General features: G+C 75.0%; 42 protein-coding genes (1 of these 42 cut by a window edge). 24 read left to right on the top strand and 18 right to left on the bottom strand.

Annotated features, from left to right (window positions below; genetic code table 11):
- Positions 1 to 596: 596 nt before the first annotated feature.
- The 8 genes from rpmH (at position 597) to RTG05_RS22235 (ending at position 6,244) form a co-directional block, all read left to right on the top strand.
- Positions 597 to 734 carry a 50S ribosomal protein L34 gene (gene rpmH / locus RTG05_RS22270; protein WP_089305879.1) on the top strand — a complete coding sequence of 46 codons (138 nt, stop codon included), beginning with the start codon at positions 597 to 599 and terminating at the stop codon, positions 732 to 734.
- A gap of 1 nt (position 735) precedes the next feature.
- Entirely contained in the window at positions 736 to 1,107 is a 372-nt protein-coding gene (gene rnpA / locus RTG05_RS22265; protein ID WP_166526923.1) for a ribonuclease P protein component, read from the top strand.
- Positions 1,104 to 1,439 (top strand): membrane protein insertion efficiency factor YidD, encoded by a 336-nt coding sequence (gene yidD, locus RTG05_RS22260; protein WP_166526922.1) that lies wholly within the window; start codon positions 1,104 to 1,106, stop codon positions 1,437 to 1,439. The genes rnpA and yidD overlap by 4 nt, the downstream gene beginning before the upstream one ends.
- Entirely contained in the window at positions 1,432 to 2,601 is a 1,170-nt protein-coding gene (gene yidC / locus RTG05_RS22255; protein WP_208104719.1) for a membrane protein insertase YidC, read from the top strand. The genes yidD and yidC overlap by 8 nt, the downstream gene beginning before the upstream one ends.
- A gap of 90 nt (positions 2,602 to 2,691) precedes the next feature.
- Positions 2,692 to 3,345 carry a Jag family protein gene (locus RTG05_RS22250; protein WP_166526921.1) on the top strand — a complete coding sequence of 218 codons (654 nt, stop codon included), beginning with the start codon at positions 2,692 to 2,694 and terminating at the stop codon, positions 3,343 to 3,345.
- Positions 3,342 to 4,004 (top strand): 16S rRNA (guanine(527)-N(7))-methyltransferase RsmG, encoded by a 663-nt coding sequence (rsmG, locus tag RTG05_RS22245; RefSeq protein ID WP_166526920.1) that lies wholly within the window; start codon positions 3,342 to 3,344, stop codon positions 4,002 to 4,004. Before RTG05_RS22250 ends, rsmG begins: the two co-directional genes overlap by 4 nt.
- A 78-nt stretch (positions 4,005 to 4,082) precedes the next feature.
- Positions 4,083 to 5,141: a ParA family protein gene (locus RTG05_RS22240; RefSeq protein WP_166526919.1), complete on the top strand. Its 1,059-nt coding sequence runs from the start codon at positions 4,083 to 4,085 to the stop codon at positions 5,139 to 5,141.
- Positions 5,138 to 6,244: a ParB/RepB/Spo0J family partition protein gene (locus tag RTG05_RS22235; RefSeq protein ID WP_315912154.1), complete on the top strand. Its 1,107-nt coding sequence runs from the start codon at positions 5,138 to 5,140 to the stop codon at positions 6,242 to 6,244. The genes RTG05_RS22240 and RTG05_RS22235 overlap by 4 nt, the downstream gene beginning before the upstream one ends.
- Positions 6,245 to 6,332: 88 nt before the next feature.
- Here the strand turns inward: RTG05_RS22235 and RTG05_RS22230 are convergent, their stop codons facing one another.
- The 9 genes from RTG05_RS22230 to RTG05_RS22190 form a co-directional block, all read right to left on the bottom strand.
- The gene (locus RTG05_RS22230) at positions 6,333 to 7,328 is read right to left on the bottom strand and encodes a D-alanine--D-alanine ligase family protein (RefSeq protein ID WP_166526918.1); all 996 of its coding nucleotides are present in this window, start codon (positions 7,326 to 7,328) and stop codon (positions 6,333 to 6,335) included.
- A complete protein-coding gene (locus RTG05_RS22225) occupies positions 7,325 to 8,707 on the bottom strand; it encodes an aminotransferase-like domain-containing protein (protein WP_315912153.1) in 1,383 nt (460 codons plus the stop codon). The genes RTG05_RS22230 and RTG05_RS22225 overlap by 4 nt, the downstream gene beginning before the upstream one ends.
- A gap of 87 nt (positions 8,708 to 8,794) precedes the next feature.
- Complete coding sequence (locus RTG05_RS22220) at positions 8,795 to 9,946, bottom strand: N-acetylmuramoyl-L-alanine amidase (protein WP_315912152.1); 1,152 nt, start codon at positions 9,944 to 9,946, stop codon at positions 8,795 to 8,797.
- Between the two features lie 124 nt (positions 9,947 to 10,070).
- Positions 10,071 to 10,397 (bottom strand): thioredoxin, encoded by a 327-nt coding sequence (trxA, locus tag RTG05_RS22215; RefSeq protein ID WP_166526917.1) that lies wholly within the window; start codon positions 10,395 to 10,397, stop codon positions 10,071 to 10,073.
- A 225-nt stretch (positions 10,398 to 10,622) separates the two neighbouring features.
- Positions 10,623 to 11,582, bottom strand: coding sequence for a thioredoxin-disulfide reductase (gene trxB, locus RTG05_RS22210; protein WP_208104718.1), 960 nt, complete (start codon positions 11,580 to 11,582; stop codon positions 10,623 to 10,625).
- Positions 11,583 to 11,802: 220 nt separating this feature from the next.
- Positions 11,803 to 13,443 carry a hypothetical protein gene (locus RTG05_RS22205; protein ID WP_315912151.1) on the bottom strand — a complete coding sequence of 547 codons (1,641 nt, stop codon included), beginning with the start codon at positions 13,441 to 13,443 and terminating at the stop codon, positions 11,803 to 11,805.
- Between the two features lie 62 nt (positions 13,444 to 13,505).
- Positions 13,506 to 15,503 carry a murein biosynthesis integral membrane protein MurJ gene (gene murJ, locus RTG05_RS22200; protein WP_166526915.1) on the bottom strand — a complete coding sequence of 666 codons (1,998 nt, stop codon included), beginning with the start codon at positions 15,501 to 15,503 and terminating at the stop codon, positions 13,506 to 13,508.
- A gap of 28 nt (positions 15,504 to 15,531) precedes the next feature.
- Positions 15,532 to 17,841 carry a DUF6049 family protein gene (locus tag RTG05_RS22195; protein ID WP_315912150.1) on the bottom strand — a complete coding sequence of 770 codons (2,310 nt, stop codon included), beginning with the start codon at positions 17,839 to 17,841 and terminating at the stop codon, positions 15,532 to 15,534.
- Positions 17,838 to 18,314, bottom strand: a complete 477-nt coding sequence (locus RTG05_RS22190) for an NUDIX hydrolase (protein ID WP_166526913.1) — start codon at positions 18,312 to 18,314, stop codon at positions 17,838 to 17,840. Before RTG05_RS22190 ends, RTG05_RS22195 begins: the two co-directional genes overlap by 4 nt.
- Before the next feature lie 42 nt (positions 18,315 to 18,356).
- On the opposite strand from RTG05_RS22190, the gene RTG05_RS22185 reads away from it, so the two are divergent.
- Positions 18,357 to 19,850, top strand: coding sequence for a CCA tRNA nucleotidyltransferase (locus RTG05_RS22185; RefSeq protein ID WP_315912149.1), 1,494 nt, complete (start codon positions 18,357 to 18,359; stop codon positions 19,848 to 19,850).
- 80 nt (positions 19,851 to 19,930) lie between these two features.
- Positions 19,931 to 20,863, top strand: coding sequence for a putative endonuclease domain-containing protein (locus tag RTG05_RS22180; protein ID WP_166526912.1), 933 nt, complete (start codon positions 19,931 to 19,933; stop codon positions 20,861 to 20,863).
- Between the two features lie 8 nt (positions 20,864 to 20,871).
- Here RTG05_RS22180 and RTG05_RS22175 read toward each other — a convergent pair whose 3' ends face one another.
- On the bottom strand, positions 20,872 to 22,128 hold the full coding sequence (locus tag RTG05_RS22175) for an MFS transporter (protein WP_166526911.1): 1,257 nt from the start codon (positions 22,126 to 22,128) through the stop codon (positions 20,872 to 20,874).
- A gap of 118 nt (positions 22,129 to 22,246) precedes the next feature.
- Between RTG05_RS22175 and RTG05_RS22170 the strand changes: the two genes are divergently transcribed.
- On the top strand, positions 22,247 to 22,921 hold the full coding sequence (locus RTG05_RS22170) for a YqgE/AlgH family protein (protein WP_166526910.1): 675 nt from the start codon (positions 22,247 to 22,249) through the stop codon (positions 22,919 to 22,921).
- 126 nt (positions 22,922 to 23,047) lie between these two features.
- On the opposite strand, the gene RTG05_RS22165 is transcribed toward RTG05_RS22170, so the two are convergent.
- The 3 genes from RTG05_RS22165 to RTG05_RS22155 all read right to left on the bottom strand — a co-directional run bounded on the left by RTG05_RS22165 (position 23,048) and on the right by RTG05_RS22155 (position 25,758).
- Positions 23,048 to 23,800 (bottom strand): hypothetical protein, encoded by a 753-nt coding sequence (locus tag RTG05_RS22165; protein WP_166526909.1) that lies wholly within the window; start codon positions 23,798 to 23,800, stop codon positions 23,048 to 23,050.
- 156 nt (positions 23,801 to 23,956) lie between these two features.
- Positions 23,957 to 25,036 (bottom strand): inositol-3-phosphate synthase, encoded by a 1,080-nt coding sequence (locus tag RTG05_RS22160; RefSeq protein ID WP_166526908.1) that lies wholly within the window; start codon positions 25,034 to 25,036, stop codon positions 23,957 to 23,959.
- A gap of 101 nt (positions 25,037 to 25,137) precedes the next feature.
- Positions 25,138 to 25,758, bottom strand: a complete 621-nt coding sequence (locus RTG05_RS22155) for a PadR family transcriptional regulator (RefSeq protein ID WP_166526907.1) — start codon at positions 25,756 to 25,758, stop codon at positions 25,138 to 25,140.
- Between the two features lie 146 nt (positions 25,759 to 25,904).
- Here RTG05_RS22155 and RTG05_RS22150 point away from each other — a divergent pair, with 146 nt between their 5' ends.
- The 3 genes from RTG05_RS22150 to RTG05_RS22140 all read left to right on the top strand — a co-directional run bounded on the left by RTG05_RS22150 (position 25,905) and on the right by RTG05_RS22140 (position 30,466).
- Positions 25,905 to 26,318, top strand: a complete 414-nt coding sequence (locus RTG05_RS22150; RefSeq protein ID WP_315912148.1) for a DUF5318 family protein — start codon at positions 25,905 to 25,907, stop codon at positions 26,316 to 26,318.
- 403 nt (positions 26,319 to 26,721) lie between these two features.
- Complete coding sequence (locus RTG05_RS22145; protein WP_315912147.1) at positions 26,722 to 28,938, top strand: transglycosylase domain-containing protein; 2,217 nt, start codon at positions 26,722 to 26,724, stop codon at positions 28,936 to 28,938.
- A 22-nt stretch (positions 28,939 to 28,960) separates the two neighbouring features.
- On the top strand, positions 28,961 to 30,466 hold the full coding sequence (locus RTG05_RS22140; RefSeq protein ID WP_315912146.1) for a glycosyltransferase family 87 protein: 1,506 nt from the start codon (positions 28,961 to 28,963) through the stop codon (positions 30,464 to 30,466).
- 96 nt (positions 30,467 to 30,562) lie between these two features.
- Here RTG05_RS22140 and RTG05_RS22135 read toward each other — a convergent pair whose 3' ends face one another.
- Positions 30,563 to 31,375: a deoxyribonuclease IV gene (locus RTG05_RS22135; protein ID WP_208104717.1), complete on the bottom strand. Its 813-nt coding sequence runs from the start codon at positions 31,373 to 31,375 to the stop codon at positions 30,563 to 30,565.
- Positions 31,376 to 31,549: 174 nt separating this feature from the next.
- On the opposite strand from RTG05_RS22135, the gene rpsF reads away from it, so the two are divergent.
- The 6 genes from rpsF to RTG05_RS22105 all read left to right on the top strand — a co-directional run bounded on the left by rpsF (position 31,550) and on the right by RTG05_RS22105 (position 37,926).
- A complete protein-coding gene (gene rpsF, locus RTG05_RS22130) occupies positions 31,550 to 31,837 on the top strand; it encodes a 30S ribosomal protein S6 (RefSeq protein ID WP_166526906.1) in 288 nt (95 codons plus the stop codon).
- Between the two features lie 2 nt (positions 31,838 to 31,839).
- Entirely contained in the window at positions 31,840 to 32,325 is a 486-nt protein-coding gene (locus RTG05_RS22125; protein ID WP_166526905.1) for a single-stranded DNA-binding protein, read from the top strand.
- A 91-nt stretch (positions 32,326 to 32,416) separates the two neighbouring features.
- Complete coding sequence (gene rpsR / locus RTG05_RS22120; RefSeq protein WP_166526904.1) at positions 32,417 to 32,653, top strand: 30S ribosomal protein S18; 237 nt, start codon at positions 32,417 to 32,419, stop codon at positions 32,651 to 32,653.
- Positions 32,654 to 32,655: 2 nt separating this feature from the next.
- Positions 32,656 to 33,111, top strand: coding sequence for a 50S ribosomal protein L9 (gene rplI / locus RTG05_RS22115; protein WP_166526903.1), 456 nt, complete (start codon positions 32,656 to 32,658; stop codon positions 33,109 to 33,111).
- A 602-nt stretch (positions 33,112 to 33,713) separates the two neighbouring features.
- Entirely contained in the window at positions 33,714 to 37,274 is a 3,561-nt protein-coding gene (locus tag RTG05_RS22110) for a replicative DNA helicase (RefSeq protein WP_166526902.1), read from the top strand.
- A 103-nt stretch (positions 37,275 to 37,377) separates the two neighbouring features.
- Positions 37,378 to 37,926: a DUF1990 domain-containing protein gene (locus RTG05_RS22105; protein WP_166526901.1), complete on the top strand. Its 549-nt coding sequence runs from the start codon at positions 37,378 to 37,380 to the stop codon at positions 37,924 to 37,926.
- Between the two features lie 116 nt (positions 37,927 to 38,042).
- Here RTG05_RS22105 and RTG05_RS22100 read toward each other — a convergent pair whose 3' ends face one another.
- On the bottom strand, positions 38,043 to 38,978 hold the full coding sequence (locus tag RTG05_RS22100; protein ID WP_166526900.1) for an NADP-dependent oxidoreductase: 936 nt from the start codon (positions 38,976 to 38,978) through the stop codon (positions 38,043 to 38,045).
- 122 nt (positions 38,979 to 39,100) lie between these two features.
- Between RTG05_RS22100 and RTG05_RS22095 the strand changes: the two genes are divergently transcribed.
- Both RTG05_RS22095 and RTG05_RS22090 read left to right on the top strand, forming a co-directional pair.
- On the top strand, positions 39,101 to 39,547 hold the full coding sequence (locus RTG05_RS22095; RefSeq protein WP_166526899.1) for a winged helix-turn-helix transcriptional regulator: 447 nt from the start codon (positions 39,101 to 39,103) through the stop codon (positions 39,545 to 39,547).
- Positions 39,548 to 39,689: 142 nt separating this feature from the next.
- The gene (locus RTG05_RS22090) at positions 39,690 to 41,546 is read left to right on the top strand and encodes a hypothetical protein (protein WP_166526898.1); all 1,857 of its coding nucleotides are present in this window, start codon (positions 39,690 to 39,692) and stop codon (positions 41,544 to 41,546) included.
- Between the two features lie 61 nt (positions 41,547 to 41,607).
- On the opposite strand, the gene RTG05_RS22085 is transcribed toward RTG05_RS22090, so the two are convergent.
- The gene (locus RTG05_RS22085; protein WP_166526897.1) at positions 41,608 to 42,222 is read right to left on the bottom strand and encodes a TetR/AcrR family transcriptional regulator; all 615 of its coding nucleotides are present in this window, start codon (positions 42,220 to 42,222) and stop codon (positions 41,608 to 41,610) included.
- Positions 42,223 to 42,265: 43 nt separating this feature from the next.
- On the opposite strand from RTG05_RS22085, the gene RTG05_RS22080 reads away from it, so the two are divergent.
- A complete protein-coding gene (locus RTG05_RS22080) occupies positions 42,266 to 42,607 on the top strand; it encodes a rhodanese-like domain-containing protein (RefSeq protein ID WP_166526896.1) in 342 nt (113 codons plus the stop codon).
- A 141-nt stretch (positions 42,608 to 42,748) separates the two neighbouring features.
- Here the strand turns inward: RTG05_RS22080 and RTG05_RS22075 are convergent, their stop codons facing one another.
- Together RTG05_RS22075 and RTG05_RS22070 are read right to left on the bottom strand one after the other, a co-directional pair.
- A complete protein-coding gene (locus tag RTG05_RS22075) occupies positions 42,749 to 43,984 on the bottom strand; it encodes a fatty acid desaturase family protein (RefSeq protein WP_166526895.1) in 1,236 nt (411 codons plus the stop codon).
- A 23-nt stretch (positions 43,985 to 44,007) separates the two neighbouring features.
- Complete coding sequence (locus RTG05_RS22070; protein ID WP_166526894.1) at positions 44,008 to 45,108, bottom strand: ferredoxin reductase; 1,101 nt, start codon at positions 45,106 to 45,108, stop codon at positions 44,008 to 44,010.
- Positions 45,109 to 45,219: 111 nt separating this feature from the next.
- Here RTG05_RS22070 and RTG05_RS22065 point away from each other — a divergent pair, with 111 nt between their 5' ends.
- Positions 45,220 to 45,671: the 5' portion of a PucR family transcriptional regulator gene (locus RTG05_RS22065; RefSeq protein WP_166526893.1), read on the top strand. 736 nt of this gene lie beyond the right edge of the window; the window shows 452 of its 1,188 coding nt (coding positions 1–452); it begins with the start codon at positions 45,220 to 45,222; its stop codon lies beyond the right edge, outside the window.

Raw genomic sequence — 45,671 nt, 5'->3', positions numbered from 1 at the left:
GGCCCTCGTCCTCCTGGGTTCGGTGTGTCGTCGCTCCGCTATGGCCGCCCGTCGCCGGGCCCGTCGTCCCCGACCGGTCCCCGCTGTGGACACCCGGACACACGCCGTCCACACCGGTGTCCACAGGCTGTGCACGGGCCCGCGCCGCAGGCGCAGGGGCCCGCGCGTCCTGTCGGAGTGGGGACGTTCCCGCAGGTCGGAGACGAGTCGTCGTGCTCGTCGGGGAGCGTGGGGGTCGGTCCACACCCGCGGGGCGGCCCCCACGCCGGACGCCGGTGTCCGGTGTGGAGCGACGGCGACGCTAACAGCCCCGTCCACAGCCCGGCAACGAGCAGGCCGACAGCGCCCGGCGTGCCGCGGGGCGTGTCGCGCAGAGGTCTCGCGCAGGACCACAGCGTGGCACCACCACCGCCGCGGGCGGTTGCGGGACCATGAACAGTCGGCGTCCGCCCGGACCGCCGATCCCCCCGCTCCCTCGGCTATGCTGAGCTGAGTCCTGTGGACGGGATCCGGCTCCTGCCGTGCGCCCGTCCCTGTCGCGTATGCCCGCCTCCCGGTGGGCACGCCCCGTCGATGCCGTGTAGTGGGAGTACCTCGTGAGCAAGCGCACGTTCCAGCCGAACAACCGCCGCCGGTCCAAGACCCACGGTTTCCGGCTGCGGATGCGCACCCGCGCGGGCCGGGCGATCATCGCCGGCCGTCGGCGCAAGGGCCGCGAGAAGCTCTCCGCCTGAGGTGCTGCCCGCGCAGGCCCGCCTGCGCCGGCGTCCGGAGTTCACCGCGGTCGTCCGGTCCGGCAGGCGAGCCGGACGGCCGACCATGGTGCTCCACTACCTCCCCGAACGGCCCGCTCCCCCCACCGTCCCCGGCGGGGCCGGGAGTCCGCGGGCCGGGTTCGTCGTGGGCAGGGCCGTGGGCAACTCGGTGGTCCGCCACCGAGTCACCCGGCGCTTGCGCGCCGCCGTCCTCGAGCAGCTGGACCGGCTGCCGGTGACCGCGGACCTGGTGGTCCGCGCCCGGCCGGAGGCCGCCACCGTCACGTCGGCGGAGCTGCGCCGCGACCTGACCGCCGGGTTGGACCGCGTGCTCCGGGTCCGCACCCCGTGACCACCGACCGGTCGGCTGCCCGCGACGGACGAGGTCCGGTCGCTCGGGCGCTGCTGGCCGCCGTCGGCTTCTACCAGCGGGCCATCAGCCCCAACCTGCCGCCGCGCTGCCGCTTCCAGCCCACCTGCAGCGACTACGCCGTCGAGGCGCTGACCGTGCACGGCGCGGGGCGGGGCAGCCTGCTGGCCCTGTGGCGGCTGCTCCGGTGCGCCCCCTGGCACCCTGGTGGTCTGGACCTGGTGCCGCCGGCCCGCACGTCCCCACCCGGATCCGCCCGACCCGTCCCCCCGGCACCGCACCGGGGCCCGCAGCAGGAGGCTGGCGTTGCTTGACTGGCTGTACACCGCCATCTCCTGGGTCATGGCCCAGTGGCACTCGCTGTGGAGCCTGGTCTTCGACGACCCGGCGGCCGGCACGGGGCTGTCCGGGCTGGCCTGGGCGCTGTCGATCGTGTTCCTGGTGGTCACCGTCCGGCTGATCCTGTTCCCGCTGTTCGTCAAGCAGGTGAAGTCCCAGCGGGCCATGCAGGAGCTGCAGCCGGAGATCCAGCGGCTGCGCAAGGAGTACGGCAGCGACCGGCAGGGCTTCGCCGTGGCCATGCAGAAGCTCCAGAAGGAGCGGAACGTCAACCCGCTCGCCGGGTGCCTGCCCATCCTGCCGCAGATCCCGATCTTCCTGTCGCTGTTCCACGTGCTGCGCCGGCTGGCCCCGGGCGCCGACGGGCTCTACAGCTGGGACGACGCGCTGACCGACGAGGCCGCGCGGGCACCGTTCTTCGGGGCGCCGATCTCCTCGTCGTTCGTCATGAGCGGCGCCAAGGAAGACGCCATCCTCGCGATCACCGGCGGCTACGGGCCGATCCGGATCGTCGGGTTCCTGCTCATCCTGGTCATGAGCCTGACCACCTACGTCACGCAGAAGCAGATCATGTCGCGCTCGGGCCCGGTCGAGGGCCAGGCCGCGATGGTGCAGAAGCTGCTGCTCTACGTCATGCCGCTGAGCCTGTTCGTCTCCGGCTTCTTCTTCCCCATCGGCGTGCTGCTCTACTGGTTCACCAACAACCTGTGGACGCTGGGCCAGCAGTTCTTCATCCTGCGCAAGATGCCGCCGCCCGGCTCCGACGCCGCCAAGGCCAAAGGGCTGAAGGACGGGACGCTGAAGCCGCCCGTCGACCCGAAGACCCTCGCGCCCAAGCCCGGCGCCAAGCCGGTCCGCCCGAAGGCCGGCCGGACCGCCGCCCCGGCCTCGACCGTCGACCCCTCCGGCGACGCGACGGCCGGCACGAACGGCGGTGCGACGGCCGGCACGGGCGGCGACACGACGGCCGGCACGCCGACCGACGGTCCCGCGGACGCGCCGGCACCCTCCGGGGCCACCGCCGCCAGTGCCAACGGCGCGTCACCGGCCGCGCGGGCCGCCAACGGGCGGCCACGCGGGACGGCCGGCCGTGGCAGCCCGGGCCCGGCCAACCGCGGCAAGCGCAAGCGCCGCTGACCCGGCGCGCGCGGTGCCCGCTGCGGGCGCCCGCGCCGGCCACCGACTCCCGGGGAGGACCCGGACGCCCGCACCGACTGGAGGACCGCCATGAGCGCCCCGCAGCACCCCACCGAGCCGGCCGGCCCCACCAGTGAGGCCACCTCCGGCGCCGTCCTGAGCCCGGTGCCCACCGACGCCGGGGGCCCGGGGCAGCCGGACCTGCCCGACCCGGACGAGGACGGGGCGGACGCCGCCGTCGAGCCCACGGACGTGACCGGGGACGACGGCGGGGACGACGCCGACGACCTGCTGGTGCGTGAGGGGGACGTCGCGGGCGACTACCTGGAGCGGCTGCTGGACATCCTCGACGTGGACGGCGACATCGACCTCGACGTCGAGGGCGACCGCGCGTCGGTGGCCATCGTCGGCGGGGACCTGCAGGACCTGGTGGGCGCCGACGGAGCGGTCCTGGAGGCGCTGCAGGAGCTCACCCGGCTCGCCGTCGCCCAGTCCACCGGCGTGCGCAGCCGGCTCATGCTCGACGTCAGCGGCTTCCGGGCCCGACGCCGCTCGGACCTGACCTCCCTGGCCGCCGACACCGCCCGCCGGGTCGCCGGCAGCGGGCAGCCGGAGCGGCTGTCGGCAATGAACCCCTTCGAGCGCAAGGTCGTGCACGACGTCATCTCCGGCGTCGCCGGGGTGCGCAGCGAGTCCGAGGGCGAGGAACCCCACCGCCGCGTCGTGGTGCTGCCGGAGCGGTGACCGAGCCGACCTCTTCCGGCACGGACGTCCCACCGGCCCCACCCGTCGCGCGGACGGTGTTCGGGGCCGGGTTGGCCGACGTCGAGCGCTACGTGGCGCGGCTGGCCACCGACGGCGTGACCCGCGGACTGATCGGCCCACGGGAGGTGCCGCGACTGTGGGAGCGGCACGTGCTCAACAGCGCGGCGGTCGCCGACGCCGTGCCACCGGGAGCCCGGGTGGTCGACGTCGGCAGCGGCGCGGGCCTGCCCGGCATCCCGCTGGGGCTGGCGCGGCCGGACCTGCGGCTGACGCTGGTCGAGCCGATGGCGCGGCGGGTGGAGTTCCTCGAGGAGGTCGTCGCCGAGCTCGGCGCCCCGTGGCGGGTCGTGCGCGGCCGCGCCGAGGAGCGCTCGGTGCGCGCCGCGGTGGGTGCGGTGGACGTCGTCACCGCGCGGGCCGTGGCTGCACTCCCCCGGCTGGTGTCCTGGTGCCGCGGGCTGCTGCGGCCCGGGGCGCAGCTGGTCGCCCTCGTGGGCACCCGCGCGGTGGAGGAGCTGCCGGCGCTGCTGGCAGAGCTCGAGGCGGCCGGCATGCGCGACGTGCACGCGCGGGCTGTCGGCGCGGAGCTGGGGGAGGCTGCCACTACCGTGGTGGTCATGACGCGTGGCCCCCGATGAGGTGCGTTCCACGTGGAACGTCTCGGTCAGGGACGTCGCGGTGTTCCACGTGGAACGGACCGACAGGGAGGAGCTGAGATGACCGACCCGGGCCAGCGGCTGCGCAGCAGTCTGACGGCCGACCAGTCGGCCTCGACCGTCGAGTTCGACAGCCCCATCGCGATGGAGGCGCTGCGGGCCACCCGGGTCCTGCACGCGGCCGACCAGGAACCGTTTCCCGCACCCGGCCGCATCCGGGTCATCACCATCGCCAACCAGAAGGGCGGCGTCGGCAAGACCACCTCGTCGGTGAACCTGGGCGTGGCCCTGGCGCTGTACGGGTTGCGGACGCTGGTCGTCGACCTGGACCCCCAGGGCAACACCAGCACCGCCCTCGGCGTGGACCACAGCGTCGGGACGCCGTCGGTGTACGACGCCCTGGTCGGGGACAGCTCGCTGGCCGAGGTGGTGCACCCGACCACGGCCACCCCGCTGCTGTCCTGCGTGCCGGCGACGATCGACCTGGCCGGCGCGGAGATCGAGCTGGTCTCGGTGGTGGCCCGGGAGTACCGGCTGCGCCGGGCGATCGAGGCCCACCTGGAGGAGCTCCCGCCGGAGCAGCGGCCGCACTACGTGCTCATCGACTGCCCGCCGTCCCTCGGCCTGCTCACGCTCAACGCGCTGGTCGCCGGGGACGAGGTGCTCATCCCCATCCAGTGCGAGTACTACGCACTCGAGGGGCTGGGGCAGCTGCTCAACAACATCGACCTGGTCCGCCGCCACCTCAACCCGGGGATCGCCGTCCGGACCATCCTGCTCACCATGTACGACGGGCGCACCAAGCTCGCCGACCAGGTCGCCGCGGAGGTGCGCAACCACTTCGGCAGCCTGGTGCTCGACGCGGTCATCCCCCGGAACGTCCGGGTCTCGGAAGCCCCCGGGTACGGCCAGTCGGTCGTGACCTACGACCCGGGGTCCCGCGGCTCCACGAGCTACGTCGAGGCCGCCCGGGAGCTGGCCCAGCGCGGTGCCGCCCTGCCGCCGCTGCCCTCGCGGCCCTCGCCCGGCTCGCCGGTGGCCGCGGCTGCCGGACCGGCGTTCCCCGACCGTGCCGCGGCGACCGTCCGCGTGCCCCCGTCCTCCCAGGAGATCCCGTGAGCGAGCTCAGCACCGGTCCGGGCGGCCCCGCGGACGCGGCCGACGAGCGCCGCCGGGGCGGCCCCCTCGGCCGGCGGGGCGGTCTGGGCCGCGGGCTGGCGGCGCTGATCCCCACCAGTGCACCCGCCGACGACCGGCCCGCGCCGGACGCCGGGGACCCCACCGGCGGCCCCGGCGACCGCGAGCACGCCCCGCCGGCCGCTCCGGTGCACCTGCTCCCGCCGGCCGCCCAGGCCGCGGCGACGGTGGCCGCGCAGGCCGCGGCGACCACGAGCGTGCCGGGCGCGCAGCTGCGCGAGGTGGCCGTGGCCGACGTCGTGCCCAACCCCCGCCAGCCCCGCCAGGTCTTCGACGACGAGGCGCTGGAGGAGCTCACCCACTCGGTGCGGGAGTTCGGCCTGCTCCAGCCGGTCGTGGTGCGCGAGCGCGACGGTGACGCGGGCGGCGGCTACGAGCTCATCATGGGCGAGCGGCGGCTGCGGGCCGCCCGTGCGGCCGGGCTGGAGGCGGTGCCGGCGATCGTCCGGGACACCACCGACGACGCCCTGCTGCGCGACGCCCTGCTGGAGAACATCCACCGGGTGCAGCTCAACCCCCTGGAGGAGGCCGCGGCCTACCAGCAGCTGCTGGAGGAGTTCGGCGCCACGCACGAGGAGCTGGCCAGCCGGATCGGTCGCAGCCGCTCGCAGGTCACCAACACCATCCGGCTGCTCAAGCTGCCGGTCAGGGTGCAGACCCGGGTGGCCGCCGGCGTCATCTCCGCCGGTCACGCCCGGGCGCTGCTGGGGCTGGCCGACGCCGAGGCGCAGGAGGCCCTCGCCACCCGCGTCGTCGCCGAGGGCATGTCGGTGCGGGCCACCGAGGAGGCGGTCGCGCTGGCCGTCGCCGCACAGCCGGCCGCCAAGCGCCGGCCGCGGCGGTTCAACGCCCCCGGCGTCGAGGACCTCGCCGGTCGGCTCTCCGACGCCTTCGAGACCCGGGTGCAGATCCAGATCGGCCGCGCCAAGGGCCGCATCGTCGTCGAGTTCGGCTCGGTCGACGACCTGCAGCGGATCATCGGCCAGATGGCCCCGGACATCACCGGCCGCCGTCCGGAGGAGTGAGAGCCGGTTCCGTCACGTACGGAATCCGGCGGCCCCGTCCAGGGCACCGCCCCCAGCGTGAGAGGGGGAGGGAGGACGGGGCCCTCCCTCAGCGGGCGGCGGCGGCCCGGCGGGTGAGCAGCCGGGACAGCACGTCACCGAGCGAGGAGCCGGCCGCCTCCACCGCCATGGGGAACATCGACGTCTCGGTCAGTCCTGGGGAGACGTTGACCTCGAGAAAGTGGACCTCGCCGTCCGGGGTGACGATCGCGTCGGTGCGCGACAGGTCGGCCAGGCCGAGGACCTCGTGCACCCGCACCGCGAGGTCGGCCGCGCGGGCGGCGACGTCGTCGGCGAGCCGGGCCGGCGCGTGGTACTCGGTGAGGCCGGGGGTGTAGCGGGAGGTGTAGTCGAACACGCCGGACTCCGGCGCGATCTCCACGGCCGGCAGCGCCTCGGGCCCCTCGCCCAGGTCGACGACGGAGAGGGCCAGCTCCACGCCGTCGACGAAGCGCTCGACCAGCACGGTGTCCCCGTAGGCGAAGCAGCTGACCATGGCGGCCGGCAGGTCCTCGACCCGGCTCACCTTCTGCACCCCGAGCGCGGAGCCACCGGAGGCGGGCTTGACCACCAGCGGCAGCCCCAGCCGGGCGACGATGAGGTCCAGCACCGCACCGGCACCGAGCTCCCGGAAGGTGCTGTGCGGCAGCGCCACCCAGTCCGGGGTGGTCAGCCCGGCGGAGCGGACGACGGACTTGGCGGCCGGCTTGTCCCACGCCAGCCGGCAGGCCGCGGCCGGTGAGCCGACGTAGGGCACGCCGGCCAGGTCGAGCACCGCGCGCAGCGCGCCGTCCTCGCCGGTGGCCCCGTGCAGGGCGATGAACACGGCGTCGGCCGGCGCGGCGGCCAGCCCGGGGAGCAGCTCGGCGTCGGCGTCGCGCAGCTCGGCCTCCACGCCGGCACGGTGCAGCTCCTCGGCCACCTGCGTGCCCGAGGACAGGCTGACCTCCCGCTCGACGTTGAGGCCGCCGGCCAGCACGACGGCCCGCAGCGGGTGCACCGCGGCGGTGGGCTCGGTCGCGGTGGCCGGTGCGGTGTCGCTCATGCCCGCTCCTCGGAGCGGTCGCTGCTGGCCGGACCGACGGCGCCCGGCCGGCCGCCGGACACGGCGCGGAAGGTGCCGGTGTCCACGCCGTCGAAGGTGGCGTGCAGGTCCAGTTCGGCCTCGATGACGCGGGCCAGCCGGCGCACCCCCTCGCGGATCTGGTCCGGCTCGGGGAAGCAGTAGGACAGCCGCAGGTGCTCCCGGCCCGACCCGTCGGCGTAGAAGCCGATGCCCGGCACGTAGGCCACGTGCGCGTTGACCGCGCGCGGCTGCATCAGCTTGGCGTCCAGCCCGTGCGGCAGCTTCAGCCACACGTAGAACCCGCCGTCCGGGCGGGTCCAGGTGGTGCCCGGCGGCATGAGCGCCTCCAGGGACTCCAGGGTGGCGTCGCGCCGCTCGCGGTAGAGCTCGACGAAGTGCTTGACCTGCTCGCGCCACGGCTGCGTGTCCAGGTAGCGGGCCACGGCGTACTGGGTGAGCGACGGCGGGCAGAGCACCTGCGCCTCGGTGGCCAGCACCAGCTTCTCCCGGACGGCGAGCGGGGCGAGCACCCAGCCCACCCGCAGGCCCGGGGAGAACGTCTTGGAGAACGAGCCGAGGTAGATGACCCGCCGGTCGTCCCGGGCGCGCAGGGCGCGCATCGGCTCGCGGTCGAAGCCCAGCAGGCCGTAGGGGTTGTCCTCGATGACCAGCAGGTCGTACCGGTCGGCGATCTCCACGACGGCCTGCCGGCGCGGCTCGGACAGCGTGACGCCGGCCGGGTTGTGGTAGTTGGGCACGGTGTAGAGGAACTTCACCCGGTCACCGGCCGCCCGGCACTCCAGCAGCGCCTGCTCCAGCGCCTCGGGGACGAGCCCGTCGTCGTCCATCGCGACGTGCCGCACGCGTGCCTGCGCGGCCTGGAACACGCCCAGGGCGCCCACGTAGGAGGGGCCCTCGGCGAGGACGACGTCGCCCGGGTCGACGAACACGCGGGTGACCAGGTCCAGCCCCTGCTGGGAGCCGACGGTGACCACGACCTCGCTGGGGTTGGCGTCGGTGATGCCCTCCAGGGCCATGACGTCGCAGATCCGCTCGCGCAGCCGCGGGTCGCCCTGACCGGAGCCGTACTGCAGCGTCTGCGCGCCCATCCCGGACACGAGCTCACCGATCATGGAGCCGACGGCGTCCAGGGGCAGCGCGGTGACGGCGGGCATCCCGCCGGCCAGCGAGACCACCTCCGGACGGCTCACGACGGAGAACAGCGCGCGGATCTCCGAGGCCTTCATCCCGTGCGTGCGGGCCGCGTACCGGTCGGCCAGCGGGTCCAGCCGCGGGTGCCGCGGAGCCGGGTGGTGCGCACCGGGGCCCGGGGACGTGCCGGGCGGGAGGGAGGCCACGCCCCGAGTGTAGGGAGCACCGGGGCCTGCCCGACCCGGACACGGCCGGGACGGACCCAACCGTCACACCCGTCGCGCCGTGAGCGGTCAGCCCCTCGCGGGCAGCACGAAGGTGCCGGTGGGCGGGTCGGCCTCGGCGGGAAGGAACAACCGCTGGACGGCGGCCAGGACGGCGCTGGCGACCGTGCTGCGCAGCCGGGCGTCCAGCAGCAGCAGCCGGTCCACGGGGTGCGACAGGTAGCCGCAGTCCAGCCGGACGGCGGGCATCCGGGTCATCCGCAGCAGGTCCCACGTCTTCGGGTGGGAGCCGAGGTCCAGCAGCCCAGTGCGGGCGACGACCTCCCGCCGGGCCAGGTTCGCGAACTGCTCCCCCACCGTCGAGGACGGGCCCGACCCGGTGCCGTAGTAGTAGCTGGCCACCCCGCGGGCGTGCTCGGAACGGTGTGCGTCGGTGTGCAGGGACAGGAACAGGTCGGCGCGGGCGTCGTTGGCGAACGCCGTCCGCTCCGCCGGGGTCGGGTCCTGGTGTCGGCCGCGGGTCAGGTACACGGTGGCCCCCGCCGCGGCGAGCCGGCCCTCGATGCGGGAGGCCAGGTCGAGGACCAGGTCGGCCTCGGTGGTCTCCCCGGCGCTGAAGCCGCGGTCGGTGCCGCCGTGCCCGGGGTCGACGACGATCCGCCGGCCGATCAGGTGCGGGCCGCTCTCCACGAAGCTGGCGCTCTGCCGCAGCAGCTGCGGCCGCCCGCCGGTGACCTTGCGGCCGAGCTGGCGCAGGGCGCGCAGCGTGGCCGGCCCGCAGGTGCCGTCGGAGGTCAGGCCGTAGTCGCGCTGGAAGGTCCGCAGACCGGCCTCGGTCTGCGCGCCGAAGACGCCGTCGACCGGGCCGGCGTCGTAGCCGAGCTCGTGCAGCCGGTCCTGCAGGTTGGTGACGTCGTCCCCGCGCATCGGGCGCACCGGGTCGTGGTGCAGCAGCCGGTCGCCCAGGGACCAGCGCGCCTCGGACAGCGCGCGGTAGGTCTCCTCGCCGACCCGGCCGTCGACGGTGAGGCCGCGCACCTGCTGGAAGTGCCGCACGGCGAGTTCGGTGGCCGGGTCGTAGACCGTCTGCTCCAGCGGTACCGGCTCCTGGGCCTCGCCGGCGGGCAGCAGGGTCAGGGCGCGCAGGGCGGCGCGCACGTCGGCCACGACGGGACCGCGGTCCCCGGGCCCCAGGGGCTGCATCTGGCTGTCGGTTCCCATCGGGGTCGATTGTGGTCCCCGTCCGTCCGGTCGGCCCGGCGGGCCCCGGACGCACGAGGGCCTCCCCCGCCGGTGGCGGGGGAGGCCCTGGTGACGTGTCAGGCCGTCCGGGTGTGTTCGGTCCTCACAGGTAGTCGGCGAGGTCGGAGAGGATCGCGCCCTTGGGCTTGGCGCCGATGATGCTCTTCACCGGCTTGCCGCCCTGGAAGACGGTCATCGTCGGGATGGACATGACCTGGTAGTCACGCGCGATCTGCGGGTTCTCGTCGATGTTGAGCTTGGCGATCGTCAGCTTGTCGCCGTGCTCGGAGGCGATCTCCTCCAGGACCGGGGCGACCATCTTGCACGGGCCGCACCACTCCGCCCAGAAGTCGACGAGCACGGGCTTGTCACTGCCCAGCACGTCGTCGGCGAAGCTCGCGTCGGTGACGGTCACGGTGTTGCCTGCCATGGGTCGCTCTCCTCGTGGTCCGGTGACGGCCGGGGCGCAGGGGCCCCGGCCGGTGGGTCTGTGCGGGACAACCCGCTCGACGGGTGGTGTATGCCCCGGAGGGTCACCCCCCATGGGTCCGCGCCGAGCGCGGTGAGCTCTTGGGACGGCCACCCTCCAGGGGCCCTCCGCCTGAGCTCGCGAGGCGTGGGGGGAAGGAGGAGGGCCACCTCGCAGGGGCGGCCGTCAGCGCTCGCCGAAGGCGGTGGCCAGCCATCGCTCGGCGTCGATGGCGGCCGCGGCCCCGGTGCCGGCGGAGGTGATCGCCTGGCGGTAGATGTGGTCGACCACGTCACCGCAGGCGAAGACGCCCTCGAGGTTGGTCCGGGTGGTGGGGTGCTCGACCTGGACGTACCCCTCGTCGTCGAGCTTGAGCTGGCCGACGAACAGCTCGCTGCGGGGGTCGTGGCCGATGGCGACGAACACCCCGGAGACCGGCAGCTCCTCAATGGCGCCGGTGCCGACGTCGGTCAGCTGGACGCCGGAGACCGTCTGGTCGCCGAGCACGTCGGTGACCTGCTTGCCCAGCGCCCAGCGGATCTTGTCGTTCCCCTGGGCCCGCTGCTGCATGATCTTGGAGGCGCGCAGCTCCTCCCGCCGGTGCACGACGGTCACCGACCGGGCGAAGCGGGTGAGGAAGGTGGCCTCCTCCATCGCCGAGTCGCCACCGCCGACCACGGCGATGTCCTGGTCGCGGAAGAAGAAGCCGTCGCAGGTCGCGCAGGCCGACACGCCGCGGCCCAGCAGCCGCTGCTCGTTGTCCAGCCCGAGGTAGCGGTACTTCGACCCGGTCGCGACGATGACCGCGTGCGCCCGGTGCACCTCGTCGCCGACCGTGACGACCTTGGGCTCGGCGGTCAGGTCGACCTCGGTGACGTCGCGGGCCACCAGCTCGGCGCCGAAGCGCTCGGCCTGGGTGCGCATGTCGTCCATGAGCTGCGGGCCCTGGATGCCCTCGGCGAACCCGGGGAAGTTCTCGACCTCGGTCGTGGTCATCAGCGCGCCGCCGAACTGCGAGCCCTCGAACACCAGGGGGTGGAGGTTCGCGCGGGCGGCGTAGACGGCGGCGGTGTACCCGGCCGGACCGGACCCGATGATGATCAGGTCGCGGACGCCGTCGTGCTCGGCGGGCGGGATCGCGGGCACTGCGTGCTCCTCGGTCACCGCGGGGCCAGGGGTCGGGTGGTTCGTCGTCACGGCTGGCACAACCGGGACCGTGGTGGCCGCATTCCTGCGCCCGGTGCTGCAACCGGCCGCCCTCCAGGTAGAAGGACCCCGTCCTCCTCACCGCTCGCAGGCTCGCGGCGAGCCTCTGGACGGGGCCCAGCGCGAGCTCGCGAGGCGTGGGGGGGAGGGTGGTCCTCCTTCAGCCGGCCGGTGTGAGGGTGACCTCGGTGACCTCGGCGGAGAACCCGCCGTCGGAGGGGACCAGCCCGGTGACCCACACCAGCAGGTAGCGGGTGGTCACCGGCTCGTCGAAGGCCAGGTCGGCCGCCTCGCCGAGCGTCCCGCCGGCCACCACCCGGTAGGCGGCGAGGTCGCCGTCGGGCCGGTCACCGACGCGGACCTCCACGGTGGCGCCGGCGCTGCCGCTGATCCCGACGCCGGCCAGCGGCTGCTCCGCGCCCAGGTCGTAGAGGACGCCGACGCCGTCCTTGAGGTTGCCGAACGCCGGCGACCCCCGGTAGGTCACCGTCGACCAGCCGGTGGCCGGGTCGCCGTCGAAGGACAGCGGGACCTCGTCGGGGTTCTCCGGGTCGCCGTCGCCCTGGGGGTTGTAGACGCTGCCGCCGGCGATGGTGGCGGCGGCGGGCGCGTCCGCCGGCGGAGCGCTCTGCTGCGGGGCCAGGGGGCCGGCCGACGGCGCGCTGGGGGCCGCACCCGGGTCGCCGGTCCCGTCATCGGGCACCGAGAGCACGCTGCTGCCCAGCCAGGCCGCCAGCGCGACGACCACGGCCAGCGCCAGCAGCGGCAGGCCCACCAGCAGCAGCCGGCGGCGCCGGGCGTCGGGCCGGCCGGCCGGGTCGTCGTCGGCGCCGTCCTCCCCGGCCGACAGCGGCAGGAGGTCGTCCTCCTCGGCGGCCGCGTGCCGCCGGAGGGGTACCGGCGGCAGCCCGCGGGCCGCCAGCGGCGGGGCGGAGCTGCTCGTGGCGTCCCGCGTCGGGGGGTCGACGGCGGGCCGGCGGCCCCCGGACTCGGCGCGCTCCTCCTCGCGGCGCTCGCGCAGCCGGCGCAGCCACCCGCTGTCGGACTCGTCGGCGGCGCGCGCCGGGTCGGCGGTGTGCCCGGTGCGCGGCCGCTCGGTGAGCAGGGCGGCCATGGCCGCGACGCTGGACAGCCCGGCACCCGGGTCGGTGGAGCGGGCCCGGCGCACCAGCGCCGCCAGGTCGGGGGGCATCCCGGCCGCCGTCGTCCCCTCGGGGACCGTCCCGGGACGCCGGCCGGTAAGGCAGTACTCGAGCAGCTCGCCGAGGGCGGCCACGTCGCCCTGCACGGTGCCGCTGGCGGCGGGCACCGAGCGCAGCCCCACCGAGCCGCCGCGGCGCAGGACGACGGTCTCCGGGGTGAGCCCGCCGACGGCCAGGCCGACCTGGTGCGCCGCGGCCACGCCCTCGGCCAGCCGGCGCAGCACGCTGCGCGCCTCCCGCTCCGACATCGGGCCCTCGGCGAGGCGCTCGGCGAGGGTGCTGCCCTCGATCCACTCGTTGACGACGTAGGCCGCGCTGCCCGGGGCGGCGTCCTCCCCCGCCCGGCCCGCGCTGCCCTCGGCGGCGTCGTAGACCATCGCCAGCGCCGGCGTGGCCAGTCCACCGGCGGTCAGCGCGCGGGCGATCCACTCCCGGGCGGCGGGCCCGCCGGGGGTGTGCACCCGGATGGCGACGTCGCGGTTGAGCACCCGGTCCAGGGCCTGCCAGGTGTGGATGACCCCGGTGGGGGTGGTCTCGGCGGGGCCGACCCGGTCGATCGGGCGGTAGCGGTCGGGCAGCCCGGTGGTCGTGGACGTCATCGGTGCGCCCGGCCCCCCGTCCCCTCCCGGCCGGCGGCTGTGTTGCCCCGGCCCGGCGCTGCTCACCCGCGCCCCCGCCGGGCCCGCAGCGCCGCCAGGGGCTCCCGGACCTCGGGGACACGGGCGACCACGAACCCGAGGAGGGTCGTGACGCCGATGACCACGGTACCGAGCAGCACGGTGGCGAGCGACCCTGCCACCGACGGGTCCAGGGCGTCGTCGGCCAGGGACACCGCGAGCCACCCCAGCAGGCCGGCGAGCGTCGCGACGACGGCCACGCGCAGCACCGGCAGCAGCGTCGTGCGGCTGTCCAGTGACCCCAGGCGGCGGCGCAGCAGCACGTTGCCCAGCACCCAGCCGACGACGTAGGTCAGGCCGGTGACGAGCATCAGGCCGGGCACCACGTCCTCCGGCTGCACCAGCACCGGTACGGCCACCAGCAGCGGCACGCGGACGCCGACCATGCCCAGCTGCAGCAGCGTGGGCGTGCGGGTGTCCTGCATCGCGTAGAACACCCGCAGCTGCAGCAGGGTGACCGCCATCGGCAGCAGCCCGAAGGCGCCGACGGCCAGCGCCAGGCCGATGGTGCGGGCCTCCTCGACGCCGGTGTTCCCGCGGGCGAAGGTCACCACCGCGATCGCCGGGCCGAGCACGGTCAGCGCCGCGCTGACCGGCAGCAGGCCCAGGGCCGACAGCCGGGTGCCCAGCGACAGGTCGCGCACCACGCCGGGGACGTCGGAGCGCGCCGCGGCCCGGCTCATCCGCGGCACCAGCGCGGTCAGCAGGGCCACGCCGATGATCCCGTAGGGCATCTGGAACAGCAGGCTGGCGTTGGCCAGGCCCAGCGACCCCAGCCCGCCGTCCCGCCCGGCGTCGTTGGCGATCCGGGTGGCCACCACGACGCCCACCTGGCTGATCGCCACGTAGCCGACCACCCACAGCCCGAGGGTGCCGATCTCGCGCAGTCCGGTGTCGCGCAGCCCCCAGCGCGGGCGCAGTGGCACGCCGGCCCGGCGCAGCAGCGGCAGCAGCACCAGTGCCTGCACGGCGATGCCCAGCGCGGTGCCGCCGCCGAGCAGCCACACCTGCAGCGGGGTGATGGTCACCGGGGTCAGCTCCCCGGGGCCGGCGGCGGCGAGGAAGAGGAACCCGGTGACGATGACGACCACGTTGTTGAGCACCGGGGCCCAGGCCGGCGGACCGAACACCCCGCGGGAGTTGAGGATCGCCTGGGCCAGGGCGCCGATCCCGTAGAAGACGATCTCCAGGAGCAGGATGCGGGCCAGCCAGGTGGCCAGCCGGTACTGCTCGGGGTCCTCGCCGAGGCCGTACAGCCGGGTCAGCAGCGGCGCGGCGAGCACCGCGAGCGCGGTGACCACGACCAGCCCGAGGACGGCGACGGTGGCCAGGCGCTGGGCGTAGGCGGTGCCGCCGTCGCGGTCCCGCTCCTGGGCGCGGACCAGCAGCGGCACGACCACCGAGGTGAGCACCCCGCCGAGCAGCAGCTCGTAGACGATGTTGGGCAGCGTGTTGGAGGTGTTGTAGGCGTCGCCGACCAGGCCGACGCCCAGCGCCGCGGTGAGCACCATCGTGCGCAGCAGGCCGGTGATGCGGGAGACCAGCGTGGCCACCGCCATCGTGCCGGCGGCGCGCAGGATGCCGCCGCTGGCGCCGGGACGGCCCTCGCGGGCCTCGACCTCCTCGTCGGTCTCGTCCACCCGCCGCGGCACGGCGGGCAGCACCGGGATGAGCTGGGTGTCGTCCGGGCCGGGCACGAAGCGCGACGGCTGCCGGGGCGGGGGCACCGGGGGGAGGTCCCGGACCCGCTGCGCCCGGGGTGGGACCGGGGGCAGCGGCCGCCCGCCCGGCGGCGCCTTGGGGTACGGCGGCGGGGGCAGCGGCAGGGCCGGCGGGGTGACCGGGCCGGGCACGGCGGGCGGGGCCGGGTCGCGCCGGACGCGCTCACCGGACCCGGACTCCGGCCCGCGCGCCGCGGCCGGGGGAGGCGGCACGGGCGGCAGCGGCCGGCGCTGCTGCTCCCCCACCGGACGGTCGCTCACCGGCGGTCCCCGGCGCGGCGGTGGCGGGTCACACCGGGCTCCGCGTCGGCGGCAGCGGGACCCCCGCACCCTCGCGTTCCGGGCCGCCGGGCAGGTCGTCGTCCCCCTCACCGGGCGTGCCGCGGCGGCGGCGCAGCAGGTAGCGCACCAGCCGGCGCAGGAACAGCAGCCCGAGCAGCGCGGCCGCGCCGATGGTGACGACCACGGAGATCGACCCGTAGGCGGTGCTCTGCAGCTGCAGCCGCACCGGTTCCCCCAGCGGGACGCCGTCCGGCGTGGTCAGCGTGGCCGTCACGCTGAACCTCCCCGACTGGCTGACCTCGCTGGGCACCTGCAGGATCGTCCGCTGCTGGGGTTCCAGCACCTGGTCGCTGACGTCGCCCACCGACAGCGCGTTGCCGCGGGTCTGCACCTGCAGCTGCACGCGCAGGGCGAAGGGCAGGTCGTTGAGCACGGTGAGCACCAGCGGCGCGTCGCGGGCGGCGAGGCTGTAGGTGCCCTCGGCCGGGGCGAGCAGCGTGACCCGCTCGAGCAGCCGGGCCGTCGTCGCCCGCACGTCCGCGGCGGCCGCGGCGAAGGCCACCGGGTCGTCCCGCCAGGCCGCCGAGCTGCTGCGCGCGATGGCGGCGTCCCACGGCGCCAGCACCGCGGCCGCGTCGCCGGACACCGCGCCGGCGAGGTCCTCCCGGACGGCGACGGCGGCGGCGACGTCGGCCAGCCCGGCGGGCTCCAGCCCGTCCGGCCCCGACGGCGGCGCCAGCCCGCCGGTGTCGGTGACCGGCCCCTCGCCGAGCCCGGCCACGGTGACCGGCCGCAGCCACGGCTGCCCCGCGGAGGTGGCCATCATGGTGCTGACCGGCACCGGGTCGGCGTCCACCTGGCGGGGCGGGGCGACCAGCACGCTCTGCCCCGCGGGGGCGCTCCCGGCCTGCAGGGCGAGCAGCGCCAGTTCGGCGAGGTGCCGCTGCTCGGCGGCCCGGCCGCCCCCGGGGATCTGCTCCGCCGTGGCCGCGACGTCGCCGAGGACGTCGTCGGCGACCAGGGCCTGCACCGGCTCGCCGGCGGTGGGCAACGTGGTCCGGGCCGCCGCCGGGCCGGTCGCGCCCAGCGCGGCCTCGCCGTCGAGGAGGGCGCCGGGGTCGAGCACGACCTGCCTGATCCCGCCGTCGGCGAGCACGTCCAGGGTGCCCGGGCGCAGCGAGTCGCCGACCGCCCAGGCCAGGTCGGTGCGGGCCTCGACGCCGAGGACCTCCCGCAGGATGCCCGCGCCGGAGGCACCGGCCGCGTCGGCGGCGCCGGGTGCGGCGGGGTCGTCCTGCGCCGTGCCCCCCGGGCTGCCGGGGAGGCTGCGGGTGACCACCTGGGGCAGCCCGGTGGCGGTCAGGGCGTCGGCGTCCACGTCGCCGTAGGGCAGCGCGACCACGGGGTGGTCGGCGGCCAGGGCGCGCAGCCGGTCGAGGAAGGCGGCCGCCTCGTCGGTGCCCTCGCCGCCGTCCGCATCGCCGGCGACGGCGTAGGGACCGGCGGCCATGAGCGCGAGCTCCTCGACCAGGGCGGGGTCGACGGCGAGGGTCACCGGCACCGTCGGCACCGGGTCGCCGCCCTCCGCGGGGACAGACTGCGGCAGACGCTCCAGCGTGGCCAGGACGCGGTCCAGCCGGCCCCCGACCGCGACCTCCCCGGCCAGCTCGTCGTCGACGAAGGTGCCGGAGGCGTCGCGGTGGGTGCGCTCGACCAGCGGCCACAGCCACGCGACGTCCGTCGGCCCGACCGGCGCCACCGGCGGCGCGACCAGCTGGGTGGTCAGCTCCCCGACCCGGCGGCGCTCCCCGTCGGAGCCGATGCCGTTGAGGTTGAGCAGCACCGGGTAGACGCCCTCGGAGCCGATGGCCAGCGCGTCGGTGGTCGTGCTGAGCGTGAAGGGCACCGAGTCCCGCGGCCGCAGCTCGTCGGCGACGTCCTGGAACGGGGTGACGGCGATCGCCGCCGGCTCGGGCCCGTCCGCGGCGGCCTGGAGCTCGGCGCGCGTGGTGAGCGGCTCCCCTCGCTGCAGGCGCACGTCGAGGTCGGTCAGCGTCTCCGTGCCGGTGTTGGTCAGCTCGCCGGCGACGGTCACCGGGACGCCGGGGGTGCCCGGGGCGACGGTGCGCGGCTCGAGCACGGTGAGTCGCACGGCGACCGGACGGTCGTCCGCGGCGGGGGCCGGGTCCTCCGGCGCGGCCGTCGCGGCCGGCGCCAGCGCCACGAGCGGGACGGCGAGCAGCGCGGCCAGCACGCACCCGGCGGCCGACCGCCGGGTGCGTGCTCTGCCTGCCGGTGCGCTCGCCGGCCGGCTCACGCGCTGTCGGCGAGGAGCGCGGGCGCCCGCTCGACCAGTGCGCGCTCGTCGGCGTAGGCCAGCCGTGCGCCGAGCTCGTCGAGGGGCACCCAGGCGACCTCGGTCACCTCGACGTCGGCGTCGGACAGGGCCCCGCCGATGGCGCGCAGCAGGAAGTGGTGCACCGTCTTGTGCACCCGGCGGCCGTCGGCGACGAACCAGAAGTCGATGATGCCCAGCGGGGCGACGACCTCGCCGATGATGCCGGTCTCCTCGGCGACCTCCCGGACGGCGGTGTCCTCGGGGGTCTCGCCCTCCTCGATGTGGCCCTTGGGCAGGGACCACAGCAGCCGCCCGCGGCGGTCGGTGCGGCCGATCAGGGCGGCACGCGGCCCCGTGATGGGGTCGTCGGCCACCACCAGGCCCCCGGCGGAGGTCTCGTCGACCCGGCGCAACCGGCGGCCGGGGCGCCCTCGCCCGCCCGTCCCAGCCATGCCAGGAGGGTAGCGCGAGACACCGCACTACCCTGGACCGTCGTGTCCGGTCAGCCGCAGAGTCCTCCCCGGGACGGCGCCCCCGTGCCGGCCGCCGTCCAGGAGACCGTGCGGCAGCTGGTCGACGTCTCCCCCGTGCTCACCCGGCTGGGGAAGCGCTTCACCGCCGCCGGGCACGAGGTGCACCTGGTCGGCGGGTCGGTGCGCGACGCGCTGCTGGCGGCGGGGTCCGGGGAGCCGCGCGTCCCCGGCGACCTGGACGTGACCACCGACGCCCGGCCCGAGCAGGTGCTCGACCTGCTGCGGGGCCTCGCCAGTTCCACGTGGAACACCGGCATCGCCTTCGGCACGGTCGGCGCCGAGGTCGACGGCGTCCGGCTGGAGATCACCACCTTCCGGGCCGACCGCTACGACCGCGAGTCGCGCAACCCCGAGGTGGCCTGGGGCGACTCGCTCGTCGACGACCTCGCCCGCCGCGACTTCACCGTCAACGCGATGGCGGTCTCGCTAGGCCCCGACCGCACCGTCACCGACCCCTTCGGCGGGCTCGGCGACCTGCTCGCCGGGCGGCTGCGGACGCCGGGGACCGCGGTGGACTCCTTCGCCGACGACCCGCTGCGGATGCTGCGCGCCGTCCGGTTCGTCGCGCAGCTGGGCCTGACCCCCGCCGAGGAGGTGGTCGCCGCGATGACCTCGCTGGCTCCCGAGCTCGGCCGGATCACCCCGGAGCGGGTGCAGGTGGAGCTGTCCAAGACGCTGCTGCAGCACTCCCCGCGGGCGGCGCTGGAGCTGTTCGTCGGCACGGGGCTCGCCGACGTCGTCCTGCCGGAGCTGTCCGCGCTGCGGATGGAGATCGACGAGCACCACCAGCACAAGGACGTCTACACGCACTCGCTGACCGTGCTGGACCAGGCGATCGCCCTGGAGGAGGCCGACCCGGACCACCCGTCGCCGGACCTGGTGCTGCGGCTGGCCGCGCTGCTGCACGACGTCGGCAAGCCGGCCACCCGCCGGCACGAGCCGCGCGGCCGGGTCTCCTTCCACCACCACGAGGTGGTCGGCGCCAAGCTCGTCCGCCGGCGGCTGACCGCGCTGCGCTACCCGAAGGACGTCGTCGAGGCGGTGGCTCGGCTGACCTTCCTGCACCTGCGCTTCCACGGCTACGGCCGCGGTGAGTGGACCGACTCCGCCGTCCGCCGGTACGTGACCGACGCCGGCGAGCTGCTGCCCCGGCTGCACAAGCTGGTGCGCTCGGACTGCACCACCCGCAACCGCCGGCGGGCCGCGGCGCTGGCGGAGACCTACGACTCGCTGGAGCAGCGAATCGCCGAGCTGTCGGCCGCCGAGGACCTCGCGCGGGTCCGCCCGGACCTCGACGGCAACGCGATCATGGCGATCCTGGGCATCCCGCCGGGGCGCGAGGTGGGCGAGGCGTGGACGTTCCTCAAGGAGCTGCGCCTGGAACGCGGCCCGCTGGACCCCGACGAGGCCGAGGCCGAGCTGCGCGCCTGGTGGTCGGCCCGCACCGGAGGCTGAGAGCGCAGGAAACCTCGTTCGCGGGCCTCCGCTGTGGACGACGCCCGCGCGCCGGGTGCTCGACACGGCACTCTCCGCGGGTGCGCCTCCCGCCCATCGACCACCACGGTCAGCAGGTCGCCCCCCGACGCGTCCTGCTGGCACAGGGGAACAGCAACTACCGCCTGCGCACGGCGGTGGCCGCGGGGAGGTGGCAGGAGCCGCTGCCCGGGGTGTTCGTCAGCCACTCGGGTCCGCTGACGCGCATCGAGCGCTGGCACGCGGCGCTGTGTTTCGCGGGCGCAGCCGCCGCCCTCAGCCACCGCAGCGCCCTGGTCGCCTGGCAGGCGCGGGCCGAGGAGCTCACCAACTTGCGGAGGGCGGCGGGAGTCCGCGGCGACTACGCCGTCCCGCAGGAGGGCGGGTTGGTGGAGGTGACCGTGCCGCAGGGTCACCACCTGCGCTCGCGCGGCTTCCTCGTGGTGCACCAGAGCCGCCGCCCGATCGCCGAGGGCGTCGTCGACGGCCTGCGGGTGTGCCCGCCGGCGCGGGCGGCGGTCGACGTCGCAGCCACTGTCGCCCGCCGTCACGACGTCGACCACGTGGTCGCCGACGTCCTGCAGCGGGGCCTGTGCACGGTCGCCGACCTGGAGCGTGAGGCGGCCCTGCTCGGCAGGCGGCTCACCCCTGGGCTGCGCACGGCGGTCGCCGACGCCCGGCGGGGGATGCGATCGGTCGGAGAGGCCGATCTTCGGCGTGCGCTGCTCCTCGCCGGGGTGCCCGAGCCGGAGTGGGGTGCCGCGATCGAGACCCCGTCGGGGACCTTCTTCGTGGACGCCTTCTGGCGGCGCACCCGCGTCGCGGCCGAGGCCGACGGGGCGGCGTTCCACCTGTCCGCGAGTGACTGGAGCTCCGACCTCGGCCGGCAGAACGCCATCCAGGGCGCAGGGGTGCGGCTGTTCCGGTTCCCGGTGCGCCGGCTGCGCACCGAGCCACTCGCCTGTGGCCGCGAGTTGTTGCGTCTCGTCGCCTGAGTGGAGGCTCAGCGCGCAGGAAACCTCGCTCGTGAGCCTCCGGTGAGGGCCGCGGCGAGGAGGTAGGCGGCAGCGACGGCGAGCACCGCGGGCCGGGAGACGCCGTCCGCGGGCAGCAGGAGCGCCGCGACCAGCAGCGCGAGCACGTAGCTGACGTTGACCAGCGTGTCGTAGACGGAGAAAACCCGGCCGCGGACGTCGTCGTCGACGACCTGCTGCAGCGTCGCGTCCACGCAGATCTTCACGCCCTGCCCGAGGAAGCCCAGCACGGCGGCGGCCAGGACGATGCCCACCGGCCGGAACGGCCACGCCAGCACGGCCAGCAGCGGCCCGCCGGTGGCCAGCAGCAGCGTCACCCACCGGGCCCGGCCCAGGCGGCGCACCGCCCGCGGGGTCACCACGGCCGCCAGCAGCGTCCCGGCCGCGCCGGCGGCGACGGCCGCTCCGACGCCGAGCAGCCCCCCGCCGGCCGGGGCGGCGGCGCGCGCGTACAGCAGGGTCATCAGGGTGAGCAGCCCGAAGCACAGCCGGTGCACCGTGACGACGGCCAGCGCGGTGACCGCCGGCGGGCGCGCCCGCAGGTGCCGGACCCCGGCCACCATCCCGGCGAGCACCTGACGGGCGGAGGCCCGGGCCGCGCCGTCGTCCGGCCCGAGGGCGCGGGAGCCGAACCCCGCGGCCACCGCGGCGGCCAGCAGGTAGGGCCCGGCCGCGCCGAGGGTGACCAGCGCGTAGCCGCCGTCCCCGGTGAGGTCGGCGGCCTGCTGCACGGCGATCGCGGTCGCGCCGCCGGCGACCGCGGCCACCGCGCCGGCGGTCGTCGACAGGGCGTTGGCCGGCACCAGGTCACCGGTGGTGTGCGGCAGGGACGCCGACAGCGCCGACAGCACGAAGCGGGCGACGGAGAACAGCAGCAGCCCGGTGACCAGCAGCGGCGCACCGGCGGTGCCGCCGGCCACGAGCAGGGCCAGGACGGCGACCAGGCCGGCGCGCAGCACGCCGGCGTGCACCAGCACCCGCCGCCGGCTCCACCGGTCCAGCCAGACGCCGGCGAACGGACCGACCAGCGACCAGGGCAGCAGCAGGACGGCGAAGCCGGTGGCGACCGCCAGCGGGTCGGCGGCGCGCTGCGGGTCGAACACCAGCGTGCCGGCGAGGGCGGCCTGCAGCACGCCGTCCCCGAACTGCGCGGACAGCCGGGTGGCCAGCAGCCGGCGGAAGCCGCCGGAGGACAGCAGGGTGCGCACGGTCGTTCCCTGCGGCACGCGGTCACCCTACGGTGGCGACCCCTCCACTCCCGGGCGACGACGGGCCGCGCGACCTCCCCCCGTGGGTGTGCCTGCCGCCGCCGGGGGGCGTCGCGGTGGGGCACACTGGTCGGTGATGACTCCCCCGTCCTCGCCCGAACCCGAGCCGGGTCGTCCCGCCCGGCCCGCGACGGGCCGCCGTCGCCGGGACGCCGTCCCCGCGCTCTCGACCGGGGGCCTGGACGACGTCCGCCCCGGGTCGCTGCTCGTCGCGATGCCGGGCCTGACCGACCCGAACTTCGCCGGCGCCGTGGTCTACGTGCTGGACCACAACGAGGGCGGCACGCTCGGCGTGGTGCTCGGGCGGCCCAGCCAGGTCGACATCCGCGACGTGCTGCCGGTCTGGTGCGACCTCGCCGTCGACCCCGGCGTGTTCCACGTGGGCGGCCCGTGCGAGACCGACACCGCCCTGTGCCTGGCCGTGTGTGCTGCCGCGGCGAGCGGGGGCCCGGAGGACGGGTGCGCGCTGCGGCCGGTGGCCGGCGGCGTGCACCTGGTGGACCTCGACGCCGACCCCGACGAGCTGACCGGGCGGGTCCAGGGCCTGCGGGTGTTCGCCGGCTACGCGGGCTGGTCGCGCGGCCAGCTGGCGGGCGAGATCGCCGAGGGGGCCTGGGCGTGCGTGCCCGGCAGTGCGGACGACGTGCTCAGCGAGCTGGCCGGGCCGCAGCTGTGGCGGCGGGTGGTGGGCCGCCAGACCGGCCGCCTGGCGGTGCTGTCCACCGCGCCCGCGGACCCCACGGCCAACTGACCGGCGTGTCCTGCGCTGCGCGCGGGCCCGGGATCTGGTAAGAACACCTCGGGAGGGGCGGTCTGGGGAAGAGGCCGCCCCTCCTGCACGTCCGGCGACAGGCCGGACCGGCCCGTAGGGGCTCCTTCAGAGCCCGACGGTCTCCGCGACGTCGGGGTGCTCGGCGGAGTCCACGGACTCGCCCGCGGCCGGTGGTGTGATCTCCCGCGGCCCGTGGTCGGACAGCGTCACCGTGACCTCGTCGGTCCCGGGCAGCGGCGTGCGGTACTGCACCAGCAGGTCGGTGGACCGGTCGACCGCGACCGACCAGCCGGTCCCCGAGGCGTAGAGCCCGGCCAGCTCCCCGTCGATCGACCGCTCGCCCTGCCAGGTGTAGCCCGCCCCGCGGAAAGCGCCGGCGGGATCGGGTTCCTCGGCGGCGAGGTTGAGCACCACCCGGGCGAGGACGTCGACCAGCGGCGCCTCCCGCGCCACCGACACCGGCCGGCGCACGTAGGAGGCCTCGGGCAGCCCGGCGGCCGCCAGCGCGGTGGCCAGGCCCGGGACGTCGCCGAACCACAGTTCGTCGGCGGTGAAGAACAGCGTGCGGGTGTCGTCGGGCCGGCCGTCGCCGTGCCTGGTCACCGCCTGGGCCCGCCCGGTGCCGCCGGCCAGGTCGACCTCCCCGGTCAGGGTGAGCACGCCGTCCTCGCCGTAGGGCGCCGTGACGACGACGTCCGCGCCGCCCCGCTCGTGGGTGTCGGCCAGCAGCCGGGCCAGCAGGCCGGCCTCGGCCTCGGTGACCGGCGCCCCCTCGAGTCGCTCCTGCGCGCCGCCGCACCCGGCCAGCAGGGCCAGCACCACCAGCGCCGGGAGTAGCGGACGGCGGCGCGCGGGCATGCGGGCAGCCTATTCAGCGGTCCCGGCCCGGACCGCCACCCACACGCAGCGGGCCCGCCCCTCGGCGAGGGACGGGCCCCGGTGCGGTGCTGGAACGGCCTCGCTGCAGGGGCCCGCGCCGAGCTCGCGAGGCGTGGGGGGCAGCGAGGTCCTCTTTCAGCGCTCGGCGTCGCCCCGGATGAAGGCCTCCACGGCGTCGCGGGCCGTGCTGTCGTCGTACTGCACCGGCGGGCTCTTCATGAAGTACGCCGACGCCGACAGGATCGGTCCGCCGATCCCCCGGTCCTTGGCGATCTTCGCGGCGCGGACGGCGTCGATGATGATGCCGGCGGAGTTCGGGGAGTCCCAGACCTCCAGCTTGTACTCCAGGTTCAGCGGCACGTCGCCGAACGCGCGGCCCTCCAGGCGCACGTAGGCCCACTTGCGGTCGGTCAGCCACGGCACGTGGTCCGACGGGCCGATGTGCACGTTGCCCGCGCCCATGTCCCGGTCGACCTGCGAGGTCACCGACTGGGTCTTGGAGATCTTCTTGGACTCCAGCCGCTCGCGCTCGAGCATGTTCTTGAAGTCCATGTTGCCGCCGACGTTGAGCTGCATGGTGCGGTCCAGCTGCACGCCGCGGTCCTCGAACAGCTTGGCCAGCACCCGGTGGGTGATGGTGGCGCCCACCTGGGACTTGATGTCGTCCCCGACGATGGGCACGCCCGCGGCGGTGAACCTCTCCGCCCACTCCGGGGTGCCGGCGATGAACACCGGGAGGGCGTTGACGAAGGCCACGCCGGCGTCGATGGCGCACTGGGCGTAGAACTCCGCGGCCTGCTGCGAGCCCACCGGCAGGTAGCAGACCAGGACGTCGGCCTGCGCCTCGCGGAGTGCTGCGACGACGTCCACCGGCTCCTCGTCGGACTCCTCGACCATCTCGCGGTAGTACCGGCCCAGCCCGTCGAGGGTCGTGCCGCGCTGCACGGTGACGCCTAGCGGGGGGACGTCGCAGATGCTGATGGTGTTGTTCTCGCTGGCCACGATCGCCTCGGACAGGTCGCGGCCGACCTTCTTGGCGTCGACGTCGAACGCCGCGACGAACTGCACGTCGGACACGTGGTACTCGCCGAACCGGACGTGCATGAGGCCGGGGACCGACGCGGTCTCGTCGGCGTCGCGGTAGTAGTGGACTCCCTGCACCAGCGACGCGGCGCAGTTGCCGACGCCGACGACGGCGACCTTGACGGATCCCATGGAGATCTCCTTCTGACCGGGTGCGGTCGGTGGGCACGGACCGGGACGGTCCTGCTGTGGGGGTGGCGGGCGGTGTCGGCCCGCCGGGTCGTGGGGGCGGCTCAGGACCGCGGCGGTGTCCCTGCCGCGGGCGGGCCCCCGGGCTCGGCGCCGTCGTCCCGGGGTCGCTGGCCGTCGGTCAGCTCCCGGTCGATGAGCTCGGCGAGCCACCGGACCTCGCGGTCGACGGAGTCCAGGCCGTGGCGCTGCAGCTCCAGGGTGTAGCGGTCCAGCCGCTCGCGGGTGCGGGCGAGGGAGGCGCGCAGCCCCTCGCGCTGGCGCTCCACGGCGCGCCGGCGGCCCTCGAGGACGCGCAGCCGCACGTCGGCGGCGGTGTGCCGGAAGAAGGCCAGCCGGACGCCGAACAGCCCGCCGTCGTCGTAGGTCTCCGGGCCGGTCTGGCCGACCAGCTCGTGGAAGCGCTCCTTGCCCTCGGCGGTGATCGTGTAGACCACCTTGCCGCGCCGGCCGGTGAGCGGGGGCGCGTCGGCCGGCAGCGGGGCGCGGGGGTCGGGCTCGTCGGTGCTGACGTACCCGGCGGCGTGCAGCCGCTTCAGGGCGGGGTACAGCGACCCGTAGGAGATGCTGCGCAGCCCGCCGAGCACCTGGGCCAGTTGCTTGCGCAGCTCGTAGCCGTGCATGGGCGACTGGTGCAGCAGGCCCAGGATGGCGAACTCGAGCACGCCGCCCTCCCCTCACCACGCTGCGGACCGATGTATCGAGACGATACAACGTCCGGTGTACGGGAGGCACCCGGAGTGGCCGCCGGGGAACGTGCGGGCGTCGCGGGAGGCCTTCCGCCGTCACCCGTGGTGCGTACATTGGCGCCGTGCCCGGACGTCGATCCGTCGTGGACTACGCGCTGCAGCGGCGCGCCGTCCTCGCCGACGTGTACGCCGGCCGCACCGGGCTCTCCGAGGTGTGCGACGCCAGTCCCTACCTCACCCGGGCGGCCCGGTACCACGGTCAGCCGACCGACCTCACCTGCCCGGTGTGCCGCCGGGAACGGCTCACGCTGGTCAGCTACGTCTACGGGGACCGGCTGGGCCCCACGGCCGGCCAGGCGAAGACGCCGGTGGAGCTGGCCCGGATGGACGGGGCGCAGGAGGAGTTCTCCGTCTACGCCGTCCAGGTCTGCCGGGGCTGCGGCTGGAACCACCTGGACTGCTCCTACCTGCTGGGCGCCGAACCGGACCCGGAGCGCCAGCCGCGCCGGTCACGGCGGCGGGCGGCCACCGAGTAGCCGCCACCGGGGGCCGCGGTGCCGCACGAGCCGGCGTCGTGCGTCACACGGGGACACGGAGTGCCCCGCGTGGTCGTTGGGACGGCAGGGTGTCCCCCGGGCAGCGGGCCTCCCCCGCCCGTACAGCTGAAGACGCCACCCTGGGCGCCGGACGACTGCCGGCTGCGCGCCCACCGAGACCTGGACCAGAGAGGGGCCCCGCGTGCCTCCCCACGACGAGACCTCACCGGTCGGGCCGCGCAGCGGCTCGGTCCGCCGTCCGCCGTCCGGTCGCACCGCCGGCGCCTCGGGCGGGGGCGGGCGACCCCCGGTGGGCAGGGGCCGGCCACCGGCCGGCCGCGGGGGGCGGACGACGGCGTCGCGCGGCCGTCCCCCCGCGCGGGGCGCCCGCTCCGGTGGCGGGGTGGCGCGGGCGCGCACCCAGCGCCGCCGGCGCCGGCTGCGGCTCCTCCTCGGGCTGGTGGCCGGCGCGTTCGTGCTGCTCGGCGTGTTCGTCGGCGTCGTCTACGCGACCACCGAGGTGCCCGACCCGAACTCGGTGCAGAACGCGCAGACCACCGTCGTCCACTACTCCGACGGCACCACCGAGATGGCCCGGCTGGGTGCGGAGAACCGCACCAACGTGCCGATCGGCGAGGTCTCCCAGGCCGCCCGCAACGCCGTCCTGGCCGCGGAGAACCGCAGCTTCTACACCGACCCGGGCATCTCGGCGACCGGCATCGTGCGGGCCGCGTGGAACAACCTCACCGGCGGCTCGACGCAGGGCGGCTCGACGATCACCCAGCAGTACGTCGGCCTGTCGTTCCTGGACAACGACGCCACCTACCAGGGGAAGTTCAAGGAGCTCTTCCTGGCCGTCAAGCTGGACAACACGGCCTCCAAGGACGAGATCCTGGAGAGCTACCTCAACGCCATCTACTTCGGCCGCGGCGCCTACGGCATCGAGGCGGCCGCGAACACCTACTTCGGCGTCCCGGCCAGCCAGCTCACCGCCCAGCAGGGCGCCGTGCTCGCCGTGCTGGTCCGCAACCCGACTGTGTACGACCCCGAGAACAACCCGGAGGGGGCGCAGGACCGCTGGGGCCTGGTGCTCGACGGGATGGTCGAGCAGGGCTGGCTGACCGCGGAGGAGCGGGCCGCCTCGGCCTACCCGCCGGTCCTGCCGCGCACCGGCACCAACCTGGGCATCCCCGCGGAGTCCGAGGGCCTGGTCGTGCAGCGCGCCATCGCCGAGCTGGAGGCCAAGGGCTACGACGAGCAGCAGCTGCGGGCCGGTGGCCTGCGGATCACCACCACGGTCGACAAGCGCTACCAGGACGCCGCCGAGGCCGCGGTCGCCGAGGTCATGGACGGCCAGCCGGAGCCCCTGCGCGAGGCGCTCGTGGCGATCGACCCGCGGACCGGCGCGGTGCGCGCCTACTACGGCGGGCCGACCGGTTCCGGCGACGGCGCCGTCGACTACGCCCAGGCGCTGCGCCAGCCCGGCTCCTCGGTCAAGCCCTACGTGCTGGCCACCGCGCTGGAGGACGGCATCGGCGTCAACGCCCGGCGCGACGGCTCCTCGCCGAAGACCTTCCCGGACCGTCCGGGCCTGCCGGTGAGCAACTCCGGCGGCGCCTCCTGCGGCGCCTGCACGCTGCGGGAGGCGATGACCCGCTCGCTGAACACCACCTACTACGGGCTGGCCTACGAGGTCGGCCCCGAGCGGGTGCGGCAGAACATCCTGGCGGCGACCGGCCTGCCCGAGACCTGGCCCGACGAGCCGGCCTTCGGCGACCTCGCCGGCGAGAACACGCTCGCCGACACCGAGACCGGCGCGGCCGGCGGCTCGATCGGGATCGGCCAGTACGAGATGCGCCCGATCGACCAGGCGCACGGGTTCGCCACGCTGGCCAACGGCGGCGTCGAGCACGAGCCGTTCTTCGTCTCGCGGGTGACCGACAGCCAGGGCGCGGTGCTGCTGGACTACGCCGGTGACGCCGGCGACCAGGTGTTCGCCGCCGACGTGGTCAACGACACCACGTACGCGATGACCGACGTCGCCGCGTACTCCCGCCGCGCGCTGGACGGCGGCCGGGAGGTGGCCAGCAAGACCGGCACCCAGGGCCAGGGCGCGGACAACTCCGACGCCTGGATGGTGGGCTTCACCCCCTCGATCGCCACGGCGGTGTGGATGGGCAACGACTCGCCGGCCAACCCGGTCGAGGACGCCCGGGGCCGCCCCGTCTACGGCTCGGGCCTGCCCGGCGCCATCTGGCAGACGTTCATGGACACCGTGCTCGAGGGCACGCCGGAGGAGGACCTGCCCGACCGGGCGCTCATCCGCGGGGACACCGGCCAGGGCGTGCCCGCACCGGCACCCGAGCCCGCGCCCGCCCCGGTGACCACCCGGCCGACGCAGCCGGCACCGGTCACGGGCCAGGACGACGCCACCCCGACGCCCACCCCCACGCCCAGCGCGACGGCCGTCCCCACGCCCACCGCGACGCCCCCGACCGCCCCGACGCCGGTGTCCCCGCCGGTCGCCCCCGGGACCAGCGCCGGCGCCGGCCGGCCGGACACCCCGGGTCGGGAGGACGCGCAGGGCCGGGAGGACGCGCAGCAGACACCGGGCGGCTGAGCCGACCGGGGACACTCTGCGCGTGAGCACCGACCGCACCGTCCCGCCCGCACCGGTGGGCGGGACGGTCGGCCCGGCGTCCCCGCACCGGCCCGACCGCGTCGTCCCCAGCTGGACCGACCCCGTCGTGGCCCAGGCCAGCGAGGCGGTGGGCGGCCCGTGGGGACGGCACGCCGTCGTCGGACGGGCGTCGTTCTGGACCCCGCTGCGGGTGTGCCTGCTGTTCACCACCGCCGTGCTGGGGGTGGCCTGGCTCAAGCAGGTGCCGTGCTCCGACGGGGACTGGACCGGCTCCGTGCAGTACACCCACCTCTGCTACTCCGACCCGGTGCCGCTGTTCGGCGTCTACGGGCAGGGGGACGGCGCGCTGCCCTACCTCGACGCCCGGGTGGAGTACCCGGTGCTCACCGGCGCGGTGATGGCGCTGGCCGCGTGGCTGTCGGGCGGGTACGACGCGCTGGCGGCCGCGGTGGGCCTGCCCGCCGTCCCGCCGGTGCAGAGCTACACGGTCGTCACCGCGCTGCTGATGGCGGTGTGCGCGCTGGTCGTCACCCGCGCCGTCCTGCCGCTCACCGGGCGCCGGCCGTGGGACACCGCGATGGTGGCGCTGTCCCCCGTCCTGCTCGTCTACGCGTTCAACAACTGGGACCTGGTGGCCGTCGCGCTGACCGCGCTGGCGCTGTGGGCGTGGGCCCGCGAGCGGCCGGTGCTCGCCGGCGCGCTCCTGGGGCTGGGCGTGGCCGCGAAGCTGTACCCGCTGCTGGTCCTGGGCGCGCTGTTCCTGCTGTGCCTGCGGGCCGGGGCGCTCGGGACCTGGCTGCGGGCGGCGGCTGCGGCGGCGGGGGCGTGGCTGGTGGTCAACGTGCCGGTGGCCCTGGCCGCACCGGAGAACTGGGGCTGGTTCTTCGCCTTCAGCCGGCAGCGGCCGGCCAACCCGGAGTCGATCTGGAACGTCCTGCTCACCGCGACCGGCGAGCGGGTGCTGGACGGGCCGCTGGCCGAGGGGCAGACGCCGTCGGTGCTCAACGCGGTCGTGGCCGTGCTGCTGGTCGCGCTGGCCGCCTGGGTCGCCTGGCTGGTGCTCTCCGCCCCGGTGCGGCCCCGGGTGGCGCAGGTCGCGTTCCTGCTGGTCGCCGGCTTCCTGCTGCTCAACAAGGTCTACAGCCCGCAGTACGCGCTGTGGTTGCTGCCGCTGGCGGTGCTGGCCCGGCCGCGCTGGCGCTCGCTGCTGGTCTGGCAGTCCAGCGAGGCCCTGGTGTGGGTCATGACGATGCTGTACTACCTCGGCACGCAGAACCGCGGTGTCGAGGTGGAGTGGTTCTTCACCGCCGTCCTGCTGCGCGACGCGGTCCTGGTGGCACTGATGGCGCTGGTGGCCCGGGAGGTGCGGCGGCCGGACGAGGACGTCGTGCGCACCAGCTGGCCCGGCGTCGACGACCCGGCCGGCGGGGTGCTGGACGGGGCTCCGGACGCGGTGACACTGCGATCCTCCGGATCGCACCGCGGCCAGGTGCCGTCCCCGACCTGAGCGGAGCCGCTGCCCGTGTCCCGGTCGGGGGACCCTGCGGGCCCCCGCGACCGGTCCACCGCGGCCAGGTGCCCTCCCCGTTCCACGTGGAACCGCTCAGGACAGGGCGCTCCTGAGCAGGGCGACCTCCCCGGCGTGGTCCGCCGCGTCGCCGGGGGTCTCCAGGACGACCGGGGCGTCCGCGGCGCGGGCCACCTCGAGCAGCAGCTCGACCGGGATCTCGCCGTCGGCCAGCGGGGCGTGCCGGTCGCGGCTGGAACCCCGCGGGTCGCGGCTGTTGTTCAGGTGCACCAGGTCGATGCGCCCGGTGGTGGCCCGGACGTCGTCCACCGCCGTGGCGAGGTCCCAGCCGGCGGCCCAGGCGTGGCAGGTGTCGAGCACGAACCCGGCGCCGAACCCGCCGACCGCCTCCCACAGCCGGGCGAGGGCGTCGAGGTCGCGGGCCATGGCGTTGCCCCCACCGGCGGTGTTTTCGATGAGCAGCGGGAGGGGGAAGCCGCCGTCCTCGGCCTGCCGGGCGAAGGTCTTGCGCCAGTTGTCGACGCCGGCGGCCGGGTCGTCGGTGCCCAGGACGTGACCGCCGTGCACCACCATGCCGCGGGCGCCGACGGCCGCGGCCAGCTGCGCGTGCTGGGTGAGGGTCTTGCGGCTGGGGATGCGGATCCGGTTGTTCGTCGAGGCCACGTTCAGGACGTAGGGGGCGTGCACGAACAGCGCCGTGTCGCCGGCCAGGAGCGCCTGCTCCTCGGGTGACAGCTTCGGTGCCTTCCACCCCTGCGGGTCGCCGAGGAAGAACTGCACGCCGTCGGCGTCCATCTCCGCGGCCCGGGTCAGCGGGCCGCCGCCGTCCATCCCGCCGTCCTGGGTGAGGCCGGGGCCGACGTGCACGCCGATCGGGTGAGCTGCCACCCGACCGAGCCTAGGAGGCCCCGGTGACCGGGCGGGACGGGGCTGCGGGCGCTGGTAGGCTGGCCCAAGCGCGTTCCCTCGGTGTCGTCACCGGGTGGGGCGCGCGACGCGTGTACGACCCTCCTGCTGCAGATCGACTGCAGCCGCCTGAGACCAGAGGAGGTGGGGTTCTCCGTGCGTCGCTACGAACTGATGGTCATCCTCGACCCCGACCTGGAGGAGCGCACGATCGCGCCCTCCCTCGACCGGTTCCTGACCGTCGTCACCAACTCCGGTGGCACCGTCAAGACCGAGATCTGGGGCCGCCGCCGGCTGGCCTACGAGATCGACAAGCAGGCCGAGGGCATCTACGCCATCGTCGACATCCAGGCCACGCCCGCCGCGGTGGCCGAGCTCGACCGGCAGCTGAACCTCAACGAGTCGGTCCTGCGCACCAAGCTGATGCGGCCCGAGGCCCACTGACCATGGCCGGCGAGACCGTCATCACCGTCATCGGCAACCTCACGTCGGACCCGGAGCTGCGCTTCACGCCCTCCGGTGCCGCGGTCGCCAACTTCACCGTGGCCTCCACGCCGCGGACCTTCGACCGCCAGTCGCAGGAGTGGAAGGACGGCGAGGCGCTCTTCCTGCGCTGCAACGTGTGGCGGCAGGCGGCGGAGAACGTCGCCGAGTCGCTCACCCGCGGGTCGCGCGTCCTCGTCTCCGGCCGGCTCAAGCAGCGGTCGTTCGAGACCAAGGAAGGCGAGAAGCGCACCGTCGTCGAGCTCGAGGTCGACGAGATCGGCCCCTCGCTCCGCTACGCCACCGCCAAGGTCACCAAGGCCTCGCGCGGTGAGGGCGGCGGCGGTGGCGGCTTCGGCGGCGGTGGCGGTGGCGGCTTCGGTGGGGGCGGCGGGTCCAGCGACCCGTGGTCCACCCCGGCCCCGTCGTCCGACGAGCCCCCCTTCTAAGAGGACCCCTCTGCCCCCCGCACCTCGCTGACGCTCGGCGCGGGGCCCTGCAGCGGGGCCGGTTCCATACCGTCACTTCCTGGAGAACCCAGTGCCCAAGCCCCCCGTCCGGAAGCCCAAGAAGAAGGTCTGCCAGTTCTGCAAGGACAAGGCGACCTACGTCGACTACAAGGACACGACCCTGCTGCGGAAGTTCATCTCCGACCGCGGCAAGATCCGTGCCCGCCGCGTGAGCGGCAACTGCAGCCAGCACCAGCGGGACGTCGCCGTGGCCGTGAAGAACAGCCGCGAGATGGCCCTGCTGCCCTACACCTCCACGGCGCGCTGACCATGACCACCCAGAAGCTCATCCTGACGCAGGAGGTCACCGGTCTCGGGTCCTCCGGTGACACCGTGGAGGTCAAGGGCGGGTACGCCCGCAACTACCTCCTGCCCCGCGGCCTGGCCATCAAGGCCACCCGCGGTGCCGAGAAGCAGGTCGAGTCGCTGCGCCGGGCGCGGGCCACCCGCGAGGTGCGCTCGCTCGAGGAGGCGCAGGCCGTGGCCGGGCGCCTGTCCGGCCTGACCGTGCGGGTGCCGGCGCGTGCCGGTGAGGGCGGCCGGCTGTTCGGCCGCATCACCACCGCCGACGTCGTCAACGCCGTGACCGCCGCCGGCGGCCCCGAGCTCGACCGGCGCCGGGTGGAGCTGCCCAGCAGCATCAAGACCACCGGCCAGCACACGGTCACCGTGCGGGTCCACTCCGAGGTGACCACCCAGCTGGCCATCGAGGTCGTCCCCGGCTGAGGCCTGGCCCGTCCCCGGGACGGGAGCACGCGCTGCCTGCCTGCGAGGGGCGCCGGACCCTGGTCCGGCGCCCCTCGCCGCGTCTCCGGACCGGAGCGTGTGCGCTGGGGCCTCGGTCGAGCGGCGGCACCGGGGCTTCGGCGCACACGCTCGGCCCCCTCAGTCGCCCGTGGCGCCGCCGTGCCCACCCCCTGTGGACGTGGGACCGCTGGGGCACCTGCGCAACCTCCGCGACACGAGACGTACGCCACCGGCTTTTCTGGCGGATTTCTCCCGTCCACACCCGGTGGGTGGCCCCCGTGCAGGTCAGACGCGGGATCCGGGGGACGGCGCGGCGGTGTCCCCCGCTGTCTCCACACGTCGACACGTCTGTGTCCACCGACTTGTCCACAAGTTGTGCAGAAGCCCGTGCACACCGGTGTTGGACGGGGCCCCCTCGTGCTTCCTACCGTCGTCCCCAGCTCCTGACGTGCCGAACTGTCGGTCCCTCCCGGTAGGAACGACCCGAACAGGCGTTCGAGTCAGGTGTACAGCGTGCTGGTGCTCCCCCACCAGGCCCCGGCGGTCCCGCCCGGGCCGGTGCGCGGGTGCGCCGTGAGTGGATGGAGGACCTCCCCGTGGCGGTGGCCGACGACTTCAGCCGACCGACCCCGACGGCGCCGGCGTACGACCGGCAGCCGCCGCAGGACGTCGCGGCGGAGCAGTCGGTGCTCGGCGGCATGCTGCTGAGCAAGGACGCGATCGCCGACGTGGTCGAGGTGCTGTCCGGCACGGACTTCTACCGGCCGGCGCACCAGGTGATCTTCGACTGCGTCCTCGACCTCTACGGGCGGGGCGAGCCGGCCGACGCGATCACCGTGGCCGCCGAGCTCAACCGCACCGACCAGCTGTCCAAGATGGGCGGCGCGGTCTACCTGCACACCCTGATCCAGTCCACGCCGACCGCGGCCAACGCCGGCTACTACGCCGCCATCGTCGCCGAGCAGGCGGTGCTGCGGCGGCTGGTGGAGGCCGGCACCCGCGTGGTGCAGCTGGGCTACGGCGCGGCCGGTGGCAAGGGCGACGTCGACGACATCGTCGACCGCGCCCAGCAGGAGATCTACGACGTCACCGAGAAGCGCATGAGCGAGGACTACTCGCGCCTCGAGGACGTGCTGCAGCCGACGATGGACGAGCTGGACGCCATCGCCTCCCGCGGCGGTACCGCCCGCGGCGTGCCCACCGGCATCCGCGACCTCGACGAGCTCACCAACGGCCTGCAGGGCGGCCAGATGGTCGTCATCGCGGCCCGTCCCGGCGTGGGCAAGGCCCTGGCGCTGGACACCCCGATCGCGACCCCCACGGGGTGGACGACGATGGGTGAGGTCGCTGTCGGTGACCGGGTGATGGGCGCGGACGGCCGGCCGACGACGGTCGTGGCCGCCACCGGGGTGATGACCGGCCGCCCCTGCTACGAGGTGCACTTCTCCGACGGGTCGGTGCTCGTCGCCGACGCCGCGCACCAGTGGCTGACCGAGACCCGGGGCGGCGGCCGATCGGGCGTCCCCGGGGTCCGCACCACCGAGGAGATCGCACGGACGCTGAACGACGCCGGTGGGCCTGCCCACGCCGTCACGGTGGCCGCGCCGCTGGTCCTGCCCGAGACACCACTGGATCCGCCGCCGTACGCGGTCGGCGTGCAGCTCGGCGCGCCGTCCGCGGCCGAGTGGGCCGAGCTGGACCCCGAGATCGCCATGTACGCGCACGGCGAGGTCGGAGCGTCGACGGACGGGTCCGCGCTGGCTGCCGTCGCGCACGCCGGGCGGATCCCGGCCGGCCACCTGCGGGCCTCGATCGCGCAGCGGCGAGCCCTGCTGGCCGGTCTCCTGGACGCCGGCGGGACCGTGTCGGACTCCGGGACGGTGCAGCTCGTCGTCCCGCAGCCCGGCCTGTGCGACGACGTGTGCGAGCTGGTCACGAGCCTCGGCCACCACGTACAGGTGAGCGGCGACGGGGAGGTGGCCTTCAGCACCGACGACGAGGTCTTCTGGCTGCAGCGCAAGCAGCTCGCGCACAAGGGACACCGCACCGGCGGCTCGCCCCACCGCGAGGTCCGCTTCGTCACTGACGTCCGGCGGATCGACAGCGTGCCGGTGCGCTGCATCCAGGTCGACGCGGCGGATTCGCTCTTCCTCGCCGGGCGCAGCTTCATCCCGACGCACAACTCCACGCTCGGGCTGGACATCGCCCGGTCGGCGACGGTCAAGCACCAGCTGGCCACCTGCATCTTCTCGCTGGAGATGAGCAAGCACGAGATCACCATGCGGCTGCTGTCGGCGGAGGCGAAGGTGCCGCTGCACCACATGCGGGCCGGCACGCTGTCGGACGAGGACTGGTCGCGGCTGGCCCGCCGGATGGGGGAGATCGCCGACGCCCCGCTCTACATCGACGACTCGCCGAACATGACGATGATGGAGATCCGGGCCAAGGCGCGGCGGCTCAAGCAGCGCAACGACCTCAAGCTGGTGGTGATCGACTACCTGCAGCTCATGACGTCGGGCAAGCGCGTCGAGAGCCGCCAGCAGGAGGTCTCGGAGTTCTCCCGCGCGCTCAAGCTGCTGGCCAAGGAACTGGACGTCCCGGTCATCGCGATGAGCCAGTTGAACCGCGGGTCCGAGCAGCGCCAGGACAAGAAGCCGATGCTTTCCGACCTCCGCGAGTCCGGTTGCCTGACCGCCGACACGCGCGTCCTGCGCGCCGACACGGGCGCTGAGGTGACCATCGGAGAGTTGGTCGAGACCGGCGCCAGGGACGTCCCGGTGTGGGCGCTGGACGACGGGCTGCGGTACGTGCGCCGGCACCTCACCCACGCTTTCTCCACCGGGCGCAAGCCGGTGCTCCAGCTCACCACGTCCTCGGGCAAGACCGTGCGGGCCACGGCCAACCACCCGTTCCTGACCTACGACGGGTGGCGGCCACTCGGTGAGCTCACCGCAGGTGACCGCATCGCCGTGCCGCGGCACGTGCCCGCGCCGGACCGGATGACCGTCTGGGAGGACGAGAAGGTCGTCCTGCTCGCCCACATGATCGGCGATGGCAGCGTCGTCAGACGACAGCCGCTGCGCTACGCCTCCGTCGACGAGGCGAACCTGCGCGCGGTGACGACCGCGGCGCTGCACTTCGGTGTCATCGCGGTGCGCGACGAGTACGCCGCTGCCCGGTGCACCACGCTGCGCCTGCCGGCGCCCTTCCGGCTCACCCATGGCCGACGCAACCCGATCGCGGCCTGGTTCGACGAGCTCGGGCTGTTTGGCCTGCGGAGTCACGAGAAGTTCGTGCCCGAGCCGGTGTTCTCGCTCCCCAAGAGCCAGATCGCGCTCTTCCTGCGCCACCTGTGGGCCACCGACGGTTCCGTCACGGTCACCAAGAACGGTCGCGGCGGGCGCGTGTACTACGCGTCGACCAGCCGCCGGCTCGTCGACGGTGTCTCACGGCTGCTGCTGCGCTTCGGCATCTCCTGCCGCATTCGCCGGACGCGCAAGAGCGGCTACCGGGACGGCTGGACCCTGGACGTCAGTGGCTGCGACGACCAGCGCCGGTTCCTCGGCGAGATCGGCGTCCACGGTGCCCGGGGGGTGGCCGCGGAGCAGTTGCTCGCGATCGTCCGGGACCTCACGGCAGGATCCAAGGCCGACACCGTGCCACCTGAAGTGTGGAACCGCGTTCGCACGGTGCTGGAGGAACGGGGTGTGAGCCACCGGGCCTTCGCTGCGGCCATGGGGTCTTCCCTTGACGACTCACGGTGGGGGAGGCATGCCCTCAGTCGGGAACGCCTCGGCCGTATCGCGGCCGTCCTCGGCGACGCGCAGTTGGAGATTCATGCAGTGAATGACGTCTACTGGGATCGAATCGTCTCCGTGGAAAAGGGAGCCGAGGAGGAGGTCTACGACGCCACCGTGCTCGGGACTCACAATTTCGTGGCCGACGGAATCGTCGTCTCGAACAGTATCGAGCAGGACGCCGACATGGTCATGATGATCCACCGCGAGGACATGTACGAGAAGGAGTCACCGCGGGCCGGCGAGGCCGACATCATGCTGGTGAAGCACCGCAACGGCCCCACGGCGAACGTCACGGTCGCCTTCCAGGGCCACTACAGCCGCTTCGTCGACATGGCCAACTGACCCCTCGGCTGTGGGTCCGACGGGGTCCGGTTCGCCCTCGACGAGGGGTGTCACGACCTGCCGGCGGGCGCACCGACCCCGGTCGGCCTGCCACGATGGGACCGTGACCAGCTACTCCGCCGTGGGGGCGACCTGCGCCGCGGAGGAGACGTGGTCGCGCAGGCCGGCGGGGTTCCGCGCACTGGAGCGCTCAGTCCGCATCGGGCGCGGGGACGAGTGCTGGCGGCTGGCCACGGTGGCGGTCGTGCACTGGGGCGTGAAGACGCGGAGTGGCTTCGACGTCCGGCCCGTCTCCGGCACCGACCTCCGGGTCGGAGAGGGACAGGACTTCACGCTGGTGGCCCGCATCGGCCCCCTCCGGGTACGCGAGCCGGTGCGGGTCGTCGCGGTGGTCGAACGCCCTGACCGGTGCGGGTTCGCCTACGGCACCCTGCCCGGCCACCCGGTCACCGGCGAGGAGGCCTTCGTCGTCCACCGGGACGCCGACGGCAGCGTCTGGCTCACCCTCCGGTCACTGACCCGCCCTGGTCGGGGCCTCTGGCGCCTGGTCTTCCCGGCCGCCCTCGTCGCCCAGCGCTGGTACCGCAGGCGCTACGCGCGTGCCCTCCTCGGCGATGGCGGCGGCCCCGGACGGCCCGCCGTGGGGGACTGACCGCCCGCGTCACCGCTCGTCGTGGCCGGCCGCGACCGGACCCGTCTCCGGCCGGTCCGCGCCGGCGCCGGCCCCGAGCAGGCCGGCACCGGCGCCGGGTCACCGAGGGCGTCCGGTCACGGGGTCAGCACCAGGCGGCCGCGGACCCCGCCCTCGGCCAGCCGGGCGTGCGCGGCCGCGGCTCCGCCGAAGGGGAGCACCTCGGCGACCGACGTGTGCAGCCGCCCCTCCTCCAGCGCCCGCGCCAGCCGCGCCAGCCGCTCGCCGTCACCGCGCACGCTGACCTTGGCCGTGCGCACCCCACGCTCGCCGGCCGGCGTGGCCGGGTCGAGCACCGACACGAACGCCCCCGCGTCGCGCACCGCCCCCACCAGCGACGGGCCCACCACCGCCGCGTCCAGCACGCCGTCCACGCCGGCCGGCCGCAGCCGCCGCAGCGCACCGGTGAGGTCCTCGCTCCAGGGCAGGTGCACCGCGGCGCCCCGCGCCGTCACCAGATCCGCGTCGGCCGCTCCGGCCACGGCGACCACCTCCAGGCCACGCGCGGCCGCCAGCGACACGGCGAAGCCGCCCACGCCACCGGCGGCACCGGTCACCAGCACGGTGGCTCCGGCCGGCAGGTCCAGCAGGTCCAGCGCCTGGTCCGCGGTCTGCGCGTTGAGCGGCAGGGTCGCGGCCACCTCCGGCGCCACACCCCGCGGCGCGGCGGCCAGGACGTCCGCCCCCAGGACGACGGCCTCGGCCTGCGTGCCGACGCCCGCGTCGAACCAGTCCGACATGCCCACCACCTCGTCACCGACCGACCAGCCGGTGACGCCGGCACCGACGGCGTCCAGCGTCCCGGCGACGTCCCACCCGAGCACCAGCGGCCGGGACGCACCGGCCGGCACCCACGAGGCCAGCGCCCCGGACCGGGTCGCCAGGTCCACCGGGTTCACCGCCGCGGCCCGGACCCGGACCCGCACCTGGCCCGCCGACGGCGTCGGCTCGGGCACCTCTCCCACCCGGAGCACCTCCGGGTCGCCGTACTCCTCCACCACCACGGCACGCATGGCCACCTCCCCGGTCGGCGGCAGGCCCCTCCCGCCGTCGCCCGGGGGAGCAGCCCGGCGGGCATACTGCTTCCTGTCGGAGAGCAGGCACCTGAAAGTGCGTTGGTACCGCGGAGGAGACCATGACCACCCGCACCGCCGCCCAGCACCGCGCCGAGGCGAAGGAGGCCTACGACGCGTTCCTCGCGTCCTGCCCGGCCCGCCACGTGCTGTCGGTGCTCAGCGACAAGTGGGTCGGCCTGGTCGTCTCGGCCCTCGGTGAGCGGCCGAAGCGCTACAGCGAGCTGCGCCGCGAGATCGCCGGGGTGAGCCAGAAGATGCTCACTCAGACCCTGCGCAGCCTCGAGCGGGAGGGGCTGGTGCAGCGCACGGTGACCGCCGAGGTGCCGGTGCGCGTCGACTACCGGCTCACCGACCTCGGCGGCAGCCTGCTGCCGGTGCTGCAGGCCCTGAAGACCTGGTCGGAGCAGCACGTCGACGCCATGGCCGCGGCCCGCGAGCGCTACGACAGCGCCCCGGACGGCGCGGCGCCGGACGTGCCGCGACCGGGGTCCGTGCCGGCGCGGTGACACCGGCGCCGTCCGCCGGCAGCCACCCGCGGTGGTGACCCCAATCACGGTGAGCTAGGAAGGGAGTCCCCACAGCTTGGAGATCCCTGTGCAGCGACGATGCTGGCCTCGGGCGACCTCGTCGGTCCTCGGCGTCCTGGCCATGACGGCCACCCTCACCATCACCGCGACCCCGGCAGCAGCCGGGTCACCGAACGCCCAGCCGGTCTCGGTGTTCCCGTCGAACGACCTGACCGTCCGCGACCCGGCCCAGCTGACCGGGCGCCGGGTCGCGCTGCCCACCGGCGACTGCGGGCAGCCGGTGCGCTGCGGCCTGGTGCGCGAGCTCAACGAGCTCGACGGCTTCGACCTCGACCCGCGGATCGCCATCCGCTTCGACCGGGCGGTGGACCCGGCCGCGGCCGCGCAGCGCGTCCGGGTCGAGGCGGTCGACGGCGGGTGGCACACCGGTGTCGACCGGGTCGTCTGGGACCCGGCCACGAAGACCCTCTACGCGCACCCCGCCGAGCAGCTGGCGCCGGGCACGACCTACCGGATCTCCGTGGACGCCGGCCGCAAGGGCAGGGGCGCCCAGGAGACGTTCACGACGATGAGTGCCACCGACGGCCTGCTCGACCTGCGCCGGCAGATCGACAGCGGCGAGGCCGCCACGGTCGCCGGGATCGTCGACGGCGGCCTGCGGGTCGAGGGCGTGTTCCCGGTGGGCGGCACGGTCCTCAGCTGGGCCCGGGACGAGGGCGTGACCGACCCGGCACCGGCTCCGCAGCCGCTGGTCCAGCTGCCACCGACCAGCCGGCTGGCCTTCGGCTCCTTCGCGGCACCGTCCTGGTTGGGCGAGGACGTCACGATCGAGCAGACCCCCACCGGGGACGCCGGCCCGAAGCCCGTCGGCGCCGAGCAGCTGCCGTTCCTCGCCGTCCTCCCGCCCGGCCCGGCGCCGGACGGTGGCTGGCCGGTCGCCGTCTACGGGCACGGCTTCACCCGCTCCACCGCCGACGTCCTGCTCGCGGCGGCCACCAACGCCCTCAGCGGGATCGCCACCGTCGCCACCAACGTCGTCGGGCACGGCACGGGCCCGGACAGCCGGTGGCTGGTCACCAGCACCGCTGGCAGCGCGGAACTGCCCACCTACGGCCGCGGGGTCGAGCAGAACGGCGACGGCACCATCGGCACCACCGAGGGCTCCTCGGCGACCGGCGACGCCGCCCCGGCCACGTCCCGCGACGCGCTGCGGCAGACCGCCGCGGACGTCATGACGCTGGTGCGTGCGGTCGGCGGCACCGACGTCGACGCCGACGGGTCGGCCGACCTGTCCGGCGAGGACGTCACCTACTTCGGGCAGAGCTTCGGCGGCATCTACGGCACCATGCTCACCGGCGCCGACCCCACCGTCGCCCGCTCGGTGCTCAACGTGCCCGGCGGCCCCATCAGCGAGATCGCTCGGCTGTCGCCGGCCTTCCGGCCGGGGACGGAGGCCGCCCTGGCGGCCGCCGGGCTGCTCAACAGCGACGACCCGACCCGCAACCGGTTCCAGGAGCAGATGCCGCTGCGCGGGGAGGGCCCGGTGACGGTCACCGTGCCGGGCGCGGTGGAGATCCAGGAGTACCTGTCGCGGGCCACCTGGCTGTCCCGCGCCGGCAGCCCGGAGACCTTCGCCCCGCTCATCGAGCCGGAGCGGGTGGTGTTCCAGGTGGCGTTCGGGGACCAGACGGTGCCCAACCCGACGTCCTACACGGTCGTCGACGCCGGGGACCTGTGGTCGCGCACGAGCCTCTACCGCAACGACCGCACGCCGCAGGCGGGCCTCAACCCGCACGGCTTCCTGCTCGACCCCCGGTTCTCCCCCGGGACGCAGCAGGCCCAGCAGCAGGTGGCCGAGTTCCTCGGCGACGGGGAGGTCGTGGACCCGGACGGCCCGCTGCCGGTGTGGGAGGTGCCGATCAGCGACCCGGCGCTGCTGCTGCCGCTGAACTACCCCTCCCCCGCGACGCGGCCCTGACGGCGGCGCCGGCCGGGCCCGGGACCCGCGCGTCCCCGGGCCCGGCCGGCCACTGCCGGGCTCAGCAGGCCAGCAGCCGGCCGGTCGCGGCCACCGCCGCCTCCTCCAGGTCCGCCCAGGTGGCGCCCTCGGCGAGCTGGGCGGTCACCAGGTCGGCGGCCAGCAGCGCCAGCACGGCCTCGGCCCGGTAGCGGGCGTCCGGCGCGCCCCCGGCCAGCGCGGCCAGGTGGGCCCGCCACAGCCGGTAGCTGCCGATGCGGTAGCGGGCCCCGGGCGAGGCCGTCTCCGACAGCCGCACCACCGGCAACGCCCGGCGCAGGTGGGCCAGGTAGGCGCGCACGAAGGCCTCGGCGCGCTCGGCCGCCGGAGCCCCCGGGCCCAGCGGTGGGGGGCCGCTGAGCATCAGCTCCTGCAGCGCCCGCTCCCGCTCGTCCAGCAGCGCCGCGGCCAGGCCCGACCGGTCACCGAACCGTCGGAACACCGTGCCCTTGCCGACGCCGGCCGCGCGGGCGATGGCGTCCATGGACACCGCGTCCACCCCGTGCTCGCGGAACAGCCGCTCGGCCGCGTCCAGCACCCGCCGGCGGTTGCGCGCCGCGTCCGCCCGCTCCCGCGGGGGCTCGGGCAGCAGCTCCCTTGACGAAGCGGACCGCGGTCCGCTAACTTGGGCCGGCATGAAGCGGACTTTAGTCCGTTACACCGACACAGGAGGTGCACCCGTGGTCGCCACCATCACCCGACAGCAGCTGCAGGAGGAGATGGCCGCAGGGTCGGTCGTCGTCCTCGACGCCCTCGGCGGCTCCTACTACGAGCAGCAGCACCTGCCCGGTGCGCTGCCCCTGGTGGAGGACGAGGTCGAGGCCGAGGCTCCCCGCCTGGTCCCGGACCGCAGCACGCCGATCGTCACGTACTGCTCCAACCCCGCGTGCGCCAACTCCACGCGGGTCGCGCAGCGCCTGGAGCAGCTGGGCTACACCGACGTCCGCAAGTACGCCGAGGGCATCGCCGACTGGGTCGAGGCGGGCCTGCCGGTGGAGACGGGCCGGGCGGTGCACGCCTGACCGCAGCGCTGTTCCACGTGGATCAGAAGACTGCGCAGGGGCCCGGAACCGTGTCGGTCCCGGGCCCCTGTCGTGGTGCGCGGCCTCCCTGCAGGGTCCCGCCGCGAGCTCGCGAGCGGTGGAGGGCAGGGAGGTCCTCCCTCAGGCCTGGGCGGCGGCCGCGGCCCGGGTCAGGCGGACACCGGCGGTCAGCTTGCGCTGCAGCGTGCGGCGCACCTTGGGGCTGCCCGTGGTCATCTTGTAGAGGACGGCGAGCTGCTGGGGCAGGTTGCGCCGGTTGGTCAGCTCCAGCCAGCCGTTCGGCAGCGACAGTCGGATGATCTTGTGCCAGGCGGAGCCGACCTGTTGGGGCAGCGGCGCGGTGTGGTAGTTCAGCCCGTAGCGGTCGAACAGGTCGCGGATCTTCGGGGCGATCTCGGCGTACCGGTTGCTCGGCAGGTCCGGGAACAGGTGGTGCTCGATCTGGTGGGACAGGTTCCCGGTCATGACGTGCATGGCCTTCGACCCGGAGATGTTGGCCGAGCCGAGCATCTGGCGCAGGTACCACTCGCCACGCGTCTCGCCCTCGATCGACTTCTTCTCGAACGTCTCGACGCCCTCGGGGAAATGCCCGCAGAGGATGACGGAGTTCGTCCACAGGTTGCGCGCCAGGTTCGCGGTGAAGTTGGCGGCGAGCGTGGCCAGGAAGTTGGGGCCGGACAGCAGCGGGTGGATGACGTAGTCCTTGCGCACCTGGGCGCCGATCTTGCCCATCACCGCCTTGAGGCGGGCGCGGAACTCCGGGTCCCCGGTCTGCTTCTTGGCGATGACCGCGCCGAGCTCCAGGTCGTAGGCAGCGATGCCGTACTCGAAGAAGCAGGCGTTGATGAAGCTCCACAGCGGCTGGCCGAGGTGGAACGGCTGCCACGGCTGGTCCTCGTCGACGCGCATGATGCCGTAGCCGAGGTCGTTGTCCTTGCCGATCACGTTGGTGTACGTGTGGTGCAGCTCGTTGTGCGAGTGCTTCCACTGGTCGGCCGGGCTGACGATGTCCCACTCCCACGTCGTGGAGTGGATCTTCGGGTCGCGCATCCAGTCCCACTGGCCGTGCAGGATGTTGTGCCCGATCTCCATGTTCTCGAGGATCTTGGCCACCGTGAGGCCGACCGTGCCGAGGACCCACGCCGGCGGGAAGCCGGAGGCGAGCAGCACCGCGCGGCTGCCCAGCTCGAGCTTGCGGTGCACGTCGATGACCTTGCGGATGTAGCGGGCATCGCTCTCGCCACGTGTGTCGATGACGCTCTGCCGGATGTCGTCGAGCTCCTTGCCGATGAGCTCGATGTCCTCGGCGGTGAGGTGCTCGATCGGGTTGTCGGTCTTCTTCTGCAGCACGGTCATGCGGGTACTCCTCCGGCTCGGGGTCAGTGGTCGATGTCGCAGGCGCCGGCGGCGGCGCTGATGCAGGTCTGGACGAGGACGCCGTCGCCGGGGGCGGCGGTGGTGACCTCGCCGGTGCGCAGGTCGCGGACGGCGCCCTCGCGCAGCGGCAGGACGCAGCCGAAGCAGATGCCCATCCGGCAGCCGCTGGGCATGAGGACGCCGGCGGACTCGGCGGCGTCGAGGATCGGGGTGGCGCCGTCGGCCTCGACGGCCGCGCCGTTCCGGGTGAAGGTGACCGTGCCGCCCTCGCCGGGGACCAGGACCGTGGCGCGGAAGCGCTCGGTGAACAGCCGGTCGGCGATGCCGGCGGCGCTCCAGTGCTCCTCCAGGGCCTCGAGCATGGCCACCGGCCCGCAGGCCCAGGTGGCGCGCTCGGCCAGGTCGGGCACCAGCGCGGCGATCGCGGCGGCGTCCAGCAGCCCGGCGGTGTCGGTGTGCTGCTCGACCAGCCGGATCCGGCCGGCGGCGGCCAGCTCGCGCAGGTCCGCGCCGAACACGACGTCGTCCGCGGTGGGCGCGGAGTGCACGACGACGACGTCGCGGAGCTCGGAGTGGTTGCGCAGGATGCCGATGACCGGGGTGATGCCCGAGCCGGCGGTGACGAACAGGACCTTCTCCGGTGCCTGCGCCGGGAGCACGAACTCCCCGGTGGCCTGGTCCAGGTGCACCAGCGTGCCCGGCTGCGTCCGGTGCACCAGGTGGTTGCTGACCTTGCCCCCCGGGATGGCCTTGACGGTGATGCTGATGCAGCCGTCACGCCGGTCCAGGTGCGAGGTCAGCGAGTAGGCGCGCCACATGCGGATGCCGTCGACGTCGATGCCGATGCGCACCCACTGGCCGGGGACGTGCCGCTGCCAGTCCGCACCCGGGCGGATCACCAGGGTGGCGGCGTCCCGGGTCTCCCGCCGCACCTCGACGACGCGGCCGCGCAGGTCGGCGCCGGCACGCAGCGGGCTGACCATGTCCAGGTAGTCGGCGGGCAGCAGCGGCGTGGTGGCCAGCTCGGCCAGGCGCAGCACGCGGTCGCGCAGGCCGCCCAGGGCCGACCGGGCCGGCGAAGGGCGCGGGACGGTCGCGGTCATGCCCCTGATGGTTCCCAGCCGAACGTGCAATCACCTGTGCCCTGGGCGTGAACCTGCGGCCGGATACTGTTCGGTCCGAACAACGGGGCCGTGCCGACGGGAGGCGTGCCGATGGCGCCGCAGCAGGACACCTTCCCGCCGGAGGTCGCCGCCGCGATGCAGGGCCAGTTGCCGGCGGTCGCCGAGCGCACCGTCGCCGCGATCGTGGTCGAGGTCCCCAGCTACACCGAGGCCTTCAGCGGTGTCATGGGCCGCAAGATCGAGAACGCCGTCCAGCTGGCGCTGGCCGCCTTCCTGGAGCTGGCGGCGACCAGCGGCGGCACCGCCCCGAGCCGGCCCATCGGCCCGGCCCTCGAGGGCGCGTACGCGCTCGGTCGCGGGGAGGCCCGGTCCGGACGGACCATGGACGCGCTGCTCGCCGCCTACCGGGTGGGCGCGCGCGTCGCGTGGCGGCACATGAGCGAGACGGCCGTCGCGGCCGGCATGCCCGCCGGCTCGCTGGCCCGCTTCGCCGAGCTGGTGTTCGCCTACATCGACCAGCTGTCGGCGGCCAGCGCCTCCGG

Origin of the sequence: Geodermatophilus sp. DSM 44513 (assembly GCF_032460525.1) — a bacterium.
GTDB lineage: Bacteria > Actinomycetota > Actinomycetes > Mycobacteriales > Geodermatophilaceae > Geodermatophilus.
This window is presented reverse-complemented; position numbering and strand designations above follow the sequence as displayed.

Excerpts from the sequence above, each read along its gene's own strand:
- RTG05_RS22250 (WP_166526921.1), top strand. The coding sequence starts at position 2,692 with ATGAGCGCCCCGCAGCACCCCACCGAGCCGGCCGGCCCCACCAGTGAG.
- RTG05_RS22240 (WP_166526919.1), top strand. The coding sequence starts at position 4,083 with ATGACCGACCCGGGCCAGCGGCTGCGCAGCAGTCTGACGGCCGACCAG.
- RTG05_RS22230 (WP_166526918.1), bottom strand. The coding sequence starts at position 7,328 with ATGAGCGACACCGCACCGGCCACCGCGACCGAGCCCACCGCCGCGGTG.
- RTG05_RS22220 (WP_315912152.1), bottom strand. The coding sequence starts at position 9,946 with ATGGGAACCGACAGCCAGATGCAGCCCCTGGGGCCCGGGGACCGCGGT.
- trxA (WP_166526917.1), bottom strand. The coding sequence starts at position 10,397 with ATGGCAGGCAACACCGTGACCGTCACCGACGCGAGCTTCGCCGACGAC.
- RTG05_RS22205 (WP_315912151.1), bottom strand. The coding sequence starts at position 13,443 with ATGACGTCCACGACCACCGGGCTGCCCGACCGCTACCGCCCGATCGAC.
- RTG05_RS22190 (WP_166526913.1), bottom strand. The coding sequence starts at position 18,314 with ATGGCTGGGACGGGCGGGCGAGGGCGCCCCGGCCGCCGGTTGCGCCGG.
- RTG05_RS22170 (WP_166526910.1), top strand. The coding sequence starts at position 22,247 with ATGACTCCCCCGTCCTCGCCCGAACCCGAGCCGGGTCGTCCCGCCCGG.
- RTG05_RS22165 (WP_166526909.1), bottom strand. The coding sequence starts at position 23,800 with ATGCCCGCGCGCCGCCGTCCGCTACTCCCGGCGCTGGTGGTGCTGGCC.
- RTG05_RS22160 (WP_166526908.1), bottom strand. The coding sequence starts at position 25,036 with ATGGGATCCGTCAAGGTCGCCGTCGTCGGCGTCGGCAACTGCGCCGCG.
- RTG05_RS22125 (WP_166526905.1), top strand. The coding sequence starts at position 31,840 with ATGGCCGGCGAGACCGTCATCACCGTCATCGGCAACCTCACGTCGGAC.
- rplI (WP_166526903.1), top strand. The coding sequence starts at position 32,656 with ATGACCACCCAGAAGCTCATCCTGACGCAGGAGGTCACCGGTCTCGGG.
- RTG05_RS22110 (WP_166526902.1), top strand. The coding sequence starts at position 33,714 with ATGGAGGACCTCCCCGTGGCGGTGGCCGACGACTTCAGCCGACCGACC.
- RTG05_RS22100 (WP_166526900.1), bottom strand. The coding sequence starts at position 38,978 with ATGCGTGCCGTGGTGGTGGAGGAGTACGGCGACCCGGAGGTGCTCCGG.
- RTG05_RS22095 (WP_166526899.1), top strand. The coding sequence starts at position 39,101 with ATGACCACCCGCACCGCCGCCCAGCACCGCGCCGAGGCGAAGGAGGCC.
- RTG05_RS22090 (WP_166526898.1), top strand. The coding sequence starts at position 39,690 with ATGACGGCCACCCTCACCATCACCGCGACCCCGGCAGCAGCCGGGTCA.
- RTG05_RS22085 (WP_166526897.1), bottom strand. The coding sequence starts at position 42,222 with ATGCCGGCCCAAGTTAGCGGACCGCGGTCCGCTTCGTCAAGGGAGCTG.
- RTG05_RS22075 (WP_166526895.1), bottom strand. The coding sequence starts at position 43,984 with ATGACCGTGCTGCAGAAGAAGACCGACAACCCGATCGAGCACCTCACC.
- RTG05_RS22070 (WP_166526894.1), bottom strand. The coding sequence starts at position 45,108 with ATGACCGCGACCGTCCCGCGCCCTTCGCCGGCCCGGTCGGCCCTGGGC.